The 57,671-nt window shown below is 69.2% G+C and carries 42 protein-coding genes, 1 tRNA gene and 1 riboswitch (1 of these 44 running past the window's edge); of the genes, 14 read left to right on the forward strand and 29 right to left on the reverse strand.

What is annotated here, in order from left to right:
* The 10 genes from IT355_04030 to IT355_04075 all read right to left on the reverse strand — a co-directional run.
* Positions 1-49, reverse strand: the beginning of a protein-coding gene (locus IT355_04030) for a BrxA/BrxB family bacilliredoxin (GenBank protein MCC7052411.1). It extends 368 nt beyond the left edge of the window; only the first 49 of its 417 coding nucleotides appear in the window; the start codon lies at positions 47-49; its stop codon lies off the left edge, out of view.
* Between the two features lie 42 nt (positions 50-91).
* Positions 92-490: a co-chaperone GroES gene (locus IT355_04035; protein ID MCC7052412.1), complete on the reverse strand. Its 399-nt coding sequence runs from the start codon at positions 488-490 to the stop codon at positions 92-94.
* Between the two features lie 82 nt (positions 491-572).
* Complete coding sequence (locus IT355_04040) at positions 573-2,009, reverse strand: aminopeptidase P family protein (protein MCC7052413.1); 1,437 nt, start codon at positions 2,007-2,009, stop codon at positions 573-575.
* Positions 2,010-2,060: 51 nt separating this feature from the next.
* Positions 2,061-2,579, reverse strand: a complete 519-nt coding sequence (locus IT355_04045; GenBank protein MCC7052414.1) for a hypothetical protein — start codon at positions 2,577-2,579, stop codon at positions 2,061-2,063.
* 163 nt (positions 2,580-2,742) lie between these two features.
* Entirely contained in the window at positions 2,743-3,525 is a 783-nt protein-coding gene (locus IT355_04050) for a PEP-CTERM sorting domain-containing protein (protein ID MCC7052415.1), read from the reverse strand.
* Positions 3,526-3,863: 338 nt separating this feature from the next.
* On the reverse strand, positions 3,864-4,889 hold the full coding sequence (locus IT355_04055) for a hypothetical protein (protein MCC7052416.1): 1,026 nt from the start codon (positions 4,887-4,889) through the stop codon (positions 3,864-3,866).
* A complete protein-coding gene (gene lepB / locus IT355_04060) occupies positions 4,889-5,734 on the reverse strand; it encodes a signal peptidase I (GenBank protein ID MCC7052417.1) in 846 nt (281 codons plus the stop codon). The genes IT355_04055 and lepB overlap by 1 nt, the downstream gene beginning before the upstream one ends.
* A 96-nt stretch (positions 5,735-5,830) precedes the next feature.
* Positions 5,831-6,205, reverse strand: coding sequence for a hypothetical protein (locus IT355_04065; protein MCC7052418.1), 375 nt, complete (start codon positions 6,203-6,205; stop codon positions 5,831-5,833).
* 179 nt (positions 6,206-6,384) lie between these two features.
* Entirely contained in the window at positions 6,385-7,281 is an 897-nt protein-coding gene (locus IT355_04070) for a deoxyribonuclease IV (GenBank protein MCC7052419.1), read from the reverse strand.
* Between the two features lie 19 nt (positions 7,282-7,300).
* Positions 7,301-8,128: a hypothetical protein gene (locus IT355_04075; protein MCC7052420.1), complete on the reverse strand. Its 828-nt coding sequence runs from the start codon at positions 8,126-8,128 to the stop codon at positions 7,301-7,303.
* 147 nt (positions 8,129-8,275) lie between these two features.
* Here IT355_04075 and pruA point away from each other — a divergent pair, with 147 nt between their 5' ends.
* Positions 8,276-9,934 carry an L-glutamate gamma-semialdehyde dehydrogenase gene (pruA, locus tag IT355_04080; GenBank protein MCC7052421.1) on the forward strand — a complete coding sequence of 553 codons (1,659 nt, stop codon included), beginning with the start codon at positions 8,276-8,278 and terminating at the stop codon, positions 9,932-9,934.
* Positions 9,931-10,881, forward strand: coding sequence for a PhzF family phenazine biosynthesis protein (locus IT355_04085; GenBank protein ID MCC7052422.1), 951 nt, complete (start codon positions 9,931-9,933; stop codon positions 10,879-10,881). The genes pruA and IT355_04085 overlap by 4 nt, the downstream gene beginning before the upstream one ends.
* Before the next feature lie 304 nt (positions 10,882-11,185).
* Here IT355_04085 and IT355_04090 read toward each other — a convergent pair whose 3' ends face one another.
* Positions 11,186-11,983 (reverse strand): AAA family ATPase, encoded by a 798-nt coding sequence (locus IT355_04090; GenBank protein MCC7052423.1) that lies wholly within the window; start codon positions 11,981-11,983, stop codon positions 11,186-11,188.
* Positions 11,984-12,399: 416 nt separating this feature from the next.
* Positions 12,400-15,051 (reverse strand): hypothetical protein, encoded by a 2,652-nt coding sequence (locus IT355_04095; protein MCC7052424.1) that lies wholly within the window; start codon positions 15,049-15,051, stop codon positions 12,400-12,402.
* Positions 15,052-15,219: 168 nt separating this feature from the next.
* Between IT355_04095 and IT355_04100 the strand changes: the two genes are divergently transcribed.
* Positions 15,220-16,188, forward strand: coding sequence for a hypothetical protein (locus IT355_04100; protein MCC7052425.1), 969 nt, complete (start codon positions 15,220-15,222; stop codon positions 16,186-16,188).
* A gap of 19 nt (positions 16,189-16,207) precedes the next feature.
* On the opposite strand, the gene IT355_04105 is transcribed toward IT355_04100, so the two are convergent.
* The 3 genes from IT355_04105 to rpmG form a co-directional block, all read right to left on the reverse strand.
* Positions 16,208-18,550, reverse strand: coding sequence for a TonB-dependent receptor (locus tag IT355_04105; GenBank protein MCC7052426.1), 2,343 nt, complete (start codon positions 18,548-18,550; stop codon positions 16,208-16,210).
* A gap of 37 nt (positions 18,551-18,587) precedes the next feature.
* Positions 18,588-19,520: a universal stress protein gene (locus tag IT355_04110; GenBank protein MCC7052427.1), complete on the reverse strand. Its 933-nt coding sequence runs from the start codon at positions 19,518-19,520 to the stop codon at positions 18,588-18,590.
* A gap of 287 nt (positions 19,521-19,807) precedes the next feature.
* Complete coding sequence (gene rpmG / locus IT355_04115; protein MCC7052428.1) at positions 19,808-19,969, reverse strand: 50S ribosomal protein L33; 162 nt, start codon at positions 19,967-19,969, stop codon at positions 19,808-19,810.
* A 214-nt stretch (positions 19,970-20,183) separates the two neighbouring features.
* Between rpmG and IT355_04120 the strand changes: the two genes are divergently transcribed.
* A complete protein-coding gene (locus IT355_04120; protein ID MCC7052429.1) occupies positions 20,184-21,611 on the forward strand; it encodes an amino acid decarboxylase in 1,428 nt (475 codons plus the stop codon).
* On the opposite strand, the gene IT355_04125 is transcribed toward IT355_04120, so the two are convergent.
* Both IT355_04125 and IT355_04130 read right to left on the reverse strand, forming a co-directional pair.
* Positions 21,582-22,370, reverse strand: a complete 789-nt coding sequence (locus IT355_04125; GenBank protein ID MCC7052430.1) for a TIGR00266 family protein — start codon at positions 22,368-22,370, stop codon at positions 21,582-21,584. The two genes, IT355_04120 and IT355_04125, sit on opposite strands and share 30 nt — an antisense overlap.
* A gap of 45 nt (positions 22,371-22,415) precedes the next feature.
* Positions 22,416-23,084: a CAAX prenyl protease-related protein gene (locus tag IT355_04130; protein ID MCC7052431.1), complete on the reverse strand. Its 669-nt coding sequence runs from the start codon at positions 23,082-23,084 to the stop codon at positions 22,416-22,418.
* 174 nt (positions 23,085-23,258) lie between these two features.
* Between IT355_04130 and IT355_04135 the strand changes: the two genes are divergently transcribed.
* Positions 23,259-24,821 carry a serine hydrolase gene (locus IT355_04135; GenBank protein MCC7052432.1) on the forward strand — a complete coding sequence of 521 codons (1,563 nt, stop codon included), beginning with the start codon at positions 23,259-23,261 and terminating at the stop codon, positions 24,819-24,821.
* A 172-nt stretch (positions 24,822-24,993) separates the two neighbouring features.
* Here the strand turns inward: IT355_04135 and IT355_04140 are convergent, their stop codons facing one another.
* The 5 genes from IT355_04140 to IT355_04160 form a co-directional block, all read right to left on the reverse strand.
* Positions 24,994-26,763: an efflux RND transporter permease subunit gene (locus IT355_04140; protein ID MCC7052433.1), complete on the reverse strand. Its 1,770-nt coding sequence runs from the start codon at positions 26,761-26,763 to the stop codon at positions 24,994-24,996.
* A gap of 1,601 nt (positions 26,764-28,364) precedes the next feature.
* Entirely contained in the window at positions 28,365-29,549 is a 1,185-nt protein-coding gene (locus tag IT355_04145; protein MCC7052434.1) for an efflux RND transporter periplasmic adaptor subunit, read from the reverse strand.
* Positions 29,550-29,566: 17 nt separating this feature from the next.
* Complete coding sequence (locus IT355_04150) at positions 29,567-31,099, reverse strand: TolC family protein (protein ID MCC7052435.1); 1,533 nt, start codon at positions 31,097-31,099, stop codon at positions 29,567-29,569.
* Positions 31,099-31,773, reverse strand: coding sequence for a TetR/AcrR family transcriptional regulator (locus IT355_04155; GenBank protein ID MCC7052436.1), 675 nt, complete (start codon positions 31,771-31,773; stop codon positions 31,099-31,101). The genes IT355_04150 and IT355_04155 overlap by 1 nt, the downstream gene beginning before the upstream one ends.
* A 560-nt stretch (positions 31,774-32,333) precedes the next feature.
* The gene (locus IT355_04160; GenBank protein ID MCC7052437.1) at positions 32,334-34,592 is read right to left on the reverse strand and encodes a TonB-dependent receptor; all 2,259 of its coding nucleotides are present in this window, start codon (positions 34,590-34,592) and stop codon (positions 32,334-32,336) included.
* Positions 34,593-34,815: 223 nt separating this feature from the next.
* A riboswitch (cobalamin riboswitch) is annotated at positions 34,816-35,037 on the reverse strand.
* 239 nt (positions 35,038-35,276) lie between these two features.
* On the opposite strand from IT355_04160, the gene IT355_04165 reads away from it, so the two are divergent.
* The 5 genes from IT355_04165 (at position 35,277) to IT355_04185 (ending at position 43,925) form a co-directional block, all read left to right on the forward strand.
* On the forward strand, positions 35,277-37,700 hold the full coding sequence (locus tag IT355_04165) for a S9 family peptidase (protein MCC7052438.1): 2,424 nt from the start codon (positions 35,277-35,279) through the stop codon (positions 37,698-37,700).
* Between the two features lie 408 nt (positions 37,701-38,108).
* Positions 38,109-40,172 carry a S9 family peptidase gene (locus IT355_04170; GenBank protein ID MCC7052439.1) on the forward strand — a complete coding sequence of 688 codons (2,064 nt, stop codon included), beginning with the start codon at positions 38,109-38,111 and terminating at the stop codon, positions 40,170-40,172.
* Between the two features lie 304 nt (positions 40,173-40,476).
* The gene (locus tag IT355_04175; GenBank protein ID MCC7052440.1) at positions 40,477-40,824 is read left to right on the forward strand and encodes a chorismate mutase; all 348 of its coding nucleotides are present in this window, start codon (positions 40,477-40,479) and stop codon (positions 40,822-40,824) included.
* 96 nt (positions 40,825-40,920) lie between these two features.
* On the forward strand, positions 40,921-42,537 hold the full coding sequence (locus IT355_04180) for a TldD/PmbA family protein (protein ID MCC7052441.1): 1,617 nt from the start codon (positions 40,921-40,923) through the stop codon (positions 42,535-42,537).
* Positions 42,534-43,925, forward strand: a complete 1,392-nt coding sequence (locus IT355_04185) for a TldD/PmbA family protein (protein ID MCC7052442.1) — start codon at positions 42,534-42,536, stop codon at positions 43,923-43,925. Before IT355_04180 ends, IT355_04185 begins: the two co-directional genes overlap by 4 nt.
* Before the next feature lies 1 nt (position 43,926).
* On the opposite strand, the gene IT355_04190 is transcribed toward IT355_04185, so the two are convergent.
* The gene (locus IT355_04190; GenBank protein MCC7052443.1) at positions 43,927-44,421 is read right to left on the reverse strand and encodes a hypothetical protein; all 495 of its coding nucleotides are present in this window, start codon (positions 44,419-44,421) and stop codon (positions 43,927-43,929) included.
* Positions 44,422-44,636: 215 nt separating this feature from the next.
* On the opposite strand from IT355_04190, the gene IT355_04195 reads away from it, so the two are divergent.
* Positions 44,637-46,274, forward strand: a complete 1,638-nt coding sequence (locus IT355_04195) for a TldD/PmbA family protein (GenBank protein MCC7052444.1) — start codon at positions 44,637-44,639, stop codon at positions 46,272-46,274.
* Positions 46,271-47,662 carry a TldD/PmbA family protein gene (locus IT355_04200; GenBank protein MCC7052445.1) on the forward strand — a complete coding sequence of 464 codons (1,392 nt, stop codon included), beginning with the start codon at positions 46,271-46,273 and terminating at the stop codon, positions 47,660-47,662. Before IT355_04195 ends, IT355_04200 begins: the two co-directional genes overlap by 4 nt.
* Positions 47,663-47,771: 109 nt before the next feature.
* Here the strand turns inward: IT355_04200 and IT355_04205 are convergent.
* From IT355_04205 to ettA, 3 genes are all read right to left on the reverse strand, one after another.
* Positions 47,772-47,843: transfer RNA gene (locus tag IT355_04205), tRNA-Asn, on the reverse strand.
* Between the two features lie 97 nt (positions 47,844-47,940).
* Positions 47,941-48,621 carry an OmpA family protein gene (locus IT355_04210; GenBank protein ID MCC7052446.1) on the reverse strand — a complete coding sequence of 227 codons (681 nt, stop codon included), beginning with the start codon at positions 48,619-48,621 and terminating at the stop codon, positions 47,941-47,943.
* 80 nt (positions 48,622-48,701) lie between these two features.
* Positions 48,702-50,438: an energy-dependent translational throttle protein EttA gene (ettA, locus tag IT355_04215; protein ID MCC7052447.1), complete on the reverse strand. Its 1,737-nt coding sequence runs from the start codon at positions 50,436-50,438 to the stop codon at positions 48,702-48,704.
* 138 nt (positions 50,439-50,576) lie between these two features.
* Between ettA and IT355_04220 the strand changes: the two genes are divergently transcribed.
* Complete coding sequence (locus IT355_04220; GenBank protein ID MCC7052448.1) at positions 50,577-51,293, forward strand: sulfite exporter TauE/SafE family protein; 717 nt, start codon at positions 50,577-50,579, stop codon at positions 51,291-51,293.
* A gap of 322 nt (positions 51,294-51,615) precedes the next feature.
* Positions 51,616-52,113, forward strand: a complete 498-nt coding sequence (locus IT355_04225; GenBank protein ID MCC7052449.1) for a TlpA family protein disulfide reductase — start codon at positions 51,616-51,618, stop codon at positions 52,111-52,113.
* A 142-nt stretch (positions 52,114-52,255) separates the two neighbouring features.
* On the opposite strand, the gene IT355_04230 is transcribed toward IT355_04225, so the two are convergent.
* The 3 genes from IT355_04230 to IT355_04240 form a co-directional block, all read right to left on the reverse strand.
* The gene (locus tag IT355_04230) at positions 52,256-53,704 is read right to left on the reverse strand and encodes a RagB/SusD family nutrient uptake outer membrane protein (GenBank protein MCC7052450.1); all 1,449 of its coding nucleotides are present in this window, start codon (positions 53,702-53,704) and stop codon (positions 52,256-52,258) included.
* A gap of 46 nt (positions 53,705-53,750) precedes the next feature.
* A complete protein-coding gene (locus tag IT355_04235; GenBank protein MCC7052451.1) occupies positions 53,751-56,912 on the reverse strand; it encodes a SusC/RagA family TonB-linked outer membrane protein in 3,162 nt (1,053 codons plus the stop codon).
* Positions 56,913-57,155: 243 nt separating this feature from the next.
* Complete coding sequence (locus tag IT355_04240; GenBank protein MCC7052452.1) at positions 57,156-57,671, reverse strand: 2'-5' RNA ligase family protein; 516 nt, start codon at positions 57,669-57,671, stop codon at positions 57,156-57,158.

Below are 57,671 nucleotides of genomic sequence, written 5' to 3' on the forward strand. Positions count from 1 at the left end.
GCTGTGTGAGCTCGGCCCGCATCGGGGCAATGAAGCGTTCATCGTACATCGTCCTGCTCCTGCTGAATTGTGATCCGGGGGACCGTGCGTGCTAGAACAGCACGTCGTCGGCCACGTTCGTGTCGCGAACCAGCGCCAGGATGGCCGCCTGCGGCACCACCAGGTATCGCTCGTTCTCGAAGGTGATTTCCACGCTCGCCTTGCGGAAGAACAATGCATAGTCGCCGGTGCGCGCCTGCATCGGGACGTGTCGTGCACCGGACGATGCGCCCTGCTGCGCCGTGCGCCACGGCTCGTCGCTGTCCTGGGACGTGAGGTCGGGCATCGGCAGGCCCGGGCCTGTCGCGACGATCCGCCCTCCCTGCACCGCCTGGTTCTCGATCGCCGTCGGTGGCAGGTACAACCCCACGTTGGACCGCTCCTCACCACTCTCGATGGTGACGAGCACGCGGTCGCCGACGACGATCAGTTCCTTGTTCTTCTTCCGCATGACGATCCTGGTCGATCCCGGCCGGCAGGACATCCGCCGGCCCCTGGGTCAAAGCTATCGAGGCACCACCCTGGCGCCGCGATCAGCGGCCCCGTGTCACAGGCCGGACGAGATGAAAGCGCACCTGCCGCTGGTACCCCCAGCGCACGGCACCGGCTCCATCGAGGATCACGTCCTCCTCCTGCCCCACCCGCACCGGCTGCCCGCCCCATTCCGCCACCGGTGACGTCGCCTGCAGCTCGATCGAGTACCACGTCGACGGCACGAACTGGTGGTCGCCGCGACCGGGCACGCCGTCCTGATAGTCCCAGAGCCCGATCAGCGGGCCGGCACCATGCCCATGCATGCCGATCGGATGTGAATAGATCGTGCCGGTGATGCTGTCTGCCGCCATCAGCTCGCGCGACGACCGCAGGACCTCGTTGCCCGTCCGGCCCGACCGGATCTCCGTCGTCACGATGTCCTGGAGCCGGTTGGCCGTGCGCAGCGCCTGCTGCAGGCCGGGCGGCACATCGCGCTCGCCGTCCCGCAGCACGTACCCCATGTGCTGCGTGTCGGTGTTCAGCCGCAGTGCCGTGATCCCGAAGTCGCAGTGCAGCACGTCACCCTTCTGGATGACCGGGTCGTCACCGAGCACGGCATCGGACCCGCCCTTCCGCTGCACGTCCACCGACGGCTGGAACCAGGTCGTCAGCCCGAGGTCGGCCACCCGCTGCCGCATCCACCAGACGACATCGCTGGTCCGCGTCACGCCGGGCGTGATCACGCGCGACGAGAATGCCTCCTCGATGATGTCCCAGGTCAGCCGGTTCATCCGCTCGAACGTGGCCTCCTCCTCCCGCTGGCGCACGGCGATCATGTCCACGGCCAGCCGCCCTGCCGGTAGGATCTGCGCCTTCCACTCCCCCTGCGGCTTGAGCACCTCCCGCGAGAGCATGCCGGTGTACTCGCCGAGGGTCAGCCCATCGGCGAAGGCGAAGGTGGTGTCGATGTCGAGCGCGATCTTCCTCGGCTTGCGGTCACGGATCACCTTCGTGAGCACGTCCCACTGTGCCGAGCCCCAGAGTTCGGCGGTGGTCCGGCCGGAGCTGACGTTCGTGGCCGCGAGCTCGGACCGCACGGCCGTGTACAGGCCCCCCTGGGACGTGCCACCGAGCGCGAGCCGTTCGACACCCTGGTCGCCGCCGCGGTCGAAGAAGACGTAGATCGTGCGACGCCGCGCCGAGAAGGTCGTGGGCGAGACGATCGACGAGAAGACGGGATCTTCGTTGTACTCGCGCATCGGCACGATCCACATGTCCACGCTGTCGCGCCGCATCAGCATCGGCAGCGTACGCTCGAGCCGGAGCCGGAGCCACTCCTGCTGCAGGCCCGCCCACTCACGTTGCGTCCCCAGCGGTCGACGCGGATCGGCGCTCGGTGCGACCGGCGTGAGGTGCGGCCGCGACCCGCCCTGACCTACGAGCGGTCCGGCGAGCACGGTCAACATCAAGGCAAGGCGAGGCACGGCTGGACGCATGACTCCCACTCCGGGGGCTGGAAAGGCTGGGTTGTTGGACGGCGGAGGACCCTACTGGTCGTCCTTCGGGTCGTCGATCACGACGTCGCCCACCGCGGTGACCGACCGACGGATGCCCTGGACGACGAGCGCAAGGATACCACCGTAGATGCAGAGCACCACGATGTGCGTCGTGAGCACCGTGGCCGCGATGCTGCCGAGATCGTGCCATTCGGCCATCGCGCTGCCATAGGGCTCGCGTGCGACGGCGATCAGGAGTGCCGACGTGGCGACCTCAGCCGCGCTCTCGACCAAGGCGAAGACGGGCACACGCCACAGCCATCGTTTCAGTGGATAGTTGCCCACGTGCAGGGTGGCCATCCCGAAGAACACGCACACGCCGAGCGCGATCACCGAACCGAAGAACAGCGGCGCGTCGGTCGGGCCCGCACCAAGCAGGAGCGCGCGCAGCAGCCGCCACGCCACACCGGTGACGACGGCCATCGCGACGAGCGACCTGCTGAACTGCCGCAGGGCACTCGCTTCGTACGCATCCCATGCGCCGGTGTGTGTCGGGGCGAAGCGGACCATGCTGGGAACTTGACGACCGGCAGGCGCGAATGGCAAGGCGAATCGTTCCCGGCGCGCCGGTGCGCGGTGCACCGACGCGACGACGGCCACCCCGCCCGGAGGCGGAGCGGCCGTCGCACGCGACCAAAGGGACCAGTCGCCGGTCAGCGTTCCACGACGTCGATCAGGCGCGGCGGCGGCGACGTGCGATGCCGCCGAGCATCAGGAGACCGCCACCGAGCAGCGCGACCGACGCCGGCTCAGGCACCACCGTCGGGTCGACCGGTGGCGGCGTGACGGCGCCGAAGCCGTCGAGGTACACCGTGCCCGAGTGACCCGTCGGCGAGCAGTCGGCGGCCAGCAGGATCAGGCTGAAGTCATTGCCGATGTAGGCGGACACGTCGAGCGACTCGATCTGCCAGTCCTTCGTGTAGTAGTAGCCGTCGGTCGACAGCGCGAACCGGGTGTCGACGCCGGTCCCGCTGGTGGCGGCGGAGTAGGTCCGGTCGATCAGGTTGACGCCGGTCGTCTCATTCCGGAGGATGAGCTTGAACACGGCAGCGCCGCTCTCGTCATGCGCGCCTTCCAGCACCGCCGCCCAGGCGAAGAAGATGCTGTTCGACATGTACTTCGTGACACGCTGCGAGATCACGGAGGCGTAGCCACCGTTCGTCAGGTCCTCGGCACGGAACGAGTAGCTGCCCGAATACACCTGCTGGAGCTTGCCGTCGGTGTGGGCCATCAGCCCGGCGCCAACGACGGCGGAGTGGACGATCGACGGGCTGTAGTTCGCGCCGCCGGGGAGGAAGGAGTTCGGGTCCAGCGCGGCATTCGTGATGCCGCCGCGGTACCCGCCGCCTGTGGTCCAGCCGTCGGTCGTGCCCGACTCGAAGTTGCCGTTCACGAACTGGGCCTGCATCGCCGGGGCGAGCCCGAGCGAGAGTGCAAGCAGAAGCGTTTTCTTCATACGATGCTCCGGGAGGGGAGGGCGGAAGGAAGTTCCCACGCGCGTACATGCGAGCAAGGCATGTACCATCCTACGGGATTTCGTCACTCGGAATTCCTGAGCGGAAACTCATGCCGGACGCTGTGGCAGGATCACAGCGAACTCGTGCTGAGTCTCGCGTGTGTGGGGCGTGCGCGCCTCACCGCGTCATGTGTTTGCGGCAATGCTTGCCCGACAACCAGCATCGCCTGACTTTCCCCGGGTATCGCCCGGATGCCACAGTTGCACCGTTGATGACACGGTCACGATGCACGCGCACTACAGCCGGGAGCACCCCAGGGCGACAGTCGCGCCGGTCGTCAGCGCTGCGCGCGATCGGCGAGGAATCGCAGGCTCGCGGCGACGTGCGCGCGCCAGTACGCCCAGTCGTGGCGACCGCCCCATTCGGCGTACACGAGGGGCACGCGCAGGGCGGTCATGCGCTCGCGGAACGCCCGGTTCATCGGCAGCAGGTAGTCCTCGGTGCCGACGTCCACGAACAGCGCCGGCACCGCGTCGCCGCGGGCCAGCAGCCGCGCGATGAGCCGCGACGGGTCGCGCGCCATCCAGCTCACCGAGTCGGTGCCGAAGGCCGGCACGATGCGATCCCAGCGGCCACCTGACGCTGCGCGCAGTTCGTCTCGCGTGCGCGCATCGCGCATCGTCACCGTGCCGGTGCTGGCGAGTGTGCTGCTGTCCGCCATCAGCGCGGGGCTCAGCACACCGCTGTGGCTCGCCGCGGCGGCGAACGTGCCGGGGAAACGCGCCGCGATGCTGATCGCGCCGTACCCGCCCATGCTCAGCCCGGCGATCCCGCGTGCCCCGCGCGTGGCGAGGGTGCGGTACAGCGAGTCGGTGTGCGCCACGACGTCACGGGCGACGTAGTCGTCGTACTTCGGCCACGGCACGCAATAGGTGTCCGGCGACTCGTCGCGCGGCGTGCGGCGGCAGGCGGCGAGGTCGTTGAGCGAGTTCCAGGTCGTCCACCACCCGTTGTCGCCGTCCGGCATCACCACGATCATCTCCGGCATGCCGGCGCCGACCAGCGAGTCCATCACCTGTGCCAGCGCCCCCTGCGTCGTCCAGTCACGCTCGCTGCCCATTGCGCCGTGCAGGTACACCGCCAGCGGATAGCGCGTGCCGCGCGCTGCGGCCGTGTGGTACGACGGCGGCAGGTAGACCACCAGCTGCTTCCGCGTGCCCAGCGACTGGGCGAACATCGTGTCGGTGTGCACGCTGCCGGCCCGGGGCGCGGTCGGCTGCGCCGACAGCGACGGCCCGCCGGCCAGCAGCGGCACCAGCAGCGCGAGGCAGGCCCCGGGCCAGCGATGCCGCGACCCGGACATCAGCGGAACACGTGGCCGATGCGCGACCAGCGGATGTCGGTGAGGAACGGCAGTGCGCGATCCGAGTCGGCCGCGTTGTAGCTGTAGTACACGAACACCGGCCGGCCACGCACGTTGCCGCGCGGCACGATGCCCCAGTAGCGGCTGTCCTTCGACTCGTACCGGTTGTCCCCGAGCATGAAGAGGTGGCCGGCCGGCACCACCAGCGGACCCCAGTTGTCGTGCGTCGGCACCGCAGGTGGCTCGCCGAAGCGCGTCCCCTTCACCTCGATCGTGTGCTGCCATGCGAAGAGCGGATGCGTCTCGTCGGCCGCGATCTTCACCGTGCTCTCGTCCGCGCGCTGCGGATAGGGCGTGCCGTTCACGTGCACCACGCCATCGCGCATGTGCAGCGTGTCACCACCCGTGCCCCAGAGGCGCTTCACGAGCGTGGGCTGGGGATCGTTGCCGATGCTCGCCTCGTCGGCCTGGTACGGCGACTTGAACACCACGATGTCACGCCGCTCCGGCTCGGCGTAGCCGGGCAGCGTCACGTCGGTGAACGGGATGTTCGGCCCGTACACCAGGTTGTTCACGAACAGCCAGTCACCGACCATCATCTCCGGCTGCATGCTCGGCGACGGGATGCGGTACGCCTGGAACAGGAAGATGCGGATGAGGAAGAAGAGGAGGATCGGGACGATCCACCCCTTCAGCCCCTCGACGATCCCGGACTTGCCGGCAGGCGCGATGCCCTTGCCGCGGGCGGCGGACACCACGGTGGAGGTCGCAGGCGGGGCAGGGGTCGGTGTCTGGTCGGCGGCCACGGGAATCGGGTGCGGCGGGGAGTGCGGAGTGGGCGGCACGGCGGGGTCCGGACGCAATCGAGGGCCTGCCCTCAGGAGGACACGCCCTCGATCCGGTCCAGCGGAAGATAACCCGTCTGGCGACGGGAGATCCGGTCAGCTCAGGTGCTTGGACACCAGTGCCGTCATCTCGAACATGGTGACCGACTTCTTGCCACCGAACACGGCCTTGAGCTTGTCGTCGGCCAGGATGTTTCGCTTGTTCTTGGGGTCCTGCAGGTTGTGCTTCTTGATGTAGGCCCAGATGGCGCTGGTCACTTCGGTGCGCGGACGCGCATCACCGCCGATCACGGCGGCGAGCTCCGGGCTCACCTTCATGGCCTTGTTGAACGCAGACGCGGACTTCTTCGCGGCAGGCGCCTTCTTGGCGGCGGCCTTCTTGGCCGGTGCCTTGGCGGCAGGGGCCTTCGCCGGAGCCTTGGCGGCAGCCTTCTTGGCCGGGGCCTTGGCGGCCTTCTTGGCAGGGGGCATCGCAGATCCTCGAGATTGAGGGAGAGGCGAGCGACGCTCGCCATGTCGTGGAGCGAGACTCGCACGCTCATCCTGGCCCGCGCCGGCGACCGCCGGGCGCTGGGACCATGACGCGCGGGAAGGTACACATAGGGTCCCCGGGCGCAACAGGAGCCGTCACCCCCTGCGCACAGGGGGAATCACGCGTCGGTGTCGAAGGAGCGCAGGAGCGCCACCATCCGCAGATCGTACGGGTCGGCCGCCGCATCGTCCTCAGCCATCAGCTCGATCTCCTGCGGCGTCTCCAGCAGCAGCGGGATGCCACGCGTGCGCGGGTCCGCCAGCAGCCACCGGAACGCATCGAGTCCGATCTGCCCCTCGCCCAGCAGCATGTGGCGGTCCTTGTTCGACGCCAGCTCGCCCTGGCTGTCGTTCAGGTGCAGGAACGTCGGCGGCTCGCCGCACGCCGCCTCGAACCGGTCCAGGATCGCCGTGCAGGCCGACGGCGACGCACTGATATCGTAGCCTGACGCGAATAAATGGCAGGTGTCGAGGCCGTAGCCGGCGCGTGCACGCACGGACGCCGGCAACGCCGCCAGGATCCCCGCCACTTCCTCCACCGTGCGCCCGATCGTGTTGCCGGCACCGGCACTGTTCTCCACCAGCAGCTTCGTCGCACCGTCCACCGTCTCGAGCGCGCGCGTCATCGCCGCCGCCACCCGCGCCACGCCGGCATCCCGGTCCTTGTCGGTTGCCGCACCGGGATGAAAGCACACCCCACGCACCTCCAGCGCCGTGCTGCGCTCCAGCTCCTTCGCCAGCGCGGCGGCCGCCCGCTCCCACTTCTCCGCCTCCGGCGTGGCGCAGTTCAACACGTAGCCGGCGTGCACGATCACCGCATCGCGCGCGATCCCCGCCTCGGCCAGCGCGGCATGAAACGCCTTCACCCGCTCGGGTTTCACGCCGTTCTTCTCGTTGTAGAACTTCGGCACCGCCGTGAAGACCTGCAGCGCGGTCATCCCGGCGTTGCCGGCACGGCGTGCGGCCATGGCGATCCCGCCGGCATCGATCGTGTGGGCTCCGATCAGTCTGGGCATGTCTGCTCCGTCAAGAGGTTCAGCGCGATACGATCCGTGCCCGCCGCAGCAGAAAGGCGCTGCCCGATGCGGACGTCTCCGTCCACCCGACCCACAGCTCCCCTCCCGACAGCCGCACCACCTGCGGTGCCGAGGCCGACTGCGAACTGGTGCTCACGGGAATCAGCCGCGCTGTCTGCTCGAACAGGTGGCCCGACGTCAGCGACACGCTCATCGCGATCCGGCCATGTTCACTGTTGGGATCCTCGTAGGCGAGTGCAATCGTGTCACCGCGGCTCGCGAGTGCCACCCGCACCGGCCGATCGCCGTACACTACCGCCAGCGGGGGCTCGAACCGGCTCGCCCGCGGGTCCATCAGGTGCGCATAGAACAGCCCCGGCCCCTCCGGCGCCACCATGAAGTACGACACGTGCACGTAGCCGTTCGCGCTGTCGACGGTGATCGCCGGCGCCGGGCGCGCGCACCCGAGCAGTGCCCGGTCGAGCGAGTCGACGACCAGCGACCGCACCAGCCGCCCCGCCGAGTCGCGCTGGCCCGCGTGCAGCAGCGCGCTGCTGTCGGCCCGCACCTGCCACCAGCTCGACCAGGTGGTGCCCCGGACCGGCGGCGCCACCACCACTGACGCGGCGCAGACCCCGCCGTCCAGCGACGCCGGCCGCGACGCCGCCGCCACCGGGACCGCCACGACCTCGGGAACCCGGCCGGGCAGCCAGCGCGCCTCGTACAGCACCGTGCTGTCGGGCGCTGACGCCACGGGGGCAGGCGACTGCCACTCCACCGGGGGGGCATCCCACGAACAACCGGCCACCATGGCCAGCACCATCAGGGTCAACACGCGACACGGCATGCGCGCAATCTACGCCCTCCGCGTCCCGGCCCCGACTCGTGCCGCACGGCACGCGCACGCCCCGTCCACCCGCGGTGGCCGGCGCTAGGTTTGGTGCACTGGCGGTGCCTGCCCCGCGTGGCCCAGGGTCCATTCACTCCGAACATCATGACGCCCCCTCTCGTTGCGCCCGTCGGCGCCTCGCAGTTCGCCGGTTCGCGCCGGATCCCCGCTCCGATCAACGAGCCGGTCCGGAACTACGCACCGTACTCGCCGGAACGTGCCGAGCTGCAGGCGACACTCGCCAGCACAGCCGCCGAAGTGGCCGAGATCCCGGTGGTGGTCGGCGGCAGGCGGATCCACACCGGCAACACCGGCACGCAGGTGATGCCGCACGCCCACCGCCACGTGCTGGCGCACTTCCACAAGGCCCGGCCGGAGGACGTCGCCTCAGCCATCGAAGCCGCGGCCGCCGCGCGCCGGGAATGGGCGGCATGGAGCTGGGAGGACCGCGCCGGCGTCTTCCTCAAGGCCGCCGAGCTGCTCACCACCACGCACCGTGCGCGCGTCAACGCCGCGACCATGCTCGGCCAGTCGAAGACGGCGCACCAGGCCGAGATCGATGCCGCCTGCGAGCTGATCGACTTCTGGCGCTTCAATGCGGCGTTCGCGCAGGAGATATACGCCGAGCAACCCGTCAGCACCGGATCGACCTGGAACCAGTCCGACTACCGGCCACTGGAAGGGTTCGTCTACGCCGTGTCGCCGTTCAACTTCACGGCCATCGGCGGCAACCTCTCCGGCGCACCGGCGCTGATGGGCAACACGGTGCTCTGGAAGCCGGCCTCCACCGCCGTGCTGTCATCGTATCGCGTCTTCCAGGTGCTGGAGGAAGCGGGCCTGCCGCCGGGCGTGATCAACTTCCTCCCCGGCAATCCCGCCGAGATCTCGGCCGGCGTGCTGACGCACCGCGACCTGGCCGGCGTGCACTTCACCGGCAGCACCGGCGTCTTCAACGGCATGTGGGAGACGATCGGGAAGAACATGGGCGGCTACCGCAGCTACCCGCGCATCGTCGGTGAGACGGGCGGCAAGGACTTCATCGTCGCGCACCCGTCGGCTGATCCGCTCGCGCTGGCCGTCGCCATCGTGCGCGGTGCCTTCGAGTACCAGGGCCAGAAGTGCTCGGCCGCCAGCCGCGTCTACGTGCCGAAGTCGCTCTGGCCCACCGTGCGTGACCACGTCGCCCAGATGGCCGGCGAGATCACGGTCGGCGACGTGCGTGACTTCTCGAACTTCATGGGCGCCGTGATCGACCGGCGCGCCTTCGACAAGCACGTGCAGTACCTCGACCTCGCGCGCAAGGAGTGCGAGGTGGTCTCCGGCGGCACCGCCGACGGGGAGCTCGGCTGGTTCGTCCAGCCGACCCTCGTGCGCACCGACGATCCCACGCATCGCATGCTGAACGAGGAGATCTTCGGCCCGATCATCACCGCCTACGTGTACGACGACGACCGGTGGCTCGAGACGCTGCACCTGGTGGACAACACCAGCCCGTATGCGCTGACCGGCGCAGTCTGGGCGCGCGAGAAGCAGGCGGTGCTCGACGCGATGTCGATCCTGCGCAATGCCGCCGGCAACTTCTACATCAATGACAAGCCCACCGGCGCCGTGGTCGGCCAGCAGCCGTTCGGTGGCGCCCGCGCGTCGGGCACCAACGACAAGGCCGGCTCGAAGATGAACCTGATGCGCTGGGTCAGCGCGCGCTCGATCAAGGAGACCTTCGTTCCGCCGACCGAGTGGCGCTACCCCTTCCTCGCGGAATGAGCGGCACCACCGGAAGTGGTGAACCGCTCTTCGTCCACTACTTCACGCTCGATGTCTTCACCGGCCAGCGGTTCGGCGGCAACCCGCTGGCGGTGATCCTCGACGCGCGTGGCCTGACCAGCGACGAGATGCTGCAGGTCACGCGTGAGTTCAACTACTCCGAGTCCACCTTCGTGCTGCCGGCAGAGACCGACGGCACCACGAAGCGCGTGCGGATCTTCACGCCCGGCGGCGAGGTGCCCTTCGCGGGCCATCCCACCGTCGGCACGGCGATCGCGCTGGTGTTCTCGGGCGACGCGCCGCTCCCGGCTGACGGTCGCGGGACGCTCCAGGTGGTGCTGGGCGAGAACGTGGGGCCGGTGCCGGTCACCGTGCGCGTCCCCGACGGCGTCCCGGACTGGGCACAGCTCTCAGTGGCGATGATGCCGCGGGAGCAGCCGCCGCTCGACCGCGCCCGCGTCGCGTCGGTGCTGCAGCTCGACGTCGACGACCTCCTGCCGGGCGACACGCACCAGCCGCGCGTGACGTCGTGCGGGCTGCCGTTCCTGATGGTGCCGCTGGTCTCGCGCGACGCGGTGTCACGCGCGCGCATCCACGCCGAGCGCTTCGCCGCACACTTCCACGGCACCGACGCGAAGATGATCATGGTCTTCGCCGCGATCGACGACGTGCCTGGCACCGACCTCCACTGTCGCGTCTTCTGCCCCGACGACGGCGTCCCCGAGGACCCCGCCACCGGCAGCGCCACCGCCGCCCTCGGCGGCTTCCTCGCCGCCCGCACCCCGCGCACCGGCACCCTCCGCTGGACCACGCAACAGGGCGTCGAGATGGGCCGCCCGTCGCAGCTCGAGATCGAGGTCGACAAGTCCCCCGACGGCACCATCACCGCCGTCCGCGTCGCCGGCCGCGCCGTCCTCGTCTCCGAAGGCCGTCTGCGCGTCCGCTGAGTTCTACATGCCGTCGGGAACAGCATGACGCAAAGGCGCGAAGGAACGCGAAGGACGCAAAGAGCACTGCACCGAGGCGTGGTGGCGTGCGCTCGATGGGCACCAGAATTCTTTGGGAACCGCAACTGCAACTGCAGTGATGAGTTCAGCGCCCGCGCGCCGCGGCCGACCCATACCGCCGTTGCAGTTCCCCCAGGAATACGATGCCGCTCGAGCGCACGTTCCTCGGCGGTTATGTAGAACCCTTTGCGTCCTTCGCGCCCTTTGTGCCTTTGCGTCATGCTGTTCCCGACAGCATGTAGAACTATCGCAGGTTGCGCAGATATCGCTCAGGATCAGCAAGGAAGTCCCGCGTCAGCCGCACGTGATCGGTCTCGTCCCACCGCACTTCCGCGACGGGCGCCTCGTCGAACGAATAGATCCGCGCGCCGGGGAACGAGAGCAGCAGCGGCGAGTGGGTCGCGATGATGAACTGCGCGCCATCCTCGACCAGGTCGAACATCATCGCCAGCAGTGCCAGCTGCCGCTGTGGCGAGAGTGCGGCCTCGGGCTCGTCCATCAGGTACAGCCCGCGCGGCACGAGGCGGTTCTGGAAGAAGCTCAGGAACGCCTCGCCATGCGACTTCGCATCGGGATCAGCGCCGTAGCGCCGCTCCATGTCCTGCAGGCTCGCCTTCACCGGGCCCATCGCCAGCTGCTTCGCCTTCGCGCTGCTGTCGGCGTAGTCCTGCTCCATCCGCTCCAGCGTCTCAAGGAACTCCGCCCGTTCGCGCTTGAGCAGGTGCTGGAACCCGAAGAAGTCCTCGGCCCGCAGGAAGAAGCCGCGCATGCTGCGTGTGTGCCAGGTCAGCGTCAGCGCCTTCGCCAGGAACTGCTGCTCGTGCAGCGTCGGGTCGTCCATCGCGCGTCCTGCTGCGCCGGCCGACGGCAGCGCCGCGGCGATCGCGATCGCCTCCAGCAGCGTGGACTTGCCCGACCCGTTCTCGCCCACGAAGCAGGTCACCGGCGTGTCGAAGTCCAGCCTGTCGAGCGAGGCGATCGTGGGCACCGTGAACGGGAACCGCGGCTGGCGCGCCGCCCACTCCGGCATCCGGAATCGCATGCTGAGGAGCTGCGAGCGCGCAGCGTCGCGCGCCTCGGACACCGGCGTCGCGGTCGTCCGCCTCCGTGGTGCCCGCGGCGGCATCGACCTACTTCCGCCCGTTCACAGTCCCGCCTGATCGGTGTGTCATGCTGGCAAAATACACCGTGGAAGTCCGTCAACAGGGTTCACGCGGAGAGCGCGGAGGCGGCGGAGGGACGCGGAGAGGTATACCCCGGACGCAGCCTTCTACACGGTTCACGTGGAAAATGCTGAAGGAACTGCGCACGCGCTCTCGCAGTTCCTCCAGCATTTCTTCACCACCAACAGCGTGGATGGTTGCCGACGTGTGGTGCCCTCTCCGCGTCCCTCCGCTCCCTCCGCTCCCTCCGCGTGAACCCTCGATCTTCCAACGCAGAGAAGTCCCGGAGTAGCGGTCAGAACCGCGCCCCGAGCGAGATGTCCGTCCGCCACCCCTTCCGCGGATAGATGCCACGCGAGAAGTCCGTGCGGATCAAGCCGTCCACCCACGAGCTCCCGATGCCCACGCCGGACATCGGACGCCCCGGCTTCGAGAAGTCCCCGCGACGCCCCGCCCAGCCCAGGTCCAGGAACAGCGCCTGCTTCTGCGCACTGCTGCCATAGCCGATCTCCGTGCGCGACAGCCAGTACGTGTCGCCCACCCGCGTCCCGGCCACCTGGCCACGCACCGTGCGCAACCCGCCCATGTAGAACTGGCGCTGCACCGGCACACTGTCGGTGGCCATGCCGCCACTCATCGTCTGCCCGAACGACACCTTCCCGAACAGCGGACGCGTCACCGTGATCTCGCCAAGCCCGCGCGCGTACGAGAAGTCACCGCCGGCCGCCTCGGCGCGCAGGTCCGTCACCACCTGCCACGACCGCGGGTCCAGCCCACGGCTCGACTGCCACTGCACCGCGCCGCCCCCCACCATGCCCTTCTGTGCCACGATGTTCGGCAGCATGGTCCGGTTCTTCGAGAAGGCGTTCGCGAGGTTGAAGTCCCACGCCTTGTCCGCCGGGTCGTGCCGCTCGCCGAACGCGCGCCACACCAGCGATCCCGTGGCGCGCGTGCGCGTCCACGTCGCCTCGGCACCCAGCGCGCGATAGTAGAAGCCCTCGTCGCGACCGTAGAGCAGCGATGCCATCGACGAGCCGAGCGAGAGCGGGTTGCCGAAGTCATTGGCGAAGTTCAGCCGACGGAACACGGCGCCCTGCAACGTCGTGCGGCCGTTGCTGCGCGCCAGGCGCACTTCGGCGTTCGGCTGCCAGTCGCCCAGGCCGAGGCGCGCCACACCAGACGCGGTGTACCCCGCGCCCAGCGGCCACGTGACCTCGGTGCCCAGCGACAGCCCCTCCACGCGATTGTACCGCTGCTGCCGCAGCGACCAGTCGAACTGCAGCGGCTGCGGCCCGAACGCCGGCTGCAGCCCCAGTCCCAGCGCGCTGGCCAGCGCCTCGGCATCGCGCTGCGAGAACGCCTCCTCGTTGGCGTCGTACGGCGACTCGGGCAGCTCCTTCGAGTTCGCCAGTACCGTGGAGTCGCACGGCACCTTCACGCCGTAGCGCAGCGCCCCCTCGTAGCGCGTCTCAGTGCGCGTGTAGTAGCCGCCACTGGCCGCGCACTCCGCATCCCGCACCTTCCGGCGCGCGGTGCGGTCCGCCACCCGGTACAACGAGTCGCCAAAGCGGCGCGTGCGGCGTGCGTCGCGGGTCGAGTCGGTCTCCAGCGGCACGGTCCGGCCGGCAGCACGGATCAGCGAGTCGCGCACCGCATACCGCTCGCGCTGCGCCGCCGTGCGCAGCTCCTCGCGCCAGGCGCGGTACAGCGAGTCGCCCACGAAGCGCGTGCGCACCGCCAGCGCGCTGGTGTCCGCCACCAGCGCCGGCTGCAGCCCAGCCACCTTCAACAGCGAGTCGGTGATCGCGCGCCGGCGCTGGCGCGGGATGCGCGTCGTGTCGACGAGCTCATCGTCGACATCCTCGCAGTCCGGCGCACAGACCCGCATCGTGGTGCTGGTGCGGCGCGAACTGGCCAGCGAGGGCATTGGTGGCAGCGGCGTGGTCACGTCCACGTCGTTGTAGGTGTAGCTCTCCTCCACGCGCAGCGGAATGCGCATGAACATCACGTCGGTGCCCCCTTCGGCGCGGTTCACGCGCGGCAGCCAGAACGTGTTGTCGTACAGCGCATACTCCACCGTCACGAGGTTGATGTCGAAGCGCATCGGGTTCATGATGCCGCGCACCAGCGCCGGCGGCACGTCCTCCTTCGCCTCCTTCACCCGCGCAGCGCCCCCCGGCGTCGTGTCGCGCTGCGCCTCCTCGAGATCCCGCTTCGCCTCTTCCATCGCGAGGTTCCAGATCTCCAGCGGTGCCGACAGCCGGTACGCTGCACGCACCAGCGAGCCGCTGCGCTGGTCGAACCAGAAGCTGCCCACGAACGCGCGCCACTCGGGCCGGCGCGAGATCACCTTCAACTCCCGCAGCGTGATCCCCTCGCCACTCGGCAGCCGGATGCGGATCGAGTCACCGATCTGGTAGCGGTAGTACGCCTCGCTGCCGGTCGCGAGCGGGTGGATGAAGCCCTCGGTCTCATCCACGTCGCTCCGCACCATCGCCTGGTCGGCCGCCGGCATCCAGAGCTGCTCGCGCCCCGGGAAGTACGGCACCGGGATCAGCGACGACGCCACGCCGCTCACCTGCACGTTCTTCGCCATCGGCACGGTGGTGCGCGCGGCCAGTGGCTCGATCCACATGCCCTGCCCACGCCGCCACTTCACGTTCGCCACGTTCTCGGAGCGGAACAGCAGCCGGTTCCGGGTCAGCACCGACGTGCCCATGTTCACGGTGATCCGTGACTGGGTCCGGGCGTCGTACCCGCGCAGGGCCGAGTCCTGCGCCACACGGGCACGGCGGGCGAGCAGCAGCAGCGACCGGGTCGCGCTGTCGGGGAAGGCGCTGGCCAGCAAGGCAGCCGTGACCGGCCGGCGGCGCTGCGGCTCGGCATCGGCCGGCGTTGGGGCCGGAACCGGCTGCTGCAGGAGGAGAAGGAACGCAGGAACGAGCATGGGACCCCGGAGGTGTGCGGCGTGGCGACCACAGCCCGTACGACAGCCACCCGGGCCGGGTTCCATGCGTGGCCTGCAAACAGGCTGGTGCGTCCAGTGTGCGACAGGCTGCGCCGATACTCCGAGGCAGCCGAACGCTCAGTTCGCCGACCCTCGACCTGCCGCAGCATGCATGAACATTCCCCTCCCGGTGCCGCTGACCGGCTCTCGCCCAACGACCCCTCCGGGCTCCAGCGCCGCCTGACCTCCATCCTGCAGGCCTCACCGGCGCCGACCATCTGCGTCGCGCGGACGCGCGACGGGGCGGGGGACATCATGATCGCCGGCGCCACACTGCTCGACCACCTGCGGCTCCGCGTCACGGCCTTGCAGCGGGCCGGCATGCGCCGCGGCGACATCCTCGCCACCGACTCCGTCGGCATCGGACGCGTGATCGACGCCCTCGGCGCCATCCTCGGCGGGTTCACCTATTGGCCCTGCAGCGACCATCGCCGCATCGCCGAGGGCCCGCTCGTGACCGATTCGGGTGCCGCCCTCGTCTGGCGACCGAACCCGCTGGTCGGCATCAACCTCTCCCCGGGTCTGCCCCACGAACCGCCGGCCGCCCTCCCCATGCGGCTCTCCGTCCGGCTGCGCGACACGATGCTGCCGGCCGGCCCGCAGGTGCGGCTGCTCCTCAACGGTGCGCACGACGCCCCGCCGTTCGCCGTCAACGCGCAGACGGTGGCGCGACTTGGCAGTACCCTGCGGAAGCGCATCGGCATCCGCCGGCAGAGCGTGCGCTACTGCGCCGCACCGGCTGAATCCGCTGCGGGCGTGCTGCTCGACCTCCTGCCGGGCATCGCGGCGCGCCAGGTCATGGTGCTGCCCGGCGAGCTCCATCCGTCGTCCACCACCATCGTGCGCGCCATCACGCGCTACCACCCGGACTCGATGACGCTCACGCTCACCCAGGCCATTGCCCTGGCCGGCACCCCGATGGACGCCCCGACGCTCGCCGCGCTCAGCCGGACCAGCCTCCTGATCGCCGACACGCACCCGATCCCGATCGCGCTGCGCAGCCACCTCTCGTCCCTGGTGCGACGGATCGACGTGGGCTACATCCTGCCCGAGGCGGGCGACGCGTTCCTGCTCTGAGCCCGCGCCCGCCGCGCGCTCAGAACTCCCAGTTGATCCCGATGCTGGGCAGCACGCCGATGCTCTCGTTGGCCTTCGGGGCACGCAATCGCGCGTCCCACGCCACCTGCGACACGTTCTTCCGCGCGGTCGCGTTCTGGACGTCGATGTACGTCACGAGCTGCGAGCGCCGGAACGAGAACCGCCGGTCGATGCGCAGGTCCAGCGCGAAGAACACCGGCAGCCGCTCGCCGGCATTGTAGCGGGTGAAGTCCAGCGTGCCGCCGGCGGTGAACGGCGTCGTGGGCAGGCCGGCCGCACTGCGGATCCGGCCGCTGTACTCCCACCGCGGGTTCGGACGCCAGCCCAGCAGCGCATTGAACACCATCGGTGAATCGAAGGCACCGATTGACTCGATGCCATCGAGCCCGGTGAACCGCGTGCGGTTGTAGCTGGCACTCACGAGCCCGTACACCGGCACCTCGCTCAGGCGCTTCTGCAGCAACACCTCCACGCCGCGCACCTGCCCCGTGGCACCGGCCACCAGCGGCTCCAGCCCGTACGGGATGTCGTTCGTGACATCGTCGTAGCCACTCGGCTGCAGCACGGCGCGCGGCCGGAACACCCGCCCGGGGTAGTCGGCATACGACTTCACGTAGCCCTCCACCTGCACCTTCACGTCCGGACGCAGCAGCCGCTGCCAGCCGGCCACGACCTGGTCGGCGCGCAGCGGCTGCAGGCGGTCGACGTTCGCGGGATCACCCACCAGCCACGTGGGCTGCGGTGCCTGGTAGTACCGGCCACCAACGAGCGTCAGCGTGCTGCTGCCGCCCACGCTCCACGCGAGCGCCGCCCGCGGCGCGACGCGGGTCGCCGCGAGGAAGCCGTAGTGGTCCGCACGCGCGCCAAGGGTGAGTCGGAGCCGGTCGTTGACCTCGACGCTGGCCTGGGCGTACGCGGCCTGTCGCCAGGCGGTGAACGACGTGTCCACACGCAGCGGGCGGGCCACGCCGGCGGCATCCCGGCGCAGTGCGCCGGGCAGCGTGATGTCGTAGTCCAGCGCACTCGCGTACTTCACGATCGCACCCGCCGTGAGCTCGGTGCGTGCGTTGAGCTGCAGCGTCAGGTCGCTGCGGAGCGAGCTCTCCCCCTCCGTGGACCGGGCGCCGAAGATGAGCTGCGGCGGGTCCGACGAGTCGCGCTGCGCGGCATCGAACCGGCTGTACGTGCGACCCAGCGTCGTGAGCAGCACGCCACGCGGCAGCAGGCGCTTCCACGTCAGCCCGGCCACGTACTGGTCCTGCGACGAGCCCAGCACGGTCGAGTTGTCGTAGCGATCGTCGGCCGTGGCGTTGCTGAAGCGGATGCGGTCGCGCGCGCCGATCACCAGCAGGCTCACCTCGTCACGTGCCGAGGGGCGCTGCACCAGCTTCAGCGTGACGTCGGTGTACGACGGGATGAACGGGAAGCCGGCGGCGTTGAACACGAAGTCCAGGTAGCTGCGCCGCGCACTCACCAGCAGTGACCCGTCGTGCGGCAGCGGCCCCTCGGCGATGGCGCCAAGCCCGGTGGCGGAGAGGTTGAGGGTCGTCGCACGCCGCGCGCGGTTCCCCTCGCGCAGCGTGATGGTGGTGACGCTGGAGGTGCGGTCGCCGTACCGCACGCCGAACCCGCCGGCGCTCAGCGCCGCATCCTGCACGAACTCGATCGGGATCAGCGACACCGGGCCGCCGGTGGACCCCTGGGTGCCGAAGTGGTTCACGTTCGGCACCTCCACGTTGTCCACCACGAACAGGTTCTCGAACGGCGCGCCGCCGCGCACCACCAGGTCGTTGCGTCCGGCGGTGGTCACCCCCACCCCGGGCAGCACCGACACCGCGCGCACCACGTCCTCCTGCACCCCCGGGGTGCGGCGGACCTCCTCGGCGCTGAACCGCTGCGTGCTCACCGGCGTCGCGCGCGCCGGCTCGAAGTACGACGGCGCCACCTCGACCGTGGCCAGCTGCACGACCCGCGGCTGCAGCTCGATCACGAGCGTCGTGGGCTTGCCGGCGCTCACCACCACGTCGCTGCGCACGATCGGCGCGAAGCCGATCGCACGGACCTCCAACCGGACCACGCCGGCCGGCGCCCGCAGCCGGAACCGGCCGTCCTCGCCCGTGGCCACGCTCAGCGTCGTGCCACCGACGGTGATCGTGGCACTCGCCACCGGCTGCTGCGTCTGTGCGGCTCGGACCCGTCCGTCGATCAACCCGGTCCGGCCCGCGTCCTGGGCCTGGAGCACCAGCAGCGGCGCGGCGGACGCCACCAGGCACGCGCGCGCGGCTCCCGCGATCAGACGGCCGATGGTCGAGGGAGGGACGGGCCGGGCTGCAGCAGGCATGACACTCCGGGTTCCGGGACGGGACGCCCGCGTCGCCTCAGGCGTCGCGGGGCACGACGATCACGGCGCACGCCGCCGTGCGGACCACCCGCGTCGTTGCGCTGCCCAGCACCACGCGCTCCATCAGCGTGCGCGAGTGCCGCCCGACGGCGATCAGCCCAGCATGAAGACGCTCGGCGCAGGCGACGAGTTCCTTCCCGACGTTCCCCGAGAGCGGCAGCGTGTCCACGTCCATCGTCGCCGGCAGGTGCAGCGCCGCGATCATCCGGCCGAAGGCCTCATCCATGCGCGAGGCGATGGCCGGCGGCCAGTCCGCCAGCATCGCGGGCAGCGGGTCGGCGGATGGTGTCACATGCACCAGCGTGAGGTGGCCGTGCGGCCCCACCAGGCGCGCCGCCGCACGCGCCGCGGCCAGGCTGCTGGCATCGAAATCGGTGCCCACCACCGCATGGCGCGGCAGCGACGTCATCGTGCCCGGCACGGCCAGCGTCGCCACGTCGCTCTCGCGCACGGCATGCAACGCTGTCTCCGTGCCGAAGAAGCGGTCGACCACGTTGTGGCGGCCCAGGCCCAGCACGATCAGGTCTGCCTTCCGCGCCGTCGCATGGAAGAGGATGCCGCTCAGCGGCACGCTGCACTCCACGAAAATGTCGGTCGGCGCCGGCACGGTGTTCCGCGCGCACTGGTCCTCCACCGCCGCACGCCGCGCGGCGATCGCCTCCTCCTCGGCCGTCGGCTGCAGCGACGGCGGCACCGCCAGGTCGTTCACCGGGGCTGGATACGTGGTGGGCTGCACCACGCTGATCACCGAAATGGCCGTGCCATCGCGCCGCTGCAACGCGGCCGCGAGCCGCAGGGCCCCGTCGGATGCGGCGGAGGCATCGCTCGCGACGAGGGCGCGCGCGAACGGTGCCGGGGAACCTTCGTGGCCCGCCGCTGTCGGCGGGGCGCTGGGCCCAGTGACGGACATGTCCCATTCCCGCCGGTCGGCGACGCGCACGGTGTGGCGCCACGAACCCAGGCTGCGTGGACGCCCGGAAACGCCGATGCGCGACGGGCAGCGTCCCCACCTGCCAATGTGGGGGGCGCGCAGGATGCGTCTGTCGGCGTTTCGCCTACGATGTCCGGCGCGCGCCACTGGCCACTGCCGGCAGCGGGCTCACGGCGGGGACGACTCGCTGCGGCACGGACGCAAAGAAGCCCGGCACCGCAGCCTGATGCAGGCGCGTGTGCCGGGCTCCGCGCGCGGCGGAACCGTTACTTGGTTTCCTTGAACAGGACGTGCTTCTTCGCGATCGGATCGTACTTCTTCATCTCGATCCGCTCCGGATGCAGCCGGGCGTTCTTGGTCTTGTGGTACGTGTACGGCGATTCCGTGCTGCGCAGCTTGATCTTGATGCGCTTGCCCTTTGCAGCCATGATGCTCCTCGCGGGGTACTTGTCCGTGTAGCCTCGAAAGTTATCACGGTCCGGTTCAGGATGGCAGGGGGGTGCGCGTCACCGGATGCCCGGAACCGCCAGCTCCCCCCACCCGCGCTACTCTTTCCGCATGAGCAGCCCCGACCGCGACCCACTCGGCCCCCTGGCCACGCCAGCCACCGGCGACTTCAGCCTCGATACCCTCGAGGCCGGCATGGACCGCATCCTTGCGCTCTTCCGGAAGCTCCAGCACGACGGCACCCTCCCCCCGGTCCTGGCCCAGGTCACCCCCGGGGAGATCGCCAGCCACCTCGCCGCCATCGCCCCGGCCGCCCCGGAGTCGCTCGACGCCATCCTCGATGACGTCGAGCGTGTGATCGTCCCGGGCATCACGCACTGGAACCACCCGGCCTTCTTCGCCTACTTCGCGAACTCGTCGAGCGTCCCCTCCCTGCTCGGTGAGGTGCTCACGTCGGGGCTGAACGCCAACGCCATGCTCTGGGCCACCAGCCCGGCGGCAACCGAGCTCGAGCAACGCGTGCTCCGATGGCTCTGGACCGCCATGGGCCTCGCCGACGAGGAGCGCTGGTTCGGCATCATCACCGACACGGCGTCCATGTCCACGCTGCTGGGCATCGCCGCCGCGCGCGAGGCCACCGGCCTCGACATCCGCACCCGCGGCATGGCCGGCCGCGCCGACCTGCCCATCCTCCGCGTCTACTGCAGCCAACACACCCACTCCTCGGCCGCCAAGGCCTGCATCACCCTTGGCATCGGTTCCGACAACGTCGTGCCGATTCCGGTGGATGCGGCGTTCCGGATGCGCCCCGACCTCCTCGCGGCGGCCATCACGAGCGACCGGGCGGCCGGCATGCGACCGATGGCCGTGGTCGCGACCGTCGGCACCACCAGCACCTCCAGCATCGACCCCGTCTCCGCCATCGCCGACCTCTGCGCCCGGGAACAGGTCTGGCTTCATGTCGACGCCGCCTACGCCGGCGTGATGGGCATCGCCCCGGAGTTCCGCTGGGCGCTCGACGGCGTGGATCGCGCCGACAGCGTCGTCACCAATCCGCACAAGTGGCTCTTCACCACCATGGATTGCAGCGCGTTCTTCACGCGCCACCCCGCGGTCCTCCGGCAGGCGTTCTCGCTGGTGGCGGAGTACCTGGTCACCGCCCGCGATTCGCAGGTCGTGAACTACATGGACTACGGCGTGCAGCTCGGGCGGCGGTTCCGCGCCCTCAAGCTCTGGATGGTCATGCGCGCCTTCGGCACCGACGGCCTGGCCGCGCGCCTGCGGGACCACTGCGCGCTGGCGCGCGAATTCGCGGCGCTCGTCACCGCCGACCCCGCCTGGACGCTCTGTGCGCCCGTGCCATTCTCACTCGTCTGCTTCCGCTGCGCGCCGGCCGGCTTGCCCGATGCCGAGGCCGACGCGCTGAACGCTCGGTTGCTCGCGGAGGTGAACGCCGCCGGCCGCGTGTATCTCTCGCACACCCGGCTCCACGACCGGTATGTCCTCCGCCTCGCCATCGGCAACATCCGCACCGCCCGCACGCACGTGCACCTCGCCTGGTCCGAGCTCCAGCGCGCGCTGCGGCCGCGCCCCCTACTCGTCGCCGAGGATGCGGCCGAGTGATCCGATGGTGCCGCTGGCACCGCCGCCGGTGCGACCGGCCGGCGCCGCCGCGATGATGCGATCGGCGAGGCGTGAGAACGGCAGCGTCTGCAGCACCACCCGCCCGGGACCGCGCAGCCGCACGTAGAACAACCCCTCGCCACCGAAGAGCGCCGTCTTGATGCCCTTCACCATCTCGATGTCGTAGTTCACCGACGGCTGCATCGCCACGAAGCAGCCCGTGTCCACCCGCAGCACCTCGCCGGCCTGCAGGTCACGCTGCACCAGCGTGCCGCTGGCGTGCAGGAAGGCCAGCCCGTCGCCGCTGATGCGCTGCAGCACGAAGCCCTCACCGCCGAAGAAGCCGGCGCCGATCTTCCGCTGCAGCGCCACGCTCACGTCCAGGCCACGCGCGCCGCACAGGAAGGCATCGCGCTGCGCGATGATCGTGCCGCCCCAGTCCAGCACGTTCACGGCCTGGATCTTCCCCGGGAACGGGCTTGCGAACGCCACGTCGCGACGCTGGTGTCCCTCGTTGATGAACACCGTCATCATGAACGAGTCGCCCGACAGCACGCGCTTGGCGCCACCCATCAGCTTCCCCAGCAGGCCACCGCCCTCGTTGTTCGGGTCGAGGGTCGTGATCGGACGGATGCCGTCCTCCATGTACATCATCGCCCCCGCCTCGGCCGTCACCGCCTCGCCCGGGTCGAGCGTCACGATCACGGCCTGCAGGTCATCGCCGATCAGGCGGTAGTCGATCTCGTCAGCCTTGCGCATGGAAGCGTCCCGGAGGATGAGGGGTGGGGTGGGGGCCCGACCGCGTCAGGCCCAGTATTGCCATTGGTTGGCGAGCACCACGTACGCCGACAGGCAGCCGTTGGTGACGGCGTGGGTCCAGATCAGGTCGGCGATGGACCGCGTGCGCGCCATCCAGAGATTGTAGATCAGCCCGCAGAGCAGTCCCACGTCCCAGTAGGAGCCATGCTCGCTGGCGAAGAGCAGCGCCGTGGCCACGAACGACAGCGTCGTGAAGCTGCCGAGCGGCCGGGCGCGGAAGTCATCGAACGAATCCACCGCCCGCGGCAGCCATCCGCGCCAGAACAGCTCCTCGAGAATCGGCACCAGCAGCACGGCCCGTGCCGCCCGAAGCCACAGCGTGAGCACGTCACCGCGTTCGGAGACCGACAGCCCCGCGGTGGGATGTCCCACCACCGAGTTGTCGAAGAGCCAGTGGCTGCGATACCCAGGCCAGAGCGCGTCCGGGGCGATCCAGAGCATGAAGACGCCGATCCCCACCGCCGTCGAGAGCAGGAAGTGCTTCGGCACCAGCGTGATCACGTCCCGGCTGAACACCAGCAGCGCCGCGACCAGCAGCACGATCCAGAGCGCCGCGTTCCACGGCTGCGGGATCGCCAGCGGCTTCAGCGCGGCCAGCAGCACCATGAACAGGGCGAACGGGACGACCCAGGGGACAGCGGCGCGGACGGGCATCTGGAGCGGGTGCGGGTGACGGGCTGGTTCGAGGGGACGGGGTCTTGCCCCCCCTTCGAACCGACCGCGAGAATCTAAGGACGTCCCCGACCCGTCGGGGCAACGCCGGTCGCTGCCCTTCCGTCACGCCGCGCCATGCGAGACACTCCGACGGACCCTGCTGCCCGGAGACCCATGCGCCATCGCACATCACTGCTCGCCGCCGCCCTCGCCCTCGTGCCGGCATTGCCCGCGCAACGCGTGGTGTCGGCCCCCCCTGCCGACCTCGATACCTATGTCGAGCAGGTGATGCGCACGTTCGACGTGCCGGGCATGGCCGTCTCGATCGTCAAGGACGGCAAGGTGCTCGTGGGCCGCGGCTACGGCGTGCGCACCCTCGGCGACACGGCGCGCGTCACGCCAGGCACGCGCTTCGGCATCGCGTCGAACAGCAAGGCCTTCACCGCGACCGCGCTCGCGATGCTGGTGGACGAGGGCAAGGTCGAGTGGGATGTGCCGGTGGTGACGTACCTGCCGCAGTTCGCACTGTCTGATCCCTACGTCACCCGCCAGATCACGGTGCGCGACCTGCTCGTGCATCGCAGTGGCCTGGGGCTCGGCGCCGGCGACCTGCTCTGGTGGCCCGCATCCACGTACAACCGGAAGCAGATCATGCACCGGCTGCGCGACATCCCGTTGAGCACCAGCTTCCGCAGCGCGTACGCGTATGACAACGTGCTCTACCTGGTCGCCGGCGAGGTGATCGAGGCGGTGAGCGGACAGGTGTGGGAGGATTTCATCGCCACCCGTCTGCTGGCGCCGCTCGGCATGACCGGGACGACCACCCGTCACTCCGATGCCGCACGAAGCGGCAACGTCGCGACGACCCATGCGATGGTGGATGGTCGCCTGCAGCGGATCACGCCACTGACGAGTGACAACACCAATCCCGCCGGTGGCATCAACACCTCCGCCGCGGATATCGCGAAGTGGATGATTGCGCAGCTCGATTCCGGGCGGACCGGCAGCACGCGCCTCTGGTCCCAGCGTGCGCAGCGCAACCTCTGGACCGGTGTGACGCCCACCCCCATCCGGAGCGCGCCGCCCGGGCTGGCGGCGGTGGCACCGCAGTTCAGCCTCTACGCGCTCGGCTTCAACGTGCAGGACTATCGCGGACGGAAGATCGCGACCCACACCGGCGGCCTGCCCGGGTATGTGTCGCAGGTCACCTTCGTGCCGTCGCTCAAGCTCGGCGTGTCGGTGCTCACCAACCAGGAGAGCGCGGACGCGTTCCAGTCGATCACCCAGCGCGTGCTCGATCACTTCATGGGCGCGGCGCCAGTGGATTGGCGCGCCGTGATGGACAGCATGGCGAAGGCGAACCGCGCCCGGAGCGCCGCACAGGTGTCCGGAGCCGCCGCCGCACGCGATTCGCTCTCGAAGCCCTCGCTCCCCATCGAGCGCTACGCCGGGGAGTACGAGGATTCGTGGTACGGACGCGTCTCCATCACCACCACGGCCGGGCGCCTCGGCATCACCATGCGGCCCTCACCCGACCTCGTGGGCGAGCTGCAGCACTGGCAATACGACACCTTCGTCGTGCGCTGGAAGGATCGCGCACTCCGCGCCGACGCCTTCATCACCTTCCAGCTCGCCCCCGACGGCTCGGTCGAAAACGCTCGCATGGCTCCCTTCACCGACGACGTGGACTTCTCCTTCGACTTCCAGGACCTGCGCCTGAAGCGATTGCCACCCTGAACCCCAGCCCGTTCACCACGCAGTTCCTTTGTGTCCTCGCAGTGCCCCTTCGCGCTCCTTTGCGTTGGCGCAGTTTGCGACGGCCGCAACGCGCGCGAAGGACGCAGCGACAGAAGGGCGGACCAGTGCATGCTGGTCCGCCCTTCAGCACCGCGCCGGCACGAGGTGGAACTCAGTCCCCCATCACCGGCTGCGGAGCCACGCCCTTCGGCACGGCATGTTCCGCCGTGTTCGGCGTGCTGAACCCGAGGCGCTTCCCGAAGAACTCGCGCACCGCGTCCAGGATCTCGTAGAACGTCGGCACCACGATCAGCGTCAGGATCGTCGACGTGATCACGCCGCCGATCACCGCGACACCGAGCGGCTTGCGGAAGTCCGCGCCCTCGCCGGTGCCGAGCGCAATCGGGAGCATGCCTGCCACCAGCGCGAAGGTCGTCATCAGGATCGGCCGGAGCCGGATGGCACCCGCCTCGATCAGCGCATCCCGCAGCGTCAGGCCCCGGTCCTCGCGTGACCACTTCGCGAAGTCGATCAGCAGGATCGCGTTCTTCGCCACGATACCCGCCAGCAGGATCACGCCGATCAGCGACATCAGGTTGATCGTCATGCCGGTGATCGCGAGCGCCCCGAACACCCCCACCAGTGACAGCGGCAGGGAGATGAGGATGGCGATCGGGTCCAGGAAGCTGCCGAACTGCAGCACCAGGATCATGTACATCAGCACGATGGCGATGCCGAGGGCGGCGAAGATCGAGCTGAACACCTCCTGCTGGCCCTCCGCATCACCCCCCTGGCTGAGCGTGACGCCGGCGGGAAGCGGCTCGGCCGCGATGATCGCCGCGATGTCGGCCACCACGTCGGAGTTGGCGCGGCCCGCCACGTTCGCCTGGATCGTGACCAGCTTGTCGCGATCGAGGTGGCTGATGATCGAGGGGCCGAGCCCCGGCTGCACCCGCGCCACCTGCCCCAGCGGGATGGTGGACGACGCCGCGCCGTTCCGGCCCGGGATCACGAGGGGGAGGCTGGTCAGGTCAGCCAGCCGCTCACGTGACTCGGGAGTGAAGCGCACGCGCACCTTGCGCGTCTCGCCCATCGGATCGACCCAGTCCCCCGCCTCGACGCCGGCGAAGGCCGGGCGCAGCGACTGTGCCACGGAACCCACGCTCACGCCCAGCGAACTCGCCAGCCCGCGGTCCACCTGCACCGTCAGTTCCGGCTTCTGCCCGCGGGTGCTCAGGCCCACGTCCACCGCGCCCTGTACCGCCGCCACCTTCGGCAGCACCCGCTCGGCGTAGGCCTGCAGCGTGCGCGCGTCGTCACCGCGCAGCTGGAACTGGATCTGCTTCTGGTCGCCGTTGAAGTCGTTGGTGTAGACGCTGGCCGTGGCACCGCCGATGGTGGCCATGTCGCGGCGGAACTGCTCCGCCACCGCGTCCGCCGAGCGCATCCCCTTCGACTTCCGCTCGCTCTTCGGCGACAGCTTCACGTAGACGTTGCCCGCGTCCACCGCACCGCTCGCACCGCCGATGGTGGTGAAGGTGAACAGCACCTCCGGGTATGTCTTCGCGATGCGCACCGCCTCCACGACCTTCAGGCGCATGTAGTCGAGGTTGGAGCCCGGCGGGGTCTCCACCTTCACGTTCAGCTCCGAGTTGTCCTCACCGGGGAAGAAGCTCACCCCCACGCGTCCGGTGTTCAGGAGCGCCTTGCCCCGCTCGGCCCCGAGCGCCTTCTCCACGATCGGCGGCAGCATCCCGATGCTCGCGACGCCGAGCACGAGGAACACCACGCCACCGGCGGCGCGTGCAGCCAGCGGCAGCGCCTTCCGCGTGTCCAGCCAGACCCCGACCAGGATCAGCCCCATCGCCAGCGAGAAGCCGACGATGCCGGACAGCGGCAGCGAGAAGGCCGCGAAGAACACGCCGATGGCGAGGATGATCATCGCCAGCCGGTGATCCAGTGCCCACGCGATCACGCCGCGGTACTTCTGCGTGGTCCGGTTGAACCAGTTGTTGAACTTGTCGAGCTGCTTCGTGATCCACCACTTCTTGTCCTCGGGCAGGTGCGGGTCGGGCCAGTAGGCCGACAGCATCGGGTCGAGGGAGAAGCTGACGAAGAGCGACACCAGCACCGAGCACGCGATCGTGAGGGCCAGCGGCTTGAACCACTGTCCCGCCTCGGCCTTCAGGAACGCGATCGGCACGAACACTGCCACGATCGAGAAGGTCGTCGCCGCCACCGCGAGGCCGATCTCGGCGGTGCCCTCGCGGGCCGCCGTCATGTGGTCCTTCCCCATCTCCACGTGGCGCACGATGTTCTCGCGCACCACGATCGCGTCGTCGATCAGGATGCCGATCGCCAGCGACAGGCCCAGCAGCGACATCGTGTTGAGGGTGAAGCCGAACGCGTACACCGCCAGGAAGCTGGCCACCACCGACACCGGCAGTGCCACGCCGGTGATCACCGTCGAGCGCCACGAGTTCAGGAACAGGAACACGACCAGCACCGTCAGCAGCGCGCCCTCGATCAGGGTGCCCTGCACGTTGCTGACGCTCGCCGCCACCCGCTTGCCGGAATCCTTGATGACCGTCATCTCGACGCCGGCCGGCAGCCGCTTCCGGATCCGGTCCACCGCATCCACCACCTTGCCGGTCACCTCGGTCGTGCTGTAGCCCGTCGACTTGGTCACCTGCAGCCCCACCGACTCGGCCCCGTCGAGCAGCGCCAGCGTACGCTGCTCCTCCGTGCCGTCGCGGATGTCGGCCACGTCACTGAGGCGGATCAGCTGCGAGCCCCGCTGCGCCACCGCGATGTTGCCGAAGTCCTGCACATCCTCCAGGCGCCCGCTGAGCCGGATGGTGCGCTCGTCCAGCACCCCCGTCAGGCTCCCCACCGGCACCGCCAGGTTCTGCTGCTGCAGCGCCGCCACCACCTCGCCCACGCTGATGTTGCTCGCCTGCAGCGACTGCGGCCGCAGCTCCACCATCATCTCGCGCTTCACCCCGCCCACCACGTCCACCTTCGCCACGCCGCCGATCGAGCGCAGCTCGCGCGTCACGCCCGGATCGGCCAGCAGCGTGAGCTGCGGCGCCGTCAGCGTCTTCGACGAGATCGCGACCTGCACCACCGGCAGGTCGGTCGGGTTGAACTTCTGGAGGATCGGCTCCTTCATCTCCACCGGCAGGTCGTTGCGCTTCAGGTTGATCGCGTCCCGGATCTCCGTCGTCGCCTCCTGCATGTTCTTGCCGAAGACGAAGAACGTGATGATGGTCGCGAAGCCGTCACGTGCCTCGCCCTGCACCTTGTCCACGCCAGAGATGCCGGTGATGGCCTCCTCGATCGGGTCGAGCACCTCACGCTCCACCTGGTCCGGGCTCGCGCCGGGATACACGATCGTCGTGAGCACCACCGGCGGGGACACCTCCGGGAACTCGTCCGTCTGCAGCCGCGCGTACGCGAACAGGCCGCTGATGACGAGCACCAGCATCGCGACGATCGTGATCAGCGGCCGCTTGATGGCGAAATCTGAGATCCACATGTCTGCTACCTCGTGCCCGTGGTGGCGGTGGGACCGGCCGCCTTGGCGGCCTGGTCGTTCACGCGCGAGATCCGCACCTGCTTGCCTTCCCCGATCGCCTGCGCCGCACCCAGCAGCACGGTGTCACCGCGCTGCACGCCCTTCGTGACCTCGAAGTTCTCCCGCTGCTCGTCGCGGATGCCAAGCGACACCGCCACCCGCTCCACCCGGCCGCCGCGGACCCGCATCACCACCGGCGTCGCACCACGCTGGTCGATGGCGGTCGCCGGCAGGATCATCGCCGTGCGCGTCTCGGTGTTCACGCGACCCTCGGCGACCAATCCGCCCACCAGCGTGCCGGCCCCGTTCGGGATCGACGCCAGGATCTGCACCTGCCGGGTGGTCGGGTCAGCCACCGGGCTCACCCGCGTCACCTTCCCCAGGAACTTGCGGTCGGCGTAGCCGCTCACGCTGAACGCCACCGGCATCCCCACCCGGATCGACGCGATCTGGTTCGCCGGCACCGCCGCCTCGAGCCGCATGCTCTTCGGGTCCACCACCGTGAACAGCGCGGTCCCGGGCGAGACCACGTCACCCGCGCTCACCACCGAGCCCGCCACTACACCAGCGAATGGCGCACGCACCGTCGCACTGCGCAGCTGCTTGCTGGCCTGCGCATACGCCGACTTCACGTTCGCCAGCTGTGCCATCGTCGTGGAGTACGACAGGCGCGCATTCTCGAGGTCACGGTCGGCGATCGCACCGGCCGCGTTCAGCCGCTCGGCGCGATCCAGCTCCTTCTTCGCCTGCGCCGCCTGTGCCTCGCTGGCCGTCACGCCCGTCCGCGCCGAGAGCTCGGCCGCGCTCGCCGTGGTGGCATCGATGCGCGCCAGCGGCGCACCGGCGGCAACACGCTGCCCGGGCTCCACGTACACCTGGATCACGCTGCCGGAGACCTCGGCGCGCACCGAGGCACTCCGCTCGGCCGTGAGCTCGCCGGAGATCGACGGGCCGCTGGCGATCTGCGCCGTGTCCACCACGCTGATGTTGTCGGCCGTGATGAGGGTCGGCTGCTCCGGCGCCGCGGCGTCGGCCTCCGGCTTCTTGCCGCAGGCGGCCAGTCCGCTGGTGCCGAGGACGAGCAGCACGCCGAGGGCGAGCGGACGGGAGTTGCGCGGGGCGCGGATCGCGCCAGTCGGGATGTCAGTCATGGGAGTTGTCATGTGATTCACGGCTGCTGTCCGGTGGCGCTGGCCGTGCCGCCGCCCGAGCCAAGGGGCAGGTCGCGCAGCAGGGTCATGCGAAGTCGTGCGAGTTGCAGGTCCCTCGCCGCCGTGAGGCGGTTCGCCTGCGACTGGATCAGCAGGTTGCGGATGTCACTCAGCTCGAGCTGGGTGGAAATGCCATTGGAATAGCGCACCTCTGCGATGCGCAGTGCCTTGTCCGCCTGGTCCTCCGTGCCGATGCTGGCCAGCCAGTTCGCCTCCGCCTGCTCGAGGCTCTTGAGCGCGAGCTGCACATCCAGGGCCGCCGCACGCCGCCCCTGGCTCAGCCGTGCCTCGGCATCCGCCACGTTGGCGCGGGCCACCATCTGGTCACCCTTGATCCGACCGCTGGTCCAGATCGGCAGGGTGAAGCCGAGGCTCACGGTCCAGGCGGGATAGAAGTCGGCGAGGGTGCGCGGGATGATGTCGCTGTTCGACGGATAGGCCGCGCGGGAGTAGTTCGAGGCGAGGTTCAGGACCGGCACCCGGGCAAGCTGCGCATTCCGGAGCGCCCCCTTCTGCACCTCGAGCGCGGCCGCCGCCTGCTGCACGGCGCTGCGTGCCTCCGGCGCGGTGTCACGCGGCCCGAGCTTCGGCAGCACCTGCGCACCGGCGGCCGAGAGCCCCGTGCCGGCCGATGGCCGCACGTCGGTGTCGAGTTGCGACGTGGCCAGCACGCGGTCCATGTCCGCATCCTGGATCGGCGTCGTGAGGTCGAGACGCGTCGTCAGCGGCAGGTTCAGCAGCTGCTTCAGGTTCAGCGTCGCGATGTCACGGTTCTGCTGCGCGCGGATCAGCAGCGGGCGCTGCGCATCCACCGCCACGCGCGATCGCAGGAGGTCGTACTCGGCCACCGTGCCGACCTGGCGCTGCAGCGTCGTCTGCTGGAGCGTGCGCTGGACCTGCACCAGCGAGCTCTCCGCGATCTGCACCAGCTTCTCGGTGATCACCGCATCGAAGTAGGCCGCCGCGATGTCGTACCGGAGCTTGGCGCGTGCCGTGCGCAGCCCGTAGCGCGACACGTCCTCGTTCGCCTTGGCCACCCGCGTTGCCACCTTGAATCGCCCGTCGACGTACAGCGGCTGGGAGGCCTGGAGGCCGAAGGTGATCGTGTTCGGCGAGGCGAACAGCAGGCCGATCGGGTTGACGGCGGCGGTGGTCGTGTCGGGCGGCGCGGTCGGATCCGTTGGCTGCGCGAAGCGCTTGGTGATCGCCGCGAACTGGTTCTGGATCTGGTGCTGGTAGTTGGCCGTGGCACTGAGCTGCGGCAGCACCGTGGCGCGCGTCTGGAAGTACTGGCCCTTGGCGCGCGTCACGGCGTTCTGCGCCAGGCGCACGTCGTCACTCGCCGGCTCCGCGAGGCGGAAGGCGTCATCGAGGGTGAGCGGGCGGGTCGCCGGCACCGGCTGCTGCGCACGGGCGTGCTGTGGCAGGAGCGCGGGGAGCAGCAGGGCCAGCACGGCGCGACGGGCGATTCCCGTCCAGGCCGAATGCATCACAGAAGATCCGAGGTAGGTGTGAGTGGTGCGCCGCCTGGGCCAGCCGGCGCGGACGCCGGTCGGCTGGTGACGCCGAGCGCACGCAGGAAGACCTGTACGTAGCGCTGCGCGGCGCGGGTTTCGGGGACCCAGAGCTTGGCCTCGTCGCGGAGTTCGCGGGCCATGGCGTCGCCCCAGAGTCCGCCGATCAGCAGCGTCTGTGACGCGGTGAGCAGTTCCTCGAAGTCCGGATCGGCCAGCAACGTGCTGCTCACCCATCCGTCCCGCACCAGTGCCCGGACGTAATCGTGCAGGTCGCGGTCAGCGCAGCGGGCCGGCTCGAAGCTGTTGGCCATCTCGTGGAAGCGCCCTTCGGCCGCTCCCATCGCCTTCCGCAGCAGCTCGCGCGACCCACGCACCTGGCGGAGGAACTGCCCGCACCAGTTGGTGAGTTCCACGGCAGGGTCCGCCGGCGTGGACGGCAGCGGCGGCTCGACGACCTTGATGGCCGCGACCCGCCGGAACAGCGCCTCGTCCATCAGCGCGGCCTTCGAGCCGAAGTTGCGGAAGATCGTGACTTCGTTCACGCCGGCGATTTCGGCCACCCGGCGCGTGGTCGCGCCCTGGAAGCCCGATTCGGCGTACGCCGACATCGCTGCGGAAATGATCTTGTCCCTGACATCGTTTGACATGGATGCCAGTATAGGAGGCACCGGTTATGTAAGCAAGCAGGTACTTGCGTACACTCCAGTTTGCCTTACATCCGTTCCCTGACACCTCCACTCTAAGGTGTTGTCGGAAAAGGAGTTACGCGCCAACGACTCAGAGTCCTTTACGCCTCTACGACTCAGAGTCCTTTACGCCTCAACGACTCAGAGTCCTTCATGTCTAAGATATTGTCGCAAAAGGAGTTACACCCCAACGACTCAGAGTCGTCTACGCCCCAACGACTCAGAGTCGTTTACGCCCATACGCCTCTACGACTCAGAGTCGTTTGCGCCTCTACGACTCAGAGTCCTTCAGATCTAAGATGTTGTCGGAAAAGGAGTTACGCCTGAAATACTCAGAGTCCTTCAGGTCCAAGCCTCAAAGTCGTCCGGGACAACCCGACATGGCGCCGCAGCAGCTACCGCGGCCGTCCGTCCCCCACCGGCACCATCGCCCAAGCCCGGCTCACCCCTTCCCGCCCTGGCAGGGCGCAAGATCCCGGGGGCGCATCCTCCTGCGCCCCCGGAACACCCAACCGCCGCGCTCAGAACGCCGTCGTCACCCGTACCAGCACCGCCCGCCCGGGCAGGCTGTAGCCGCGCTTCTCGTAGTAGTTCTCGTCGGTCACGTTCGAGAGCTGCAGGTCGGCACGGATCCGGGTCGTCAGCCGCAGGCCGGCCGTCAGGTCCAGCACCGCGAACGGCGGGTACTCGATGTCCGACACGTCCGAAAAGTCGCTGAAGTCGTCGTCCAGACGCCGGCCGACATACCGGCCCAATGCTCCGAGCCGAAGGCGCGACCGGCTGTCCCACTCCACACCGACATTCCAGTTCGCTGCCGCCACGTTCTTGATCCGCGACGTGGTGAGCGGCGCACCGATCACCACCCCGCTGAAGATCGACGCGGGGGAGAAGTTCGTCGCCCCGGCGAACGGCGCCGCATCCACCGTCACCGTCGGCGTCGCCTGCGACGCCTCGAGGATCCGGGTCATGCTTGCAAAGGTGTTGAGTGACCAGCGCCGCTGCAGCGCCACGCCCACGTCGAAGCGCGCCGAGGCCTCGAACCCGCGGATCCGCGCCTCGCCGGCATTCACCGACGTCGTCACCCGCGACACCTGGTCACCGCTCGCCAGCACCGGGCGCGAACCCGCCGCGAAGGAAGCGCGTGCCTGCGCGATGCGATCCGCCACGTCGGTGTGGAAGTACGTCGCATCGAACGCCAGCGCCCCATGCATCCGCGTGACCCCCAGCCCGAGGTCCGCCGTCACCGAGTGCTCAGCACGCAACGTCGGGTTGCCGAAGGTGATCGCCGCCACGCCCGACGTCACCGACTGCGTCAGCCCCGCGCGCCCGAAGGCATCCGGCGCCAGGAAGGCGCGCCCTACGCTCCCGTGCGCCCGCACGCCCCCGCCGAGCGTGTACGCCAGCCCGGCGCTCGGGTTGAAGACCGTGAAGTCGTCGTCACCTGCCACCACGTCGGACCGGAGCGGGGTACTGAGCAGCTTCAGCGTCACGCGGTCTGCGCGGGCCCCCATCGTCGCCACCAGCCGGCCGGCGAGCGCTGTCAGCCGCGCCTCGCCAAACAAAGCCAGCGAGCGGTTCTCGCTGTTCGGGCTGAACGTCCCCACCTCGGAGGTCGGCGCCGACCAGCGCTGCGAGGTCGCCCGCTGCGCCGTGCCGTCCACGCCGAACACCACCTGCTGGCCGCCCACCTGCAGCACGTCCTGCACCTGGAAGCCGCTCGTCCGCACGACCGACGCGAAGTTCACGAAGCGCGCGCTGTCGGGCCGGTTCAGGTAGTCGCTCGTCTCGTCGGTGGTGAAGAGGCGCGCCAGCAGCGCATGCCCGCGCACGGCACCACCCAGGTCCACCGCCCCGCCCGTCCGGCGGAGGTTCTTGCGACTGTTGCCGGGAAACGGCGTCGCCGCCGAGTAGAGATCGCCGGGCGAGGGCAGGTCCTGCGCGTCGAACGCATCGCCGCGCACATCCAGCCGCAGGTGGCGGCCGATGCTCCCACCCACGCGCATCGTTCCGCTGGTGGTGGCCATCGTCGTGAACACCCGCGTGACGCCGTCACCGAGGGTGTCGGGTACCCACCGGCTTGGCGTCGTCGCCCCGGGGTAACTCTTCAGCGCCGTGTCGCTGCCGAACACGCCACGCAGCGCGTTGCCGCCCCCGATGCCGTAGTCGTTGCGCTGGTCGTAGCGGCGCAGGCTCACGTCGGCATCCAGCCCGCCGAACAGCGCCCCGCCACCCTGCACGCGGAACTCGCTGGCGCCGAAGCTCCCGCCGCCCACCGACACCAGCGCCGAGCGCGCCCCGGTGCGCTTCCGCGTCACCACGTTCACCACGCCCCCCATCGCCGCCGAACCATACAGGGCCGACGCTGGTCCCTTCAGCACCTCCACACGCTCGACGTCCTGCACGTCGAGCAGTGAGAGATTGGTGATCCCGCTCGGCCGGCCGTCCAGCAGGATCAGCACCCGCTGCTGCAGCGAGCCGACCTGCGGACGGAAACCGCGAATGCCAACGCCGCCAAGCAGGCCGGGATACTGGACCACGTCGAGTGTGGCCCGCTTCTTCAGAAGGTCCACCATGTCGAGCGCGGCAGTGCCGTCGAGCTGCGCGCGCGAGATGACCTCGACGCGGCGCGGCAGGGAGTCGGCGGGCGCCGCATAGCGCGACGCGGTGGTGGTGACCGTGGGCAGGCGCGGCACACGCACGGAGTCGCGCCCCGGCTGCTGGGCGCCGAGGGCGGTGGCGCCGATCGTCACGAGCACGAGGGCGCGGAATGATGTGGACATCAGTCTCTCGACGCACGGCGTCCCTCGCAGCCGCGCGCTACCGGAATGCCCGCGGACAGCGCCACACGCTCACGACCCGAGGTTCCCGCACCGGCCGCGAGCGCCGGAAACGAAAACCCCGTCCGTCCACGTGGTGGACTGAACGGGGGGCAGCCGGAGACGACGGCATGCACCTGCAGCACGCCTCGCAACCGATCACCCCGCCCCCTTCCCTCGAAGGGCCTGCTGCGGGCGTGATCAGGGCCGGTCTCCTGGCTCGGAACCACCGAGCTGCCTTCCCGCAGCGCTACTCGCTGCAGTGGCTTTGCACTCGATGTCTGCCGACTCGCGTCAGCCGTTCCTTACAGTGGCGGGGCCGCGCCGGTATTGCACCGGACTTCCGGATGGCCAGATCACGACAGAATTGTCCCTCAACAGTACCGCCACCCTGCAGATCCGGCAAGCAATGGGTGCAACCTGCACGCGGCACAGGCTGCATGATGAAGCGGCACCGGCTCCCGCAACGTCACCGGCACCAGGCGCGTACCGCGCACGGAGATGCTGCACACGCCACTCACTCTGTCGTGCGCAGCACCACCCCGCCCGTCCCGCCTGACGCGGTGGCGCCTGCGCTGCCGTGCGTGCACTGTTCGACTCCCGCGCCACGACGCCTTCCACCCGCACACTACTCCAAGGGGCCACCGCATGCGACGGACTCTGCTTTCGATCGCGGCGCTGTTGCCGATGCTGCTGCCGGCGCAGGACGGATACCGTCAGCCCCCCGAGCCGATCCGCAGCATCCTCGACGCCACGCCGACGCCGCGCGTGGCCGTCAGCCCGGACAACCGGCAGTTGCTGCTGCTCGAGCGCCCGACCTTGCCGGGCATCGCCGAGGTGGCTGCGCCGTACATCCCGATGGCAGGACAACGGCTGAACCCGAACACGAACTTTCCCACCCGCGCCATCAGCAGCACGGGACTCAGCCTCCTCGCGATCAGTGGGGGAGAACCGCGTCGCATCACCCTGCCGGCTGGCGTAAGGGTCGGCAACGTGCGCTGGTCACCTGACGGCGCCCGCGCGGCCTTCCCTTTGATCCGCGATGACGGCGCCGGCATGGGTGTCCTCGACCTGGCCACCGGCTCGGTCACCACGATCGGCACGGTGAAGGTCAACGGCGCATTCGGTGACCCGTGCACCTGGCTGCCCTCCAGTGACGCGCTGCTGTGCAAGACGATCCCCGCCTCGCGCGGCGCCGCACCGGTGGCTGCCGCCGTGCCCACCGGCCCGGTGGCGCAGGAATCGTTCGGCACGAAGTCGCCGGAACGCACCTACCAGGACCTGCTCGCCGATGCGCACGACGAGGCGCGCTTCACCCACTACGGCACCAGCCAGCTCGCGCGCGTGTCGCTGGCCGGTGCCGTGACGCCGCTCGGTGCCCCGGCGGTGTACACCACCGCCACCCCGTCTCCCGACGGCCGCTACATCCTGACCGCGGCGATCCATACGCCCTACAGCTACGTGGTGCCGATGGGCCGCTTCCCGCTGCGCACGGAGGTCTGGAACGCGGACGGCACGACGCTGAAGCCGGTGCATGACCGCGCGCTGGCCGTCGAGCAATCCACCGCCTTCGACGCCGTGGATGGCGGTCCGCGCAACATCACCTGGCGGGCCGACGCGCCGGCGACCCTGGTGTGGGTGGAGGCGCTGGACGGCGGTGACCCCGCCCGCGCGATGGCGCAGCGCGAACGCCTCGTGTCGCTCGCGGCACCGTTCACCGGCCCGCTGGTGCAGCACCTCGCCGTGGGCAGCCGCGTGCGGGGCGTGACCTGGGTGCGCAGCGATGTCGCGCTGGTCACCGAGTACTGGTGGAAGACGCGCATGACGAAGACCTGGCTCTTCAACCCGGCCACCCCTGGCGCCGCGCCACGACTGCTGTTCGACCGGTCCGCCGAGGATGCCTACAGCGATCCTGGCCAGCCCGTGATGACCATGACGCCGCAGGGCACGATGGTGGCGAAGGTCTCCGCCGACCGCAGCGCATTCTTCATGACCGGCGAGGGTGAGAGCCCGGCCGGCGCACAGCCGTTCGTGGATCGCGTGGACATCGCCACCGCCCGCACCACGCGTCTCTGGCGTTCCGCAGGGTCGCAATACGAGGAGCCGATCGCGATCCTCGATGATCGGGCCTCGCAGCTCCTCACCCGGCGCCAGTCCACCACTGAGCCGCCGAACTACTGGATGCGCGACCTGGTGCGCCGCATCGCCCCGCGCCAGCTCACCCGCTTCGCCGATCCGGCCCCGCAGTTCGCCGGCATCACGTCGAGGCTGATCACCTACACGCGTAACGATGGCGTGCAGCTCTCAGCCACGCTCTACCTGCCCGCAGGCTATGACGCCGCGCGCGACGGCCGCCTGCCCTTCTTCTTCTGGGCCTATCCGCAGGAGTTCAAGAGTGCGAAGGCGGCGGCCCAGGTGCGCGGATCACCGTACCTGTTCGTCCGCCCGACCGGTGCCAGCCACCTGTTCATGCTGACGCAGGGCTACGGCGTGCTCGACGGCCCGACCATGCCGATCGTGGGCGAGGGCGACAAGGAGCCCAACGACACCTACGTCGAGCAGCTCACCGCGAGCGCGAAGGCGGCCGTGGACAAGGTGGTGGACCTCGGCGTCGCGGATCGCGACCGCATCGGCGTGGGTGGCCACAGCTACGGTGCGTTCATGACCGCCAACCTGCTGGCCCACAGCAACATCTTCCGCGCCGGCATTGCCCGCAGCGGCGCCTACAACCGCACGCTGACGCCCTTCGGGTTCCAGCAGGAGGAGCGCCCGTACTGGGAAGCCAGCGGCATCTACAACCGCATGAGCCCCTTCACCTACGCCGACAGCATCAAGACCCCGATCCTGCTGATCCACGGCATGAACGACGACAACAGCGGCACCTTCCCGATCCAGTCCGAGCGGATGTACGCCGCCCTCAAGGGCAATGGCGCGATCGTGCGCTACGTCCAGCTTCCGGGCGAGGCACATGGCTACCTCGGCCGCGAGAGCGTGGGGCACACGCTGGCGGAGATGGTCTCGTGGCTCGATCAGTTCGTGAAGCCGGTCAAGCCACGGACCAAGGCGGACTAGCAGGGCCAGGCGCAACCCGGGGCATCGCTGACAAGGTTCACGCGGAAGACGTGGAGAACGCGGAAAAATCCGGCGCGAGATACGACCGTCCGAGGCGCTGGTGGATTGGAAATGAAGTCGGGATGGCATGACGGGCGTCGTGGCGCCCAGCCGCCAACGCGGAAACCGCAGCAACACCAGCGGTACTGCGAGGATTTCCAACGTCCGCGGGCGGGATGTCACGGCGAACGACGGCATCCCGAACTTCGTTTCCGGTCCACCTGGGGCATGGAATGCTGTAGGAACTGCGATTGCGACGCGCAGTTCCTGCAGCTTTCTTCGTTTCGAGTGCGTGGATACCGAGTCGGCCGCAGGACTTTTCCGCGTCTTCCGCGTTTTCCGCGTGACCCTTTCTCACGGACTTGGCCCATGCACAGGAAGCTGCTCGGGATGACACTGCTGGTGCCGGCACTGCTGCAGGCGCAGCCGACGGTCAGGCAGATCGATGGCGCCCCGTTCGCCGCCACGATGGCGTCCGCGCGCGCCGCTGACGCGGTGGCGTTCGTGCTCAATGCGCGGGGCGTGCGGAACATCTGGGTCACCGACTCCACCCGCGCCGAGGCACGGATGGTGACGGCGTTCACGCAGGACGACGGGCAGGACATCACGTCGCTGGCGTTCACGGCCGACGGGCGCACGCTCTACTTCGTGCGTGGTGGCGGGCCCAATCGCGCCGGTGACATCCCCAATCCCACCAGCGATCCCGCCGGCGCGGAACAGGCCATCTGGCGGGTGACGCTCGATGGGTCGCCCGCCGTGCGCGTGACCGAGGGAGCGGCGCCGACACCGGCCCCCCGCGGCCGCGAGTTCGCCTTCACCCGCCGCGGCGCCATCTGGATGGCCTCCGTCGGCAGTGATTCGACCCGCATCGCCCCGCTCTTCCGCATGCGCGGCAGCGGCGGATCCCTGCGCTGGTCTCCCGACGGCTCCCAGCTCGCGTTCGTGTCCAACCGCGGCACGCACAGCTTCGTGGGTGTGTACGGCCCCGCGCGTAAGGTGCTGACGTGGATGGCGCCCAGCACCGACGCGGACAACGCGCCAGCGTGGTCGCCGGACGGTAGGAAGCTGGCCTTCCTGCGCCAGCCGTACGAGGGTCAGGAACTCGGCTTCCGCGCCACGCGCACCGCACAGCCGTGGAGCATCATGGTCGCCGATGTCGCCACCGGATCCGCGCGCACGCTGTTCACCGCCGACACCGGCACCGGCAGTGCGTACTGGGCCATCGTCGCCGACAACCAGCTCACCTGGACCCGCGATGACCGCATCGTCTTCCCGTGGGAGAAGACCGGCTGGGTGCACCTGTGGAGCATTGCCGCAGGCGGCGGAGCACCGGTGGAGCTCACGCCCGGCAACGGTGAGGTGGAGTTCGTGGCCACCAGCCAGGACGGCCGGCGCCTCGTCTACAATGCGAACATCGGTGACATCGATCGCCGGCACGTCTTCACGGTGGCAGCCGATGGCAGCACGCCGCCGCAGCCGGTGGTGACCGGGCCGCACATCGCGTGGAATGCCGTGCAATCCAGCCGCGGGACGCTGCACGCGCTGGTGAGCACTGCGCAGCTGCCGGCGCATGCGGCACGTGCCACGGCCACCGCGTGGCAGCCGCTGGCACCGCAGACGATGCCGGCTGACTTCCCTGGTGCATCGCTGGTGACGCCCGTGGCCGTGACGTTCACGGCGGCCGATGGCATCACGTCGTACGGCCAGGTCTTCATGCCACCCAACGCGAAGCGGGGCGAGAAGCACCCGGCGGTGATCTTCATGCACGGCGGCTCGCGCCGGCAGATGCTGCTCGGGTGGAACTACGGGTCGTACTACCACCATGCCTATGCATTGAACCAGGCGATGGCACTGCGCGGGTACATCGTGGTGTCGCTCAACTACCGCAGCGGCATCGGCTACGGCATGGCGTTCCGCGAGGCGCTGGCACAGGGCGCCACCGGCGGCGCGGAGTACGGCGACGTGGTGGCGGCGGCGCGCTGGCTCGGTGACCGGGCCGACGTCGATCGCAGCCGCATCGGGCTGTGGGGCGGCTCGTACGGCGGCTACCTCACCGCCATGGGCCTCACGCGCAACCCCGAACTGTTCAAGGCCGGCGTGGACATCCACGGGGTGCACGACTGGAACGTCGGCATCCGCACCTTCGTGCCGGACTACGACGTGTACGAGGATCCGGCGCGCACGAGGCTGGCGTTCACGAGCTCACCGTTGGCCCAGGTGAAGAACTGGCGTGCACCGGTGCTGCTGGTGCACGGCGACGACGACCGCAACGTGCGCTTCATCGAGACGCTGACCCTGATCCGGCACCTGCGGGAGCAGGGCGTGCCGGTGGAACAGCTCGTCCTCCCCGACGAGGTCCACGGCTTCCTGCGTCACGAGTCCTGGATCCGGGCATACGAACATGCACTGGACTTCTTCCGTCGGCGGCTGTGACCGCCGCCGCTCCGCGCCCGTCACGTTCCGGGAAGCCGTCGGCGGCCCCGGCCGTTGAACGGGGGGACTTGACAGCCTTCGACACTCTTGCGACTCTGCGTCCCATGAGTCACACGGTCCGCGCCCTCTTTACCAGCTTTTATTACTTTGGCCGCTTCGCGGACCAAGGTGGTAAAGCGCGCGCGTAACACCGCACCGACTTTTCTACCGAGGCCCGCAGCGATGCGGGCCTTTCGCTTGTCTGCGAGGCCCGATGCTGCGGACTCCTCTCCCACCCGACGCCTCACGGCACAGGAGCTCCGCCATGCACAGCCACGTCAGCACCGCCGAACGCACCCCCGAACAGCAGCGCGCCGCCGAGCGGGTCGAGGCGCTGCGCGGCTCGATCGACCGCGTCGACGAGATGCTCCTGTCGCTGATCGGCGAGCGGCAGCGCCTGGCCCGCGCCGTCGGTGCCGCGAAGCGCGCCGCCGGCGTGCCGCCGGTGGATGGCTCCCGTGAAGCCGATGTGATCGACCGCATCATGGCGCATGCCAGTGACCAGGGCGTGAACGAGGTCGAGGCGCGCCTGCTCGCCGAGCAGCTGATCCGGCTCGCCCGCACCACCCAGGGGCTGCCGGTGGCCCGGCATCGCGAGGCCGCGGCGGCGTAGCACGCCCGGCTGCGGTCACGGCGCCCCGCGAACTCCGGGCGCCGCGCGTAGACTGTCCGACAGTTTCGGACCGTCACCGCCCCCACCGCCGCCCGCATGACCACCCGCCGCGACTTCGTCGCCACCTCTGCCCTCGCCGCTGGCGCCCTCGCCCTCGGCCGTCCGCGAGACGCTGCCGCCCACACCCGCCTGCTGCCCCACGTGCAGCAGCGCATGGATGCCCCCACCCGCGACCTGCTGCTGCTGGCTCTCGACACCGCGAAACGCGGCGGGGCCAGCTACGCCGACGCCCGCATCCAGCGCGTGCAGCGCAACGCCGTCTTCACCCGCGAGCGCCAGGTCCTCGACGTGGTGGACAGCGACACCATCGGCTGCGGCATCCGCGCCCTCGTGGATGGCTGCTGGGGCTTCGCCGCCACGCCCAGGCTCACCAGTGAGGGCATCCAGCGCGCCGCCACCGAGGCTGTCGCCACGGCGAAAGCCAACCGCATCGCCCGCGACCAGGCCGTGCAACTGGCCCCCAACCCGAGCCACCCCGACGCCACCTGGTCCAGCGGCTTCACCATCGATCCCTTCAGCATCTCGATCGAGGAGAAGACCACCCTCGCCATCGCCGCCAACACGGCCGCGCTCTCGGTGCCCGGCGTGCGCTTCGTCAGCACGCAGCTCCAGTTCGTGAAGGAAGAGCGCAACTACGCCAACACCGACGGCTCGGTGATCGCACAGACCCTCGTGCGCACCTATACGCCGATGGCCATCACCGCCGTCAGCGCCGACCGCAGCGACTTCGCCATCCGCGACGCCGTGGTGCAGCCCACCGGCCGCGGCTGGGAGTCGGTGCTCGAGAACAACCTGCCGGTGAACGCGAAGAAGTGGGCCGAGGAGGCCGCGGAGAAGCTCACCGCGAAGTCGGTGGAGCCGGGGCGTTATGACCTGGTCCTGCACCCGTCCAACCTCGGCCTCACGCTGCACGAGTCGGTCGCCCACCCCACCGAGATCGACCGCGCCTACGGCTACGAGGCGAACTACGCCGGCACCAGCTTCGTCGCCCCGCCGGAGAGGGTGCTGGGTGCGCTCAAGTTCGGGTCGCCGCTGATGAACATCACCGGCGATCGCTCGGAGCCCGGCGGCTGCGCCAGCATCGGCTACGATGACGACGGCGTGAAGCCCGAAGCGTTCGACATCATCAAGGACGGCATCGTGGTGGACTACCAGACCACGCGCGAACAGGCGATGTGGCTGGATTGGTGGTACAAGAAGCGAAACATGCCGACGCGCAGCCACGGCTGCAGCTACGCCGACTCGTGGAGCAGTGTGCAGTTCCAGCGGATGCCGAACGTGTCGATCACGCCGGGTGCGCGGGACATCGGCTTCAGCGACCTGATCGCCGCCACCGACCGCGGCATCGCGATCCAGGGTCGCGGCAGCTACTCCATCGACCAGCAGCGCTTCAACGGCCAGTTCGGCGGCGCGCTGTTCCACGAGATCCGCGGCGGCAAGATCGTCGGCCAGCTGCGCGACGTGGCCTACCAGTTCCGCACCACCGATTTCTGGGGTGCCCTCGACATGCTCGGCGGCCGCAGGAGCTACGAGCTCTACGCCACCTTCTCCGACGGCAAGGGCCAGCCGGGCCAGGCCAACGCCGTCACGCATGGCTGCGTCCCCACGCGCCACCGCCAGCAGAATGTCATCAACACGGGTCGCAAGGCATGAGCCGCTTCATCGATTCCCGCGCCCCGCGCTCGCTCCTCCTCGCCGACGACCTCGTCATCTCGCGCACCGACGCGCAGCGGGTGATCGAGAGCGTGATCCGGCTCTCCCGTGCCGACTCGGTACAGGCCGTGATCCGCTCCTCCCGCACCCGCAACGTGCGCTTCGCCGCCAACCAGCTCTCCACCGCCGGCGTGGTCGAGGACACGACGCTGGTGGTGATGTCGTTCATCGGGCGGAAGCACTCCGCCGTCACCACCAACGACCTCTCACCCGAGAGCATCGAGCGGACGGTGCGGAAGGCGGAGGCCATCGCGCGCCTCGCCCCGGATGACCCGGACATGCTGCCCGTGCTGGGCCCGCAGGTCCTGCGCGACCTCGGCGGCGCCTGGGACGAGGCGACCGCCGGCCTCGCCGCAGATGAGGTCACAGCGGCCGCCAACACCGCCCTCGCCCCGGCGCGGAAGGCGGGGAGCGCCCTCACCGTCGCCGGCTTCCTCATCACCGGCGCCGACGCCATCGCCATCGGCACCAGCGCCGGTCACTTCGCCTACCACCGCGGCACCAGCGCCAACTACACCCTCACCGTCCGCAGCAACGACGGCACCGGTTCCGGCTGGTCGGGCGAGGACGCCCTGGCGTGGAGTGCGCTCAACTTCGGGGCGGTGAGCGCCCAGGCCATCGAGAAGGCGGAGCGTTCCCGGAACCCGGTGGCCATCGAACCCGGCCGCTACACGGTGATCCTCGAGCCGCAGGCGGTGGGCGACCTGGTGGGGCTGATGCCGCGCTACTTCAACGCCCGCAGCGCCGACGAGGGCCGGTCACCGTTCGCCAAGCCCGGCGGCGGGAATCGGCTCGGCGAACAGATCGTGAATGCCATGGTCAACCTCACCAGCGATCCCGCCGATTCGTTGGTACTGACGCAGCCGTTCGATGGCGATGGAATGCCACTGACGAAGCAGTCATGGATCACCAACGGGACACTCAGCACGATGCTGGTGCCACGGGCCTGGGCGGCGCGAAAGAACCTCGTGGCCACCGGCAACCCGAACAACCTCATCCTTGCCGGCGGCAGCACCTCTCGCGACCAGATGATCGCGGGCACCCAGCGCGGTGTGCTGGTCACGCGCCTGTGGTACCTGCGCGAAACCGACCCGCGCACCATGAGCTACACCGGTCTCACCCGCGACGGGACGTTCCTGATCGAGAACGGGAAGATCAGCAAGTCGATCAAGAACATGCGCTTCAACGAGAGCCCGCTCTTCCTGCTCAACAACGTCGAGGCGCTCGGTCCCGTCCGTCGGACCGCCAGTGAGGGGCCGGGCACGCAGATCATGCCCGTCCTCAAGGCGCGGGACTTCAACTTCACGTCGCTGTCGGACGCGGTGTGACCTACCGCACGACCACACCGATCGCGCCGCTGCCGGTGGCGCGCTCGGTCGAGGTCCCGAACTTCAGCCGCCCGCTCGCCAGCGCGAGCAGTCCGAACCGGCGCTGCGCCCACCATGTGACACCCGCGGTGGCCTGGCCGGCAACCAGGCCGTACGGCGTGCCGTCGCCGTCACCACCCAGCAACAACCACGGTCCGACGAGCGCCTGCCATTCGACCCGCGCCGGGCGACTACGCACGCCGACATCGAGATCCAGGGCCACGGCATTCAGCCCGTAGAAGCCGGCGTCATGCACGAGCGACACCCGGCCGCCCACCACCCCTCGCCGCCCCGTCGGCTTGTGCAGCCCGACGGACGGCACGACCGGCGTGCCGGCCAGTCGGTCGATGCGCAACGGACCGACGGCAACGCTGTATCGCATGCCCTCCTGTGCGCCGGCCCGTGACGCCGCGCCAACCGCTGCCACGCCGAGGGCAAGGATGCACAGGACTCTCATGGACGGTATCCGGGCACGGAATGTGGACGCAGGTCGCGACGGTATACTTCAGGTTGCCGCGATGGACTGAGCCTGAACCTGCCCCACCGCACCGGCGCGGGCAACCAAGTTGCCCGTTGCCGAATCCAATTGGTCCGGCCAGCGTATAGGCCTGAAACATCCGTCAGGCCGCGCGCACGCCTCGTCCACCAGCCCAGTCACCCGAGCCCCAGAGCATGACAACACGCCGGGATTTCCTCGCGTCCAGCGCGCTTGCCGCCGGCGCCGTGGCCGTCGCATCGACGATACCGTCGGAGGCCGAAGCGGCCATCCGCCGGTTCGCGCCGCGCGCCATGCCGCATGTGCAGCCGCCCATGGATGCCCCCACGAAGGACCTGCTCATGGCCGCGCTGAACTCGGCGAAGATGGCCGGCGCGTCGTACGCCGACGCCCGCGTCGGACGCACCCGGCGCAACTTCGTCATCACGCGCGAGCAACAGATCATCGAGATCGTGGACACCGACACCATGGGCTGCGGCGTGCGCGCCCTGGTCGACGGCTGCTGGGGCTTCGCCGCCACGCGCACCCTCACCGCCGACGGTGTCGCGGCGGCCGGACGTGAGGCCGCCGCCATCGCCCGGGCCAACCGCGTCGCACGTGACCGCGCCGTCGAACTCGCCCCCGCGCCATCACTCGGCGAGCGCACCTGGTCCAACGGCTTCACCGTCGACCCGTGGAGCATCCCGGTGGAGCAGAAGGCCGACCTCCTGCTGCGTGCGAACGCCGAGGCGATGAAGGTGGCGGGGGTGAAGTACGTGGCGAGCCAGATGTTCTTCGTGAAGGAGGAGAAGAACTACGCCAACACCGAGGGCACCATCACCACCCAGACGGTGGTGCGGAGCTGGGCCCCGATGAGCATCACGGCGGTCTCACCCGACTTCAGCGACTTCCAGAGCCGCAGCAACACCGTGCAGCCGGCCGGCCGCGGGTACGAGCACATCACCGAGGCCGACATCGTCGGCAACGCGCAGAAGTGGGGCGAGGAGGCGGCGCAGAAGCTGAAGGCGAAGCCCGTCGAACCCGGCCGCTACGACCTCGTGCTGCACCCGTCGCACCTCTGGCTCACCATCCACGAGTCGGTCGGCCATCCCACCGAGCTCGATCGCGCCTACGGCTACGAGGCCAACTACGCCGGCACCAGCTTCGTCAGCCCGCCCGAGAAGATCCTGGGGGCGCTCAAGTACGGCCCGCCGATCCTGAACGTGCAGGGCGACCGCTCGCAGCCCGGCGGCTGTGCCACCATCGGCTACGATGACGAGGGCGTGGCACCGGACGACTTCCTGATCATCAGGAACGGGATGGTCAACGACTACCAGACCACGCGCGAGCAGGCGAGCTGGCTCAAGTGGTGGTACGACAAGCAGGGCCGCCCCACCCGCAGCCACGGCTGCTCGTACGGCGACAACTGGAGCAGCGTGCAGTTCCAGCGAATGCCAAACGTGTCGGTCCTGCCGGGCGAGAAGGAGCAGTCGTACGAGGACATCATCGCCGCCACCGACCGCGGCATCGCGATCGTGGGCGACGGCAGCTTCTCCATCGACCAGCAGCGCTACAACGCGCAGTTCGGCGGCCAGCTCTTCTACGAGATCAAGGGTGGCAAGGTCACCGGGATGCTCAAGGACGTGGCCTACCAGATGCGCACGCCGGAGTTCTGGAACGCGCTCGACATGCTCGGCGGCCGGAAGAGCTACATGCTCGGCGCCAGCTTCTTCGACGGCAAGGGGCAGCCCGGGCAGTCGAACGCCGTCAGTCACGGGTGCCCGCCAACGCGCCACCGGCAGATCAACGTCATCAACACGGGACGCAAGGCATGACATCGCGATTCGACCCCCGCGCGCCGAAGCGCCTGCTGGACGCCGCCGAGGAACTCGTCTCGCGCGACGAGGCGCAGCGCATCATCGAGAGCGCCATCAAGCTGTCGAAGGCCGAGGCCATCGAGGTGAACCTCGGCGGCGGGCGACAGCGCAACGTGCGCTTCGCCGCCAACCAGATGTCCACCGCCGGCATGGTCACCGACCTGTCGATGGTGGTCTCGTCGAGCTTCGGGCCCAAGCACGCCATCACCACCACCAACGACCTCTCGCCCGAGGGCATCGAGCGCGCCGTCCGCCAGTCGGAGGCGATCGCACGGCTGGCGCCCGACGACCCGGAGGCGATGCCGCGCCTGGGGCCGCAGAGCATCACGCCGCTTCCGGGGGCCTGGGACGAGGAGACCTTCGCCCTCGATGCCTCGGCTGGTGCCCGCGCGGCGCTCAGTGCGCTCGGCCCAGCTCGCGCCCGCGGCAACCTGCAGGCCGCCGGCTTCCTGCAGGTGGACGCGAACATCAACTCCCTCGGCAACAACGCCGGGATGTTCCAGTATCACCGCGGCACCAAGTCCAACTACACCCTCACGGTCCGCACCGCCGATGGCACCGGCTCCGGCTGGGCCGGCACCGAGGAGCCGAAGTTCAGCGCCATCGACTTCGGGAAGATCAGTGCACGCGCCATCGAGAAGGCGGAGATGTCGCGCAATCCCGTGGCCGTGGAACCGGGCCGCTACACCGTGATCCTCGAGCCGCAGGCCGTCGGTGACCTGATCTCGCTGGTCGCCTTCTACGCCGACGCGCGCGCGGCGGACGAGGGCCGCTCGCCGTTCGTGAAGCAGGGCGGCGGCAACAAGCTCGGGGAGAAGATCGCCGACGAGCGGGTGTCGCTGTACAGCGATCCGTACGACCCGAAGATCCTCTGCGATCCCTTCGATGGTGAGGGCTTCCCGCTCACGCGCCGCAACTGGATCGACGCCGGCGTGCTGAAGGAGCTGCAGTACGGCCGCTTCTGGGCGAAGAAGCAGGGGAAGCAGCCCACCGGTGGCGCGAACAACATCGTGATGTCGGGTGGCACCACCACGCGCGAGCAGATGATCGCGGGCACGCAGCGCGGCATACTCGTCTCACGCCTCTGGTACCTGCGCGAGGTGGACCCGCGCACGCTGCTCTACACCGGGCTCACGCGCGACGGCACGTTCCTGATCGAGAACGGGAAGGTCACGCGACCGATCAAGAACATGCGCTTCAACGACAGCCCGCTGTTCCTGCTCAACAACATCGAGGCGCTCGGCCCGCAGGAGCGTGTGGCCGGCATCGAGGCCGGCGTGCCATGCGTGATGCCGCTGCTCAAGGCCCGCGACTTCAACTTCACATCGCTGTCGGACGCGGTCTGATCACTCGGGCACCAGAGTCGCCCGGGGAAACGTCAACACCCGTCAGCGCTGCCAGCAGAGCACGAACGGCCGCCCCGAGCACCGGGGCGGCCGTTCAGCGTTCAGCACACTGGGGCGGCAGGACTCGAACCTGCAACTTTCCGGTTAACAGCCGGACGGTCTGCCATTGACCTACACCCCATCACCCATCGAACAAACCGCATTCGGCGAGTTCGCGCAACCTGCAGTGTCGGCCTCGCTGCTTCCAGACGTGAGTCCGCACCAGCCGGTGCCGGGAGTCACTTGGCCGTGACGCGGGCTGCGGTGCGGCGATTCTTGGCACGGCCCGCTTCCGTCGAGTTGTCAGCGAGCGGAACCGTGTCGCCGTACCCTTCGGCCTCGAGGCGGCCAGCGTCGATGCCTGCCGCGACGATGGCCGCCATCGCCGCCTTGGCCCGGTCGGACGACAACGTGAGGTTCTTCTTGCTGTCGCCGACATTGTCGGTGTAGCCGCCGATCTTCAGCTTCACCGAAGGGAAGGCCTTCATGATCGCGGCGATGTTCGAGAGCTGGGCCGAGGACGAGGGCTCGAGCACGGCCGACCCGGTCTGGAACAGCAGGCGGTCGAACTCGAACCAGGTCGTCTTGTCCACCGGCTTGGCGGCATCCGTGATGAAGCCCACGAGCTGCGTCTCGATGCCGGATGCCGACACCTGGATCGTCGCGCCGCCGGGCAGTGCCAGCCCGGTGAGGGCTGCGGCACCCGCGGCCGCCGGAGCACCGGTCGGCACTGCTGCCGCCGGCGCCTTGTCGGCACCGGCCGCGTTCAGGTAGCCCGGCGTGCTGCCGATCGAGCCGTTCGCACCGGCCCCGCCGTATGGCACCGCGGTGTCACCCTTGCCCGGGCTGTCGCCGGTCTTTTCGCAGGCCGAAAGCAGGACGGCGGCGGTCAACAGCGAGGCAAGGCGGATGGTGCGCATGCAGGCTCCAGGAATCGTGACGGTCATCGGTGATCGCGCAAACTTAGTCATCCTCCACAATCGCAGTCCAACCGGGGCCGCTACGCCCGTGTGAGCTTCTTGTAGCGCACCCGGTGCGGCTGGTCGGCATCCGCACCCTTCCGGCGCTTCAGGTCCTCGATGTAGGCCTGGTAGTTGCCCTCGAACCAGACGGTCTCCGAGTCACCCTCGAAGGCCAGGATGTGCGTCGCGATCCGGTCCAGGAACCAGCGATCGTGGCTGATCACCACGGCGCAGCCGCTGAAGTCCAGCAGCGCATCCTCGAGCGCGCGGAGCGTGTCCACATCGAGGTCGTTCGTCGGCTCGTCGAGCAGCAGCAGGTTGCCACCACTCATCAGCGTCTTCGCCAGGAAGAGCCGGTTGCGCTCACCACCGGAGAGGTTCGCCACGAGCTTCTGCTGGTCGGCGCCACGGAAGTTGAAGCCGCTCACATACGCGCGCGAGTTGATCTCGCGGTTCCCCACCGGGATCATCTCCCGCCGGCCGCTGACCTCCTCCCACACCGTGCGCGCACCATCGAGCGTGCGGGTCTGGTCGCCGTATGCCACCTGGACCGTCGATCCCAGCACCAGAGACCCGCCATCCGGCGTCTCGGTGCCCGTGATCATGCGGAACAGCGTGGTCTTGCCGGCGCCGTTCGGGCCGATGATGCCCACGATGCCGGCCCGCGGCAGGTCGAACGAGAGCTGGTCGTACAGCAGCACGTCGCCATACCCCTTCTTCAGGTTCTTGGCGATCACCACGTCCGCACCGAGGCGTGGCGCCGGCGGGATCACGATCTCGTGCTTCATCGCGCGCTCCTGGCCCTGCTCACCCGCCAGCTCCTCGTACGCCTGCAGACGTGCCTTGTTCTTCGCCTGCCGCGCCTTCGGTGCCATGCGCACCCACTCGAGCTCGCGCTCGAGCGTCTTCTGCTTCTCGCTCTCCTTCTTCTCCTCCTGCTTCAGCCGGGTGGCCTTCTGCTCCAGCCAGCCGGTGTAGTTGCCCTCCCACGGGATGCCCTTGCCGCGATCGAGCTCGAGGATCCACTGGGCCACGTTGTCCAGGAAGTAGCGGTCGTGCGTGATCGCCACGACCGTCCCCGGGAACTCCGCCAGGTACCGCTCCAGCCACGCCACGCTCTCGGCATCGAGGTGGTTCGTGGGCTCGTCCAGCAGCAGCATGTCCGGCTGCTCCAGCAGCACGCGACACAGCGCAACGCGGCGGCGCTCACCGCCGGACAGCACCGACACGTCCGCATCCGGCGGCGGGCAGCGCAGTGCATCCATCGCGATCTCGACCTTGTTGTCCAGGTTCCAGAGGTCGAGCGAATCGATCTGCTCCTGCACCTTCGCCTGCTCGGCCAGCAGCTTGTCCATCGCGGCATCGTCCATCGGCTCGCCGAAGGCCATGCTGATCTCGTTGAACCGGTCCAGCAGGGCGCGCTGGTCCTTCACCGCCAGCTCCACGTTGCCGCGCACGTCCAGCGTCGGGTCGAGCTGGGGCTCCTGCGGCAGGTAGCCGATGCGGGTGCCCTTGTGGGCCCACGCCTCACCCTGGAACTCGGTGTCGACCCCCGCCATGATCCGCAGCAGCGAGCTCTTGCCCGCGCCGTTGCCGCCGAGCACGCCGATCTTGGCGCCCGGATAGAACGACAGCCAGATGTCGTCGAGGATGACCTTCGAAGGCTGGACCACCTTCTTCAGGCCCTTCATGACGTAGATGAACTGTGGAGCCACGGGTCTCTTCGGAATGCGGGGAGGGCCTTGGGCGTCAGCGCCGTGGAGGCGCGCGGCCATGATCCCCTAAGTTAGCGCGGCCGACCAGCCACGAACCGTGCCCGCCGTCCCGGCCGGCCGGGAGCCATTCCGGCACACCGGCCATTGATTGCGGGGAGTCCTGCCCCCGATGCCCCCCTCCCAGCCCCGCGCCGGCGCGTGAACTTCTCCGATCTTCCTGCTCAACTGGGGTCCTCGCCGTGGACCGCCGTTCCCCTCGTGTTCGCGGCGGGCGTCCTCACGTCGCTGACGCCCTGCATCTACCCGATGATCCCGATCACCGCCGCGATCGTCGGCGGGGCCCAGGCCGGCCCGGGCGGCGCGACGCGGGGACGCACCCTGCGCCTGACGCTGGCCTACGTCATCGGCCTCGCTCTGGTGTACTCCCTCCTCGGGCTGCTTGCCGGTCTCTCCGGCAGCATGTTCGGCGAGATCAGCACCAACCCGTGGCTCTATTTCGCCATGGCGAACGTGCTGCTGCTGGCGGCACTGAGCATGCTCGACGTGCTGCCGATCCGGCTGCCGGCGTGGCTGCTTGCCAGGGCGACGAGTGCCGGCAGTTCCGGCGGCTCGGCGGGGGCGTTCGTGATGGGGGCGATGTCAGGACTCGTCGCCGCACCCTGTGGCGCGCCGGTCATGGCCAGCGTCCTGACCTGGGTGGCCACGACGAAGAGCGCGGTCCTGGGCTTCATCTACCTGTTCGTGTTCTCGCTCGGCATGTGCACGCTGCTGGTGGTCGTCGGCCTCACCGCCGGCGCCACCTCCCGCCTCCCGCGCAGCGGCGCCTGGATGTTGTGGGTGAAGCGTGTCTTTGCAGTGCTCATGATCGGTGTGGCGGAGTACTATCTGGTCGAGATGGGCAAGCTCCTGTTCTAGTCTTGGAGATCCTGAACAGCTTTGAGGCGAAGGCGCGAAGGGGCACGGAAAGCGCGCAAGGTGGCACTGCGCGCGGAACGCTGGTGGGTGGCTGGTCGAGTGACGTTTCCTGGGGGAACACCAACTGCAACAACACGGTCAGCAGCGGTTGCAGTGTGTTGTTGCCGTTCCCCAACGAACGGTTGGTCGTGCGCGCACGAAGCGCCGCTCCATGCGCAGCGCGGCAGTTCCTTGCATCCTTCGCGCCCTGCTTTGCGTCTCCGCGTTCAAGCAGTTCGCATGTGACGATCGAAGCATTCATCCTTGAACATGAGATGACGTGATGTCCCTGAGAATGGTGAAGCGCGCCGCGATGGTGGCAGCAATGGTGGTGCCGGCGTGGGCGGGGGCGCAGGAGGCCGGCATTCCCGTCGGGAACGTCGCCCCGAACGCCATGCTGGAGACGCTCTCCGGCCGGCCGGCGCAGCTGTCGCAGTGGATCGGCAGGACGCCCGTGGTGCTGGAGTTCTGGGCCAGCTGGTGCGAGAACTGCAAGGCACTGGAGCCGACCATGATCAGTGCCGCACGCACCTTCGGGCGCCAGGTGAAGTTCGTGGGCGTCGCCGTGAGCGCCAACCAGACGCCTGAGCGAGTCCGCCGCTACATGCAGCGCCACTCCCTCGGGCTCGAGATGCTGTATGACCGCCATGGCACCGCCGTGGACGCGTACGACGTGCCGGCCACGAGCTACGTGGTGGTGATCGATCGCAGCGGCAAGGTGGTGTACACCGGCAGTGGCGGCTCGCAGGACCTCACGACCGCCATTCGCAAGGCGCTGTAGCAGCGCGTGTGACTGGCCCTGGCGGGCACGGCACGCACACCACGGTGAATGCAGAAGGCCCGGGCGCAGTATCGCGCCCGGGCCTTCTGTCATGCAGGACGGGCCGTGCGACGCCAGGCGTCGCGCGACCGTCCGGTCAGGCTCAGATCGTCACGGCCGGGCAGCTCGGCGCCGCCAGTCCCGTGTACGGGGTATTCGCACTCGCGCCGATCCGGCGGATCACCAGCGTGCGCGCATCGCATTCCGCCGTCGGAACCGGGAACGCGTTGAGGTAGATGTGCGACGTCTGGTCCAGCGGCAGCGTGTTCATGCGGTTGTGACGCCGCACGTCCACCCAGCGGTGTCCCTCGAGCAACAGCGACAGGCGACGCTGGCGCAGGAGCTCGGTGAGGATCGCGTTGGAGCCGCTGGTGGCCGTCAGCGGCGAGGCCGCCAGACCGCCAGACGTGGCGCGAATGAGGTTGATGTCATCCAGCGCCGGCCCGAGGTTCCCGAGGCCAAGGTTCGCCTCGGCGCGGAGCAGGATCAGCTCCTCGTTGCGGATCATCGGCACCGACGTGGTGTTCGTCGGATAGATCTTGTTCTGCAGCGTGGTCGCGATGCCCGCGGACTGCGGGGCAGTGCGGGCCGTGGCCAGCTTGTTCACCTTGGCCGAGTAGCGCAGGTCGGGTGACCCGTCCACACGCAGCTCGGTCGCGGCATCCGCCTCGAGCGACGGGTGCAGGAGCTGGTCGGCCGAGACGGTCGGGCTCAGGCCGTTCAGCGCATCGCCCGTGGCCGTGCTGTACACGTAGTACGCGCCCAGCGACATCGGTGCCGAAGTGTCGAGGAACGACTCCGTCAGCGCCGTGAGCGCGGCCGTGTAGTCCGCCGCACCTGCCGTGCCCTTCAGGCTTCCCGAGATCACCGAGACCCGCGCGAAGATGGCGCGGTTCAGCTTCAGGAAGGTCGACGGCGTGTTGAGGCCGGCGAAGCCGCCGGTCAGCACGAACGGAAAGGCACCACCACCACCCTGGAGCTGCGTCTTCGCCTCGTTCAGCTTGCCGAGGATGAAGCGGTAGACCGAGTCGCGCGTCTGGAACGCCGCGGCCGAGTCACGGACGGCGATGATGTCCGTCGGTGCCCCGAGCGAGTCACGCGTCGCGATCACGTAGTACATGTCCAGCGCCCACAGCGTGTTGGCAAAACCCTTCACCGCCGAGCGCTCGGTCGGCGTGAGGGTGTTGCCCGCGGTGGCATCCACCAGCTCGGCCAGCTGCTTCAGGCCGAGCATGCTGGAATACCGGCCGGCCCACTGGCCACCCGCCACGAAGCTCGCGTTGGTGAGTGCCGCCGTGCGGAGGAACTCGGTGGTGTTGCGCGCCTCGGTCGGCGTGTAGTTGAACGACTCGCGACCCAGGATTCCTACGGCGCTGACGTAGGCCGCGATGTTGCCACGCTGCGCGGCCATGGCCCCGCTGGCGCGGATCTGCACTGCGGCGCGCACGTCGGCATCGACACCCGAGATCGTGGGCGCATTGGGGTTGAGGACCGTCTCGGCGCTGCAGGCGGCCAGGGCGGCCGCAGCGACGAGGGACGAGAGACGACGCATGGCCTTGGAGAGGCCCCGGAACCGTGTTGAGTTGGCGGTCATCGCCTTAGAACCCCACATCGATGTTGAAGAAGAACGTGCGGCTCGGCGGGAACGGGGCCAGGTCGACGGCGAAGCGGACCGGCTGGTTGCCGAAGTTGTTCACCTCGGGATCAGCGCCCCAGTACGGCGTGGACGTGAACAGGTTGCGGCCCGTGAAGCTGAGGCGGACGTCGTTGGCGCGGCTGCCGAAGAGGCGGTGCGACATCGAGGCCGGCATCGAGTACGACAGCGTCACTTCGCGCAGCTTCACGAACGAGCCATCCTGCACGTACGCGTCGGCGATGCCGGCACCGAGGTAGGCGCCGCGATACTGTCCCATCGTCGAGTTGGTGTCACCACCGGCAATCGCGCCACCGGGCAGCAGGCAGCGGGTGCTGGTGCCGACCGTCGGGTTGGTCGGGGCCACGAAGCCGCGGCACGGCGACGGGGCATCGTGGTCACGCGCCGTCTGGGCGTCGTCGTAGTTCGCCTGCGTCAGGTTGGAGAGGAACCCGCCCTTGCGGTAGTCCACCTGGATGTTCAGGCCGAAGCGGCCGACGGTGAAGTTGTTGAAGAACGACATCTGGAACTTCGGCGTCGCGTTCGCGAGCAGCGTGTCCACTCGCTGCAGCGTCACGGAGTCGGCACCCGAGGCATTCGGGATGCGGGCACCCGTGCTGCTCAGCACCGGCTGGTAGACCATCTTGCGGCCCCACAGGTTGCTGGTCGGGAGGCCCACGCCAACGCGCGACCGGCCGAATGCGGCACCGAAACCGGAGTTGGGCAGGAAGAAGCGCGGCACCGGCAGCACCTCGACCCGTTCCTTCACGTTGAAGTAGGTCACGCGGCTGGTCCAGCCGAGATCCTTCTGCTGCAGCACGCTCACGTCGACCGCCACCTCGTTGCCGACGTTGCGCATCTGCACGCCGTTGCCCAGGTACGAGCCGAAGCCGAGGGTCGGCGCCACGGCCAGCGGGAGGAGGGCGTCGCTGATCTTGCGGTTGAAGTGCGTGTACTCCAGGCCGAGGCGGCCGCCGAACAGCTTGCCATCGAAGCCGAACTCGATCTCGCGCATGCGCTCCGGCTTGATGTCCGGGTTGCCCTGCGTCGTGGCCGGGCCGAAGCCGTTGATGCCGGCGATCTGGCCGTTGCCGCCGAGCAGCTGGTCACGGTCGCCGAAGCTTGGCCGGTTGCCCGACTCGCCGATGGCACCACGCAGCTTCAGCTCGTCCACGCGCGGCAGCGCGTTCACGAGGCGGTACGAGGCCTGGTACTTCTGGTACGTCTGCCACGCCTTCGGGTCACCGAACGCACTCGAGCGGTCGGCACGGATGCCGGCCGAGAGGAACAGCCGCTCGTCGAACGCCAGCACGTCCTGCTGGAGGTAGAGCGCCTGGTCCTTGAACTGCTGGCGGGTCTGGTTGGTCGCGACCACACCACCACCCACGGTCGTGACACCCGGCGTCAGGCCACGAGACTGCAGGCGGAAGACGTTCAACTGCTGGTTCTCACGGGTTGCCCCGACCACCGTCGTGGCCGAGAACGGCAGCGACGACGGGTTGATCGTGTACGACCCGCTGACCGTGGCATTCCACTGGCGGCTCAGCGCCTGCGACTGGACGGCCGTGCCGAGCAGGTTGTCGCGGGGCTCGTACTGCAGGAACCCGGGGGAGAGGATCTGGCCGTCGGTGTCGAAGCGGTCGATGCCGCCGACTGCGGAGAAGCGCAACTGCTGCAGGTCGGTCGCGAGGACCTGATAGTCCACGCGCGCATTCGACTGCATGCGATACGTGTTCTCGCTGTTCTTCAGGTGCTGGAACGTCTGGAACGGGTTGGAGCCACCGGATCCGCCGCCGCCCGGGAACGGGTTCTCGGGGAACGTGCCGTCAGCCCGCATGCGCAGGTCCACCAGCGCCGGCGTGTAGGCCAGTGCATAGAGGGGGCTGGTGTTCGTGTTGTCGTTGCCGTCCAGGCCGCGATCGCTGGCAAAGCGCGACACACCGACGCCGACGTTGGCCGTGATGCGCGAGGTGATGTTCTGGTCCAGGTTCATGCGGACCGCCTGCCGACGCGCCCCGGTGTTGACGGCAATGCCGGGGTTGTTCGAGTTCGTGATGGCGGCGCGATAGCGCGTGTTGTCATTGCCACCGTCGATCGACACCACTGTCTCGTAGGCCAGCGCCTGGCGGCCGTAGAGGTCCTTCTGGTAGTCGTAGAACGGTACCACGCCGCCGTTCGCGATCGTGGCCGCACGCACGTCAGCCACCGAGGCGGGGTTGAGGTTCGCCGCGACAGCGAAAGCCGTGGCCGTGTCCGTGAACTGGCGCGTGCCGGTCTGGCGCAGCAGCGACGAGCCGCCGAAACGCTGCGTGATGTTGAAACGTGGGGCGCCGGAGCGGCCCTTCTTGGTGGTGATCAGCACCACGCCGTTGGTGGCACGGGAGCCGTAGAGCGCCGAGGCCGCCGCACCCTTCAGGACTTCGATGCTCTCGACGTCGTTCGGGTTGAGGTCGGCGAGGCGGTTCGACGGGGCGTCCTGCGACGACGTCACGACGGCGAGGCCGCCCGACGCCTGCGTGATCGCGTTACGACCGGTCGAGATGGCGTCGTTCGACATCAGCACCCCGTCGATCACGAACAGCGGCTGGCCGCTGCCGAACATCGATGTGTTGCCACGGATCTGGATCTGGGCGCCGCCACCCGGGATGCCCGAGTTCAGGTTGATGTTGGCACCCACGACCTTGCCCTGCAGCGCCTGGTCGATCTGCTGCGCCGGCACGCGCGAGAGCTGCTCGGACGTCACCTGCGACACGGCGGTCGCGGCATTCTTCCGCTCCACCACGGTCGTCTGGCTGGTGACCGTCACACCCTCGAGCTGCAGCACGTCCTTCTTGAGCGCTACGTCCACCGTGCTCTGCGATCCCTGCACCAGGACGGTCCTGAGCTGGTACCCGATGCGGCGGACCCGCAGCGAGATCGCGCCGTTCGGCACGGTCAGGGTGAATGCACCGGCATCATTGGTGTAGGTACCCACCGACGAGCCGGTCACAGTCACGCTGACGTTGCCGAGCGGCTGGCCCGCCCCTTCCTCTGTCACCTTGCCACTGATGCGCCGCTGCGCGTACAGCTCGCCCCCCGCCAGCGCCAATAGCGCCAGAACGGTGGCTCCCCGACGGATGAGACCCACGGAACCTCCTCCACAAATGGATTGAGCGGCCGGAAACTGAAGCGCCCTGAATCGTCAGTCGACGGTTCGGGGCGCCACGCGGCCATCATGAGAGTGGGCCGTGCTCGCGCGTCTGTCAACGAAATGCCGACACGTGTGTGAGGTCGGGACACCGGCGTCCATTTGTTGATTCTGGAATACCACTACCAACGAGAGTGCGCAGTGTGCGTCAGCGCGCAGCGCCGCATCACACACGACCTGCGATCACGCGGATTGGCCGCGCAGGGTGATCTCACAAAGCAGCCGCGCCGGCTGCGGGTCGCGCGTCTCGTAGGCCTGGATGCGCTCGACCCAGATCGGAGCCCGCACGCGGAAGCGGCGCGCGCGCGCCCACGCCGCGTCGGTCATGGTGCGGAAGAAGTGCACGGTGCAGTGCGGCGTGAACGCAAACTTCGGGGCCGCGAAGGGCAGCCCGCAGGTGGCGATGGCGTCGTGCAGCCAGCGCACCGGGCCATGCACCGGCAGCGGCAGCATGATGATGTTCGTGGCGGGAAAGCGCTCCGGCGCCCCGAAGGTGAAATCCAGCGGCGCCACCGCTGCCCCGACACGCGACAACGCCACTTCGATCTCGGAAACCGGAGTGCCAGACGCGAGCACCCCGACCCCGCTCGATCCTGCCAGCGTGACGTGCGGCCGGAAGAGCGCCGCGAACTTGGGGTCGAGCTCGCGTTGGATGGCGGCTATCCGGTCTGCTTCGGGTCCGAACAGGTCGGCAATCAC

The sequence above is a fragment of the Gemmatimonadaceae bacterium genome (assembly GCA_020851035.1).
Lineage (GTDB): Bacteria > Gemmatimonadota > Gemmatimonadetes > Gemmatimonadales > Gemmatimonadaceae > JACMLX01.

Bases quoted from the DNA above. Each gene is read 5' to 3' on its own strand.
- IT355_04035 (MCC7052412.1), bottom strand. From the start codon at position 490: ATGCGGAAGAAGAACAAGGAACTGATCGTCGTCGGCGACCGCGTGCTC.
- IT355_04040 (MCC7052413.1), bottom strand. From the start codon at position 2,009: ATGCGTCCAGCCGTGCCTCGCCTTGCCTTGATGTTGACCGTGCTCGCC.
- IT355_04045 (MCC7052414.1), bottom strand. From the start codon at position 2,579: ATGGTCCGCTTCGCCCCGACACACACCGGCGCATGGGATGCGTACGAA.
- IT355_04050 (MCC7052415.1), bottom strand. From the start codon at position 3,525: ATGAAGAAAACGCTTCTGCTTGCACTCTCGCTCGGGCTCGCCCCGGCG.
- IT355_04055 (MCC7052416.1), bottom strand. From the start codon at position 4,889: ATGTCCGGGTCGCGGCATCGCTGGCCCGGGGCCTGCCTCGCGCTGCTG.
- IT355_04065 (MCC7052418.1), bottom strand. From the start codon at position 6,205: ATGCCCCCTGCCAAGAAGGCCGCCAAGGCCCCGGCCAAGAAGGCTGCC.
- IT355_04070 (MCC7052419.1), bottom strand. From the start codon at position 7,281: ATGCCCAGACTGATCGGAGCCCACACGATCGATGCCGGCGGGATCGCC.
- IT355_04075 (MCC7052420.1), bottom strand. From the start codon at position 8,128: ATGCCGTGTCGCGTGTTGACCCTGATGGTGCTGGCCATGGTGGCCGGT.
- pruA (MCC7052421.1), top strand. From the start codon at position 8,276: ATGACGCCCCCTCTCGTTGCGCCCGTCGGCGCCTCGCAGTTCGCCGGT.
- IT355_04085 (MCC7052422.1), top strand. From the start codon at position 9,931: ATGAGCGGCACCACCGGAAGTGGTGAACCGCTCTTCGTCCACTACTTC.
- IT355_04090 (MCC7052423.1), bottom strand. From the start codon at position 11,983: ATGCGATTCCGGATGCCGGAGTGGGCGGCGCGCCAGCCGCGGTTCCCG.
- IT355_04095 (MCC7052424.1), bottom strand. From the start codon at position 15,051: ATGCTCGTTCCTGCGTTCCTTCTCCTCCTGCAGCAGCCGGTTCCGGCC.
- IT355_04100 (MCC7052425.1), top strand. From the start codon at position 15,220: ATGCATGAACATTCCCCTCCCGGTGCCGCTGACCGGCTCTCGCCCAAC.
- IT355_04105 (MCC7052426.1), bottom strand. From the start codon at position 18,550: ATGCCTGCTGCAGCCCGGCCCGTCCCTCCCTCGACCATCGGCCGTCTG.
- IT355_04110 (MCC7052427.1), bottom strand. From the start codon at position 19,520: ATGTCCGTCACTGGGCCCAGCGCCCCGCCGACAGCGGCGGGCCACGAA.
- rpmG (MCC7052428.1), bottom strand. From the start codon at position 19,969: ATGGCTGCAAAGGGCAAGCGCATCAAGATCAAGCTGCGCAGCACGGAA.
- IT355_04120 (MCC7052429.1), top strand. From the start codon at position 20,184: ATGGACCGCATCCTTGCGCTCTTCCGGAAGCTCCAGCACGACGGCACC.
- IT355_04125 (MCC7052430.1), bottom strand. From the start codon at position 22,370: ATGCGCAAGGCTGACGAGATCGACTACCGCCTGATCGGCGATGACCTG.
- IT355_04130 (MCC7052431.1), bottom strand. From the start codon at position 23,084: ATGCCCGTCCGCGCCGCTGTCCCCTGGGTCGTCCCGTTCGCCCTGTTC.
- IT355_04135 (MCC7052432.1), top strand. From the start codon at position 23,259: ATGCGCCATCGCACATCACTGCTCGCCGCCGCCCTCGCCCTCGTGCCG.
- IT355_04140 (MCC7052433.1), bottom strand. From the start codon at position 26,763: ATGATCATCCTCGCCATCGGCGTGTTCTTCGCGGCCTTCTCGCTGCCG.
- IT355_04145 (MCC7052434.1), bottom strand. From the start codon at position 29,549: ATGACTGACATCCCGACTGGCGCGATCCGCGCCCCGCGCAACTCCCGT.
- IT355_04150 (MCC7052435.1), bottom strand. From the start codon at position 31,099: ATGCATTCGGCCTGGACGGGAATCGCCCGTCGCGCCGTGCTGGCCCTG.
- IT355_04155 (MCC7052436.1), bottom strand. From the start codon at position 31,773: ATGTCAAACGATGTCAGGGACAAGATCATTTCCGCAGCGATGTCGGCG.
- IT355_04160 (MCC7052437.1), bottom strand. From the start codon at position 34,592: ATGTCCACATCATTCCGCGCCCTCGTGCTCGTGACGATCGGCGCCACC.
- IT355_04165 (MCC7052438.1), top strand. From the start codon at position 35,277: ATGCGACGGACTCTGCTTTCGATCGCGGCGCTGTTGCCGATGCTGCTG.
- IT355_04170 (MCC7052439.1), top strand. From the start codon at position 38,109: ATGCACAGGAAGCTGCTCGGGATGACACTGCTGGTGCCGGCACTGCTG.
- IT355_04175 (MCC7052440.1), top strand. From the start codon at position 40,477: ATGCACAGCCACGTCAGCACCGCCGAACGCACCCCCGAACAGCAGCGC.
- IT355_04180 (MCC7052441.1), top strand. From the start codon at position 40,921: ATGACCACCCGCCGCGACTTCGTCGCCACCTCTGCCCTCGCCGCTGGC.
- IT355_04185 (MCC7052442.1), top strand. From the start codon at position 42,534: ATGAGCCGCTTCATCGATTCCCGCGCCCCGCGCTCGCTCCTCCTCGCC.
- IT355_04190 (MCC7052443.1), bottom strand. From the start codon at position 44,421: ATGAGAGTCCTGTGCATCCTTGCCCTCGGCGTGGCAGCGGTTGGCGCG.
- IT355_04195 (MCC7052444.1), top strand. From the start codon at position 44,637: ATGACAACACGCCGGGATTTCCTCGCGTCCAGCGCGCTTGCCGCCGGC.
- IT355_04200 (MCC7052445.1), top strand. From the start codon at position 46,271: ATGACATCGCGATTCGACCCCCGCGCGCCGAAGCGCCTGCTGGACGCC.
- IT355_04210 (MCC7052446.1), bottom strand. From the start codon at position 48,621: ATGCGCACCATCCGCCTTGCCTCGCTGTTGACCGCCGCCGTCCTGCTT.
- ettA (MCC7052447.1), bottom strand. From the start codon at position 50,438: ATGGCCGCGCGCCTCCACGGCGCTGACGCCCAAGGCCCTCCCCGCATT.
- IT355_04225 (MCC7052449.1), top strand. From the start codon at position 51,616: ATGTCCCTGAGAATGGTGAAGCGCGCCGCGATGGTGGCAGCAATGGTG.
- IT355_04230 (MCC7052450.1), bottom strand. From the start codon at position 53,704: ATGCGTCGTCTCTCGTCCCTCGTCGCTGCGGCCGCCCTGGCCGCCTGC.